Below are 44356 nucleotides of genomic sequence, written 5' to 3'. Positions count from 1 at the left end.
CCCGACCCCGACCCCGACCCCCACGCCTACGCCCCCACCCATTGCCACGGAACCGGAACCGGAACCCCTAGAGCCTATCCCAGACCCCCACGGTTCTGACCAGGGCAATCCTGAGGGCTAAGGGGCAGCGGGTTGGAAAAAAGTCTTAGATTCTACCGTTCAGCAGAGAGGTTTGGGTGATAATCAAACTTTGTCTGCTCAGGAACCTCTATTTTCTCTCATGACGCAACTGACCCCGAACCCTAGCTTTAGTCTCACGATTCAGGTCGAACTCGCGAACCAACCCGGCCGACTGGCGGCAGTGACCAATGCGATCGCCACCATTGGGGGCAATATTGGCCACATTCATCTTGTTGACCAAAACCGTACCCGTTCGATTCGGGAGTTTGTCGTCGATGCCTCTAGCACTGATCATGCCGATCAGATTGTGGCGGCGATTAAGGCCTTGGATGAAATTACCGTTTTAAAGGTGTTTGATCGCACCTTCGACCTCCATCGCGGCGGCAAAATTACGGTGCAAGGGCGGATTAGTTTAACGGATCAATCCAGTCTGGCCATGGCCTATACCCCTGGGGTGGGGCGGATTTGTAAGGCGATCGCCGCTGATCCCCCTCAAGTGTTTGCCCTGACGGTGAAGAGTAATATGGTGGCGATTGTTAGTGATGGGAGTGCTGTTTTAGGGCTGGGGAATTTGGGGCCAGAGGCGGCTTTGCCGGTGATGGAGGGGAAAGCGTTGCTGTTTAAAGAATTTGGGGGCGTGGATGCCTTTCCCATTTGCCTCGCAACGCAGGACACCGAGGAGATTATTCAAACCGTGAAGCATATCGCCCCGGTGTTTGGCGGGATCAATTTGGAAGATATTAGCTCCCCCCGTTGTTTTGAAATTGAAAAACGCCTGCGGGCAGAATTGGATATTCCCGTTTTCCATGATGATCAACATGGCACGGCGATCGTCACCTTAGCGGCCCTCTATAACGCCCTCAAGGTGGTGAAAAAACCTATGGATGAGGTGAAAATTGTTTTCAATGGGGCAGGGGCGGCCGGTGTGGCGGTAGCGCGTTTAATTCGGATGGCGGGGGCAAAAACGCTGTTGATGTGTGATTCGGCGGGGATTTTATCGGGCGATCGCACTGATCTCACCCCAGAAAAAGCCGAGTTTGTCGTAGAGACCCAAGGCACATTAGCCACCGCCCTCGAAGGGGCTGATGTGTTTGTGGGCTTAAGTGTGCCGGGAGTCCTCACGCCGGAAATGGTCAAGGCGATGAACCCCGACCCGATTATCTTTGCAATGGCCAACCCCATCCCCGAAATCCAACCGGAATTGGTGCGGGACATGGTGGCGGTGATGGCCACAGGCCGCAGTGACTACCCCAACCAAATTAACAACGTCCTCGCCTTCCCCGGTATTTTCCGAGGGGCCTTAGACTGTCGGGCTAAGGAAATTACGAGCCGGATGTGCTTAGAGGCGGCCAGTGCGATCGCTTCCCTGATTCCCCCCCAGGAGGTGAGCGCGGAACATATTATTCCCTCAGTGTTTGATGATCGGGTGGCGATCGCTGTAGCCGCAGCGGTGACGAAAGCGGCGCGGGAGGATGGCGTGAGCCGGGAATAATGGTAGGGGCGTTGGCGTAAGCCTGCCGGAGGCACAAAAACCTTTCGCCCTAAAACCTTTCACCCAATGGTAGGGGCGAAAGGTTTAATTTTTGCGCCCCTACACCCATCCATTCGTTACTCTTGCCTCATCTCGCGACAGGGGCGAAAGGAACGACGATGCAAGGGGGTTAGACCGAATCGGGCCAAGGCTTCCCGGTGTTGGGCTGTACCATAGCCCTTATGGGCGGCAAAACCATAGCCGGGATAATGGCGATCTAAACGCATACAAAGGGTATCGCGCCAAACTTTGGCGATAATACTGGCGGCGGCGATCGCCACCTCCTGCTGATCCCCCTTAATCAACGCCGTTTGCGGAATCTCCAAATCTGGCAACAGATCCCGGCCATCCACAAAACAATGATCGGGGCGAGGGTGGAGGCGATCAATGGCCCTTGCCATTGCCCCCAAGGAAGCTTGGCGGATATTGCAGCGGTCAATGGTGCGAGGGGTGGCGTAGGCAATTTGCACATCGAGGGCCAGGGTGGGGATGAGGGGGGCAAGGTGCGATCGCCCCTGGGGCGACAACTGCTTACTATCCCGCACCCCCAACACCCGTAACTGTTCCCCCTGGGCCGGCGTGATCAGCACCGCTGCCGCCACTACCGGCCCCCACCAAGCCCCCCGCCCCACCTCATCCACCCCAGCAATCCGGTGGGATTGAGACGACATTAGGAAATCTGGGCCGAAGACCGACGACGACGGCGACGATTAGCCGTGACATCAGAAATTTCTGGCTCAATGATCTTTTTCTGAGGTTTCGGCGTGACCACCTCTGGCTCAGGCTTTGCCGGCTCCGGATTCGCTAACACCAACTTTGGTTCCGGTGGCATTTCCGGTAGGGGTTCGGGTTCAGCCTTTGGGGTCTGCTCGCTGCTGACCGTTTTGATGGGTACGCTATCGCGAATCGGCACGCTATCGCGAATCGGCACGCTATCGCGAATCGGCACGCTATCACGAATCGGCACGCTATCGCGAATCGGGTTAGATGTTGACACGGGTGTAAACCGCACTTCCACCTTCTCCACCTTCTCCACATCATCCACTGGGACATCCGTCACCGAAACCAACACCGATTTAGGATCTTTGACCTCCCGCTCAACCCGCACCAAAGGCGAGATCCCCATCAGAGCATAAAGCTCCTGTTCCAAGGGAGTCATCGGCACTGTGATTTTTTCCATCGGCGTATGCTCACGGCGCGATACTCGCCGAGAACCCGGCGGTGTGCTCTCACTGGCCCGGAGATTTTCACGACTCTCCGGCTCAGGGGATGTCCTCAGTTTGTCTGTGCGTTGTCCGCTAATCCGCGATAGGGTCCCCATCACCTCCGGCTCCTCCTTCAGGGGCGATCGCTCCGCCGTCACAGCCACATTGGGTTCTTTCTCCAACTCCCCATTACGGCCACTGAGGCGAGGTTTGTGTTTACTGGTGGTGTTCAGGCTGGTTTCATTTTCACCGAGGCGACGGCGACGGCGACGACGGTTATTGTTGCCGCCGGGGTCTTGGTAGCTGGGATGGTTGATCAGATCCAGGGGCGTTTCTTCCGGCTCAAAACTAACCTCCGGCTCTTCCTCCTTCCGTTCTAAAATGCGTGGGGTTTTGCTTACCGTGGTGGGGGTGGCGGAAACCGTCGGGGTGAGGCGTTCGAGGGGGCTGTTATCGGCTTCCCCCGGTAGGCGGGCTAAATGGCCCAAGCCACCACAGTGGGGGCATTCTTCCCCAAACAGTTCATAGAGGTTTTGCCCCTGACGTTTACGGGTCAACTCCACTAAGCCCAGTTCCGAGAGTTGGGCAATTTGGGGACGGGCTTTGTCAGCGGCCAGGCATTTGGTGAAATGCTCCAACAGGGCCAACTGATCCCGGCGGGAATCCATATCAATGAAGTCCACCACAATCACACCGGCCACATTGCGCAGGCGCATCTGGCGGGCAATTTCCGTGGCGGCTTCGTAGTTCGTCCAGAGCACCGTTTCCCGTGAAGTGGCAGAACGGGTAAAGGAGCCGGAGTTGACATCAATCACCGTTAGGGCTTCGGTGGGTTCGATGATGATGTACCCCCCAGAAGGCAGATCGACACGGGGCTTGAGGGCTTCGCGGATCGCGGCGTTGACGCGGAAATAGTCCAAAATGGGGAGGCGATCGCGATGATGGTCAATTAAAACCCCTTCGGGGGACTTGCCTCCACTCCAATTCATCAAATGCTGTTTAACCCGCTTCACTGCCGAAGCCGAATCCACAACAATCCGGTTCACATCCGCCGTGTAGATATCCCGCAGCACCCGCTGGATAAAATCATCATCGCGGTTAAGCAACATCGGCGGCCGGGCAGAGTTGGCCTGAAGTTGGATCGATTCCCACTGCTTGAGCAGGTAATCTAAATCTTCAATGATCGCATCTTCATCTTTGCCCTCGGCTTCCGTGCGGACTAAAATCCCCATCCCCGCCGGTTTAATCAGCACCGCCAAGGCCCGCAACCGACTCCGTTCCGCTTCACTTTCGATGCGGCGGGACAAATTCACCCCTCGGCCGTAGGGGATAAGGACGAGAAAACGGCCCGGCAGGCTGATATTGCCTGTTAAACGGGGGCCTTTATTCCCCGTTGGCTCCTTCATCACCTGAACGAGAACCTTCTGCTGGGGGGCCAATAGTTCGGTAATGGCCGCTGCACTCCGTCGCAGGCGCAACGGCCCCAAATCGGTAACGTGCATAAAGCCGTTCCGTTCACTATCGCCAATATTGACGAAGGCCGCGTCAATGCCCGGTAAGACATTTTCCACCGTCCCGACATAGATATCGCTAACCTGTTGGGTTCCGGTGGACACCACCAATTCTTGAATTTGATCTTCGCTAAAAACAGCCGCTATTTGATGTTGTTCGGCAATAATAATCTGCTTAGGCATGCAAGCTCCTCGAAACGTTTAATGCTGCTCGCGGAATCTGGCAGACATCGGCTCTGAGCCGGCTTTCAGAATCTAACGAGGATGAGCGAGAGAAAAAAATGGGATTTTTTGGGAAAATATCCCCGGAAAAATCACAGCGGGGGCAAAATGAACCAAATAACCAAGTAAGATCACGAATCCCATGGAGATAATCACCAAATTTCCTCAAGGGGCGTTGAATTGTTCAGAGAGAACAACGCGGGTTTGAAAAAATGCGTTCGGCAATGGGGGAGGAAATCAATGCTGATTCAATCCAGAGAATCGTGTCCGGGAATATTTAGCAAAGCCAAAACACAACCATTAAACCCGTGAATCGGGTTGGCCATAATCCTAAAAACTCAACAGAATCTTGATGGTTTCTCCAAGGTCAACATGGATGGTGAAAATTTTCGCAATATCCCAGTCGCTGGCGACTCGCGCCCAAAGCGATGTTGAGAGAATCACAAGGTTTGTTCACGTTTCAAGGATCAGGAAGACCAGTGGATGGTTTCGTGCTCACATTCCCTGGCAACGGCCACAACGGGCTGGGAATGGGAACTTGCTGCAACACATTGCCAATGATGGCAGGGTTGGGTTGAACAGGCCTGGGCTGAAACGGAGCAGCGTCGCGGTGTTCAACAGCAAGCCCTAGATTCACCCAGGGTTGAACGGCTTTACCCAAGCCGCTTTCCCAAAAATTGACAACTGGGAGTAGTTTCAGGTGAGACCGAGCCTGTGCTCTTGACTGTCTGGAAAGCTTGCTGGTTTTGCGTCGTCCTTAACCTCTGGATAACCCGGAATTATTCAGGGGGCTTGGACGCACGTTCACGATCGCATTATAGACTATCCCTTTGGCTTTTGTTCAGATTTGCTGGGGTTACTTTGGCGGAGGGTGGTGATGGTGTGGCGGAGGTGGGCGATCGCCTCCTCTATTTCTGCTTCCGTCGTGCCTCGGCCTAAGCCCAACCTTAGGGAGGCAGCGGCTTCGGCGGGATTGCGCCCCAAGGCCTGCAAGACATGGGAGGGGCGGGGGGGATGGCTGGAGCAGGCGGAGCCGGAGGAAAGGGCGATGTGGGGTTGCAGTTCGTTCAAAAGGGTTGGGCCATCAACTCCCTCGATGGTGATGTTGAGGTTCCCCGCTAGGCGGTGGTGGGGGTGGCCGTTGAGGGTGATCCCCCCTAGGGGTTGGAGTTGGGCGTAGAGGCGATCGCGCCAGGCCGCCAACCGTTGCGCTTCTGGGGTTAATCGTTCCATGCCTAAAATCACCGCTGCCCCAAACCCGACAATTTGCGGCGTGTAGAGGGTTCCCGATCGCATTCCCCCTTCCTGGCCGCCGCCGTGGAGTTGGGGGGCAAGGTTAACTCTAGGGTTCCGTTTTCGGACATAAAGCGCCCCAATTCCTTTCGGGCCGTAGAGTTTATGGGCGGTGAGGGACATTAAATCAATCTGCATCGCTTCCACATCCAGGGGAATTTTGCCGAGGGCCTGGGCCGCGTCGGTGTGGAAGATTACGCCCCGCTGATGGCAGAGTTTGCCAATTGCTGCCAAGGGCTGAACCACGCCAATTTCATTGTTGGCGGCCATGATCGAGACGAGGATCGTATCGGGGCGAATGGCAGCGGCGAGATCCTCTAAATTGATCAAGCCGTCCTCCTGTACCGACAAGTAGGTGATCCTAAAGCCGAGGGATGCCAGATAGGCGCAGGGGTCGAGAATGGCGCGGTGTTCGGTTTGAACGGTGATGATGTGGCGGCCTTTCTCCATGTAGGCTTCCGCTATGCCTTTAATGGCGAGGTTATTGGCCTCCGTTGCGCCGCTGGTGAAAATGATCGATTCCGGGGGGGCATTGATGGCCTCCCCAATCTGTCGCCGCGCTTTCTCCACGGCTGCCTCCGCCTCCCATCCGTAGGCATGGCCCCCACTGGCGGGATTGCCAAAGGCTTCTGTGAAGTAGGGCAACATGGTCGCTAAAACCTGCGGATCAACGGGGGTAGTGGCGTGGTGGTCAAGGTAAATGGGGCGGTGGGCCATGGGAAAAGGGGGCGCAATTCCCTCCCATTGTAGTAACGGGGCGAAAATCTCCCCTAGGGAAAGGCTATATTAAGAAAAGTTAATAATCGCTTCTTGAACAACTTTTCTCTAACCCAAACACCCATGACCCATTCCGATAATCCCCTCCTGATCGGCCAGGGCATCCCCCCCTTCAACGCCATCACCCCCGATCATGTCGTCCCCGCCGTTACCCAACTCCTCAGCGAACTGGAAACCGCCCAAAGGGAATTAGAAACCACCGTCACCCCCACCTGGGCGGGACTCGTGGAACCCTTAACCGCCCTAGAGGAACGGTTAGGCTGGACATGGGGGGCGATCGGTCATCTCATGGGGGTGAAAAATAGCCCCGAATTGCGGGCCGCCTATGAAGCCGTTGAGCCGAAACTGGTGCAATTTAGTAGTCAACTCAGCCAAAGCCAACCCCTTTACCAAGCCTTTAAGGCCCTGCGGGAAGGGACGGATTGGGACGGATTAGCCCCTGGCCAACAGCGGATCGTTGAAGCTGCCTTGCGGGATGCGGAACTGGCGGGCGTGGGCCTGACGGGCGAACCCAAGGAACGGTTTAACGCCATTGATTTAGAACTGGCGGAACTCTCCACCCGTTTTTCTAACCATGTCCTTGATGCCACGAAAGCCTTTCAACTTAAACTGACCCAACCCGATGAAGTAGCCGGTTTACCCGCCAGTTGGCTCAGTCTTGCCGCCCAAACCGCCCGCCAAAAGGGGGATGCAACGGCTACCCCCGAAGCGGGCCCTTGGGTGGTGACGTTGGATTTTCCCAGTTTTGGGCCGTTTTTAAAATATGGCGATCGCCCCCAGCTGCGGGAAACCGTCTATCGTGCCTATATCACCCGTGCCGCCAGTGGGGAATGGGATAATAACCCCCTAATCGAGCGGATTCTCGCCCTGCGATTAGAAAAAGCCCAGATTTTAGGCTTTAACAGTTTTGCCGAATTAAGTCTGGCCCGGAAGATGGCCCCCTCAGTGGCGGCGGTGGAAAGTTTACTGGAGGAACTCCGCCAAGTCAGTTACCCCGCTGCCCAACGGGAATTTCAAGAACTCCAAGCCTTTGCCCAAACCTCCAATCTGCAACCCTGGGATATTGCCTATTGGTCAGAAAAACAACGGCAGCAAAAATTCGACCTCGATAGTGAGGCCCTGCGCCCCTATTTTGCGTTGCCGGAGGTGTTGAAGGGGTTACTTAATTTGGCGGAACGGATTTTTAAAGTGGCGATCGCCCCCGCTGACGGTCAAGCACCCATCTGGCATCCCGATGTTCGCTATTTTGAAGTACGCGATCACGCCGGGTCTCCCATGGCCTATTTTTACCTTGACCCCTACAGCCGCCCAGCGGAAAAACGGGGCGGGGCCTGGATGGATGACTGTGTAGGCCGGGCCAAAATCGGCGGCAAAACCCGCCTACCCGTCGCCTATCTGGTCTGTAACCAAATGCCCCCCGTCGATGATCAGCCCAGTTTGATGAGCTTTGACGAAGTGACGACGCTGTTCCATGAGTTCGGCCATGGATTGCAGCATATGCTCACCCAAGTAGACTATGCCGGAGCCGCAGGGATTCGCAATGTGGAATGGGATGCGGTGGAACTGCCCAGCCAATTTATGGAAAATTGGTGTTATGACCGCGCCACCCTCTTTGCCATGGCCCACCATTATCAAACCGGCGCACCCTTACCGGAAGCCGAATATCAAAAACTCCTCGCCGCCCGCACCTATCAAAGCGGCATGGGAATGTTGCGGCAACTCCATTTCAGCCTCGTCGATTTAGCCCTCCATCACCGCTATCAACCGGGAGGAACAGAAACCCCTCAAGATCTGCGTTGGAGCCTTGTCCCGACCACAACGGTGATCCCACCCCTACCGGAGGATAGTTTCCTCTGTGCTTTCGGCCATATCTTTTCTGGCGGTTATGCAGCGGGCTACTACAGCTATAAATGGGCCGAAGTGTTAAGTGCCGATGCCTTTGCCGCCTTTGAGGAGGTGGGGTTAGAGAATGAGGCAGCGGTGCAAGCTGTGGGGCAACGGTTCCGGGAAACGGTGCTGGGTTTAGGGGGCAGTGTGCCGCCGATGACGGTGTTTAAGTCCTTCCGAGGGCGGGAACCGCAAACGGAGGCATTGTTACGCCATACGGGGCTGTTGTCCTGATGCTTTAAATTGAGGCTAGAGTTGATGTTGGAAACTTGTCGCCTGGGGATCTTGAGCCTCCCCAGGCGGTAGCATCTCCCCGACTCTGACGCAATGCCTGGATCCCTTAGTGGGCTTCAAAATCGAGGGCAGCGGAGTTCATGCAGTACCGTTGGCCGGTGGGTTTGGGGCCATCGTTAAACACATGACCCAAATGCGCCCCACAACCGGCACAGAGCACCTCTGTCCGCACCATAAACAGGGTGCGATCGCTCTCTTCCGTAACATGATCCGGGGCAATGGGGGCAAAAAAGCTGGGCCAACCTGTGCCAGAATCAAACTTTGTGTCTGAATCAAACAGTTCTGTCCCACAACAGACACATTTATAGATCCCTTTGCCTTTGTGGTCGTGGTATTTGCCGGTAAACGCCCGCTCCGTCCCTTTTTTGCGCGTCACCTTAAATTGCTCCGGCGTGAGTTGCGCCTTCCACTCTTGCTCAGTTTTTTCAACTTTATTCAACATATTCTCCTCAATTGCGTTGCCCTGAAAGGATTAGGGTTGCTTGGCCCTATTGTAGCGATTCTCCCCACCAGCAAGACTAACCCCCACTCCCTACTTCCTACTTCCCACTTCCCACTTCCCACTCCCCACTTCCCACTTCCCACTCCCTACTTCCCACTCCCTACCATTCCCCCATCTGCCGCACCTTCTGCACCGTTTGCGGCAAAACCCCCACCAGAGCAGCGATCGCCTCATCGGGCAATTTCGCCACAGTTTCCACATTAAACCAGTTTTCAAATTGATTGAGGATTGTTTGTACCCGTTGAACGGGAATCGGGTTTTCCGTCACCTGCTTAAATAACTTCACCCATTGGCGACGCATTAAATAGGCTTTTTGCCGCTGATCCGGGTCAGTGGGGGGCAGTAACGACCAATTCCCCACAGGTAGAATGCTCATCGCATCGGTATCAAAGGGGCCCCCCACCACAGCCCCCGGCCCGGCAAACTCCGCATGATGGGGTTTGTAAATAATCAGGCCATTGCGTCGCCGTTGGTTGACAATCAGCACTCGCTGGGCGCGGAGATCGGCTAAAACTGGGGCGATCATCGCGCTGTCGCGGAGCGCCTCCGAGCCGGTGGCAGAATAACCTTGAATCATGATGCAATGGAGCCGCTCAAGGGGGAAGAGGTTAGGTCGGTGGGGACATCAGGGTTTTATACAATAACAACCGTTGGGATTGCCACAACGGGAAGCCGGAGGCCGGCCAATTCTCCTCGGTATGATAGCCCAAACTTTTGTACAGTTTGCGGGCTGGTCGGTTCCGGTCTAAGACATGGAGATAGATCGCCTGAAACCCCCACTCTAGGGCCTTGGGTTCACAGTTGAGGAGCAATTGCCGCGCCACACCGCGACGACGGTAATCGGGATGGACAGCGAGGTTGGAAATGTAGGGATAGTCCACTTGATAAGCGCCCCAATACAAAGGGCGGACAGCAATTTCCACCGTACCAATCACTAAACCTGTGGTGCCGAGGGTGGCGGTAAAACAATGGTATTGGGGGGTATTCGCCCGCAAACGGGCCCGCAAATCTTCATAGATCCCCAACCGCAAAAAAGGCTGCACCCAGAACATTAACCCCTCAGGGGGATGGAAGCTGTCGGTTAAGACATCCGCTAAAGCTCGCACATCCTGACGTACCGCCGTGCGAATCACCACCGGATGGGCCGGGCGGGCGATCGCATCCGATGGGGGAGAAATCGAAGGAGAATGGGGGGAATAGCAGGAGTCCAAGGGGAATATACCGATGAGGCTGGGGTCGTCCTGTGAGTTTGTCCAGGGGTCAGAGGGATCTGAACCAAGGCGAAGGATTTTACCACACATGAGCCGAGGAAAAGCCAGAAAAAATTCTGGATTTCCCCCGCATTGTAACGGGAAAAATCCCCCACTGGATCGTTAAGACGGGGTTAAAACTGGGGTAACAGGTTGGTAAAGGGTGGTACGTTCCTGGGCGGGGCGGTGGCAGGTGGCGATCGCCCCCCGCAATTCCTCAACGGTTAAACAGGTTCCCCCCTTCGCCCCCGCCATCGTGGTGATATGCTCCTCCATTAATGTGCCGCCGAGATCATTACAACCCCCATCGAGGGCCAGGGTTGCCCCCTCTAGGCCCAACTTCACCCAACTGGGTTGATGGTTGATGATCCAGTTGCCTAAATAGATCCGCGCCACGGCCATAAAGTGCAAGCTTGCCCCTAAATCCGGTTGATCCCGGCCGACGCGATGGCGCAGGGGGGCGGGGGCCTGTTCCCCCACAAAGGGGAGGGCGATAAATTCGGTAATCCGGGCGGGGTAGGTTTGGGCGGTGATTTGCAGTTGGCGGAGTTGATCGAGGTGGGCGATCGCCTCCTCAGGGGTTTCAATATGGCCGCAGAGCATTGTGCTGGTGGTGGGCAACCCCAGGCGGTGGGCGGTGCTGACAATTTCTAACCAGGTGGCGCTATTGAGCTTTTCCGGGCAGATAATGCGGCGGAGGCGATCGCTCAACACCTCCGCCGCCGTCCCCGGCAGCGAACCCACCCCCGCTTTTTGCAATTGCGCCAAAACTTGGGCATAACTCAACCCATCCTGACGGGCGATAAACTCCACCTCTTGAGGGGAAAAGGCATGGAGATGAATCTGGGGAAAGGCCCCTTTAATCGCCCGCACCATCTCGCAGTAATAGGCCAGGCTCGATCCATTCACCTGCGCCGCTGGATTTAGCCCCCCCTGCATACAAATTTCCGTCGCCCCCCGGGCCACTCCATCCGCCACCTTCGCCACCATCGTCTCCAGCGTTAGCCAATAGGCCCCCGGTTGATCGGCATCGCGACGAAAGGCACAGAAGCTACAATGTTGCTCGCAGATATTGGTAAAGTTGAGATTGCGATTGACCACATAGGTAACGGTATCCCCCGCTTGACGTTGACGGAGGCGATTAGCAACGGTGCGAATTGCCGCAAGCTCCTGCGGTGCTTGCGCTTGGAGCAGAGCAACCCCAGCATCAGGGCTGAGATCTTCCCCCGCTAAGGCTTGGCTGAGAATGGTATCAAGGGGAACAGTGATCATAGTTTCGCGATCGCCTATTGCAGTATACAAGCACTGAAGATTATGGAAAGGGGTTTATTGTGGTTGCCGCTGTTGGCAGGGTTTATCGGCCTGGCTTGGGCCGGTTGGCATGAATGGCGCAAGGTCGAGGCCTATCAACGGTGGGCCGAAGGATTTGATCAATCTAAATATGACATTTATGCGGTTTTGGGGCAAAAGGAAGACCGGATCACCTGGGGCAAGCCAACCCGCCAAGGGGTGATCAATCCGGAAAGCATTTCCCTACGGGAGTTAGTTGGGATTACCTTGCAAGTGGGGGATGATAACGTTGATCGCCCCGTGGATTGGGACAATCCCCCCACCAAAGGAAAACCCTACCTCATCCTTAAGCCCCAAGGCGATCGCCCCCCCATGGCCATCCCCTTCACAGAAATCCCCCTCGCCGCCCAATGGGGCAAATATCTAGAGCGGCTCAGAGTTTCTCTCCACTGAGGATAAACATCGGGTTGACGGCAGCAAAGGTTTGATGAATGCCCCGGGTTTCGAGGCGATTCACCGCCGATTGGATCACCTCAATATTGCGGGCTTGGAGTGTGGATAGTCCTTCGGAAATACCGTAGAGATTTTCCAAATTATTCACCGTCGCCACCAATCGCCCCCCCGGTTGTAGGGCTTCCCAAGCGGCGTAGAGAATATCCTTGAGGGGCCGCCCCCCCTCTAGGCAAATGTGGGTGGGGCGGGGCATCAGGTCGGTGAGGCAATCGGGGGCGTTGCCCTCGATAACTTGAACATTGGCGACTTGAAAGCGATCGCAATTGCGGCGGATTAATTTCGCCACATCTTCATCCCGTTCAATGGCCAGGATTGTGCTTTTGGGGGCCAATAAACCCATTTCCACGGGAATTGTCCCGGTTCCTGCCCCAATATCCCAGAGTATTGATTCCGCCTCCATCCGTAACGCCGACAGGATCAAGACGCGCACCTCCCGCTGACTGAGGGGGATGCCGGGCAGTTGCTCAAACTGAGCATCAGGAATACCGGGGGTTACATACTGCCACATGGGGGATGGGGATTCTTGGGGTTAAAGCACAACTTGGGCGGATTCTGAGTCAGGATCGCTACCGTCTTGAGCCTACCACGCCCTAGCCGGTGCGGGGGATGCGTTCAATTTGGGCATAGCCGCTGAAATTGAGGGTTTCCCCCTCGGTTTCGAGGCGGTTGAGCCGCAGCGTCACGCCGTCAAGGTCGAAGCGATCGAGATCCACCATTTCGTTAAAGATATCCACGAGGATACCCATGAGAATTTTGGCGAGATCATGACAATCGGCGGGAATATCTGCCGCGATAAATTCTGGGTCGTCATAGGTGATCCGCCGCCGTTTGGCCAGGCCCAAGGCACAACTAAAACTGATGGGAATGGCGCGGTTGGGGAAGTTGGCCAAGGCTTGGAGCTTCACGCGGTTGGCGGGTAACAGTTGGAGTTTGATCGCTGTAAATGAGACTGGCTCCCCCCCGGAGAGGTTGGTGAGCCGTTCATCGGTGAGGTTTTCGAGGCGTTGGCGCACCAATTGAGCCGAGAAGGCGGTATTGATATCGGATTCGGTGAGCTTGATCAGGGCGATCGCCTGGGTGGGTTGGCGCAGGGAAATCTTCCCCTGAAGCACCGAGGCAAAATCAAGGGCCACCGCATCGGTTTCAAAGCTAATCTCTTCGGTGCGAAAATCCCGACGGATGACAATGCCACGGCCTTGCATTTTGAAGCTGTCGATGCTGCCCTGGAGTAACTTACTGGGGGGTTGGCAACGCACTTTGACTTCAACGCTGTCGCTACGGGTGAATAGGTGGCGCAGAGTATTGCTGGCAACGCTATTGATGAGGTCTTCTCCCCAGTCTGAGGTTGGATTGGAGTTCGAGCCGGTAAAGCTACCAAACATAAAACAAAGGTCCGCGCTGCTCACAAGGTTGGTTACAAATCTTTACTATACTTCCCTATTTGTAACAGAATTTGAAGGGTTCAGCCAGAGACTGCTGTACCCCTCAGAAGCCAGAAACGCTGTAAGCTATACACCATCAGCGTTGCAAGAATGTCAGGTAATACTGCGCTCCAGAGCCGAAAGGTTCGGAATAATCAACAAATCGTGATCCCGGCGGATCAGGTTTTTCTTTTCCAGCTTTGTGAGTACCCGCGTCACCGTCTCCCGGGCCAAACCGCTCAGGCTGCTTAACTCCCGATGGGGCAGGTTGGGAATCGCTAACCCCTCGGTGCTTTCCTGGCCCTGACCTTCAGCGAGAAACAGGATCGTATCCGCCACGCGGGAGACACTATCGGCTTCCCGCAGCCGTAGCCGTCGATTCACCTGGCGTAACCGTGTCGCCATTAATTGGGCTAACCGCACCCCCGCTAAGGGTTCAGAATGGATCAGATCCACAAAATCTTGGGCGGGAACACTGCTGATGGTGGTGGAGGTAAGGGTGATCACATCGGTGGAGCGTGGCACTTCTTCCAATGCGGCCATTTCCCCAAACAGTTCCCCCTTGCCGATAATATTCAATGTCACTTCCTTGCCATCCAGGTTGTAGGTGCGAATTTTCACCCAACCATCGACGATGAAATAAACAGATCCACCCCAATCATTTTCTAAAAGGATGACTTGGTTGGAGGGGTGAGTCCGGGTGACAACGTGGCAGGTGGCTTTATCGAGAGCATCGGAGGGCAGTCCTGCGAAGAAAGGCACCGTTTTAATCAATTTGGTGATATCAGCATCTTGTTCGCGGGAGGGAAATCGATCATCCATGGGGCAAAGACAAGGAGTCTGAAGGGGGAACAGCAAAGGCGGAGGATAGCCACACGGGATGGAGTTGGGGCCATCGCCATGGATTGGGGAATTTTGTCCCTAGAGTTTTGCTACAAGTTAACCGTAATAGTATGAGGAAAGGGTAGCATGGAAGGCGACCCGTTGCACTGACGGAATTATAGGGGTTGACCGTGACCATTTCCCAAGTTCAGATCCACGCACTCATTGCTGAAATTGACGATCTGCTGATTGCCACGGAGGCCAGCACGATCAGCACGGGGGAGATGGCCCTAGCCCAGCGGGATTTATTAGAAAAAATTCGTTGGATCTTGGGGGATTGGGGCCGCACCGTGGAGGCTACGCCCTTGGCGAATCCCTCCCTTGCCCCTGAGGAACAGAATACGGCCCAGGCCATTGCCCAATCGGTGATGGCGCAGTTGAATCTGGAGCGATCGCAATGGCTCCAGCCCCTCCAGTTAGAACTGGAAACCCTGCGCCAACAGCGGGAATCCCTTCTGGGGGAAATTCGTCATCTGGAAACCCAGCAACGACAACTGACCACCAATTTTCTCAACGCTCTCCTCAATCGCTGTAGTGAGGGTCTGCGTCAGGAATTGGGCCAAACCCTAGAGCGGATTCAGATGCAGGCCCTTTCTCCCTTGGCGGGTCATGTCCCCCCAAGCCAACAGTGGGATTGGTTGGAACAGTTGCGATCGCTCCAAGCCCAATCCGACCAACTCCTCCGCAGCCTTGATAGTACATTCCACCATGTCTTTACCAGTCTGGAGCAAGACCTCCATGGCTATCACAAGTCCCTCACTGAAGGCATTGCCTCCCTCCATACCCTTGGGCAATATTCCGAAACACTGATCACCCAGCAACCCCTGCCGGCCCTGCCCCAGCCCTTGCAATTAGATCCCACGGTGCAGCTTGATCCCCTGTTGGTTCCGGTGGTGACTGAGCCGCCCCAGCCTCCCCGCGCCCAGGTGGTGTCCCCTCCCCCTGAACCCGCCCCGCCGGATGAGGCTTGGGAATTGTGGGATGAATACCTGTTCAATTCCGATGCCTTTGCCAACCCCATGGATTCCCCTATGGTGCTGACGGTTTCTGAGCAAGAGCTTGCGCCCCCGCCGATCCCCGTCGATCCCCTTGGGGTTGCCCCGGATTTTAATCATGCCTTGTTTGATGGCTTAGAGGATCCAGCGGCGCTCCCGGTGGCTGAGTCGGTAACGATCGCGCCCAACCTACCGGAAATTGAAATTTCCATCGAAACGCTGCTGTTTGCTGATTACCGGATTGAGGATGAAGAATTGCTGTCAGCAACTCCCGCTGCTGAGGGGGTTACTCCGCAAACAGCAGAGGTTCCTACCCTTGCGGAAACCATGGCGGTGTTGGCTAATCTTTTGGATCAGGTTTCTAATCAGGCAGAAACGGCCCTGCCCTTGGAGGAGGAAGATCTCGCAGACAGTATTACCCCAGGGGAAACGCTGCTGGCCACGGCGGAGGTGGAGGCCCATAATCACGAAGATTTAGAAGAAGCCCTTTCCCCTGCTCAACTTCAGCAACTCAGCGAGGATTTAGCACGGTTTGAAACAGCGGAACCGCTGCCCCAGACCTGGGGATCGATGCCACCCGATGCCCCACCGGAAGAGGGGCAAGATCCGCCAACGGCGGCAACGTTGCCTGATTCTCACTTCCCACTTCCCGCAAGCCCTGCATCCTCCGAAACCATTGATGATTTAGGGATTGATGCGATCGCCTCCCTCAATGATCTGTTTGGGGACAATGACGAACCGGCAACTTTTATGGAACCGGAGCCAGCAGCGGATCAGCCCCTTCCTGAACCGCAACCTGAACCCATTCCGGATCCTTCCTTACCCATCCTTAGTGAGCCTGTCAGGGTAGAACTTGAACCTGAACCTGAACCTGAACCGCAACTCCTGGCCAGTGATCCCCCCGTGGTGCGCTTGACCAGTCCGATTCCTACCGAACCGGCTCCAACGATTCCCCCCCAAGATGTTTTAACCAGTTTAGATGGACTGCTATGGGAGGAAGAAACGCCCGTAGAAACAGCGGTGGGGGTGGTGGACTTCTGGCAAAACCAAAGGAACAATGGCCAAGCCCCTGCCATTTCGTCGCCGCAGGAGCATGAATAATACAGCGTCGTGGTATTTGGGGTTGGAATTGGGGAGTCAGGGGTTAGCGGCGGCCCTGTGGCAATGGGGAACGGTACACCCTCATCGGTTCCGTTGGCATCAGGATGGCGGTGAGTTGGAGTCTTCTGGGGGCGATGGGAATGCGATCCGCGATCGCATTCCCATGGTGATCCAATTTACGGGCCATAGCGATCAACGGGGCAACTCCCGTCAGCCGACCCATCGCCTCCAGATCACCGTTGGCGATGCGGCTCGCCAGGATACCCCTAGCCCCAATTGCCTCCGGGTTGAGCAGTTCCACACCTATCTCCACCGCGCCATCCCCTGCTATAGCCGTCAGCAGAAGCAATGGCTACCCCAAATCTCTGGCCCAGGGGGAAAACCGATTCCCCTCCATTGGTTTCAGCGGGGGTTACAGCTATTGCTGGGGCAACTGTTGCGCCAACCGGGGCCGATGGTCGTTGGAGATTTAACACCCCAGACCTTAGCCACAGCCCTGCAAAACCTCGCTGGGGTCATCCTCCCCCACCCCACCCCCTGGGAAGAAGCCTATCGGTTTAATCTGCGCGAAGCGGTGTTAGGGGCGAAGTTAGTTGCTAATCCAGAGCAAATTTTTCTGATTCCTAACCCCACCGCCCTCGCCCTTGCCCATCCCCCCACCCAGCCCACCCTTTATCTGGTGAGCAATGAAGCCAGCACCGATCTGGCGATCGCCCTCCCCGATGGGCAAATCTTCCACCAATCCCACCCCTACGGCCGGGCCGCCTTCCACGCCGATATTTTTTACCAACTGCTCTATCCCCAATGGTTGCCGGAGCAGGATTTTCTCAATGCGATCGCCTGGGATTTCCCCTGGCCCGGCAACCCTGATCGCCGTCGTCGGGAAGCCGCCGCCGTCGCCCTCACCCGTCATCCCATGGGGGAAATGGTCTTAACCATTGCTGCCCGTGTGGCCCAAATCCTCCACCATCAACCCACGTTTACCACCCAATTGGGGGCCCAAACCTGGGGCATTAGTCGTGAGGGCATTCAAGAGAAAATTCTCCGGGCTTGGTTTGAGTCCTTTAATAGCGTGTTGAATGATCTGCTCAGTGTGGCGGGGGTGACGACCACAGACATTGAGACAATTTATTGGCAGGGGGATTTTCTCCACAGTGCTTTAACGGAGTTAACCCAACAGTTAAGTTGGAAATTGCCCCATGCCCAATTCCAAGGGGTGGATACGCCCTTAGCGATGGGGGCGGCCCAATTACCCCAACGGCCGAATTGGGGGGAACGGGCAGAACATCAATACAGTGATTTTTTCCTAGTGGCGGAACTGTTACGGATCGCCCCCTCCGGGGATGTGACGCTGGATTCCCTCTGTGGCGCGTTGCAACGGCGGGGGGTGAATGCGAAGGTTTGCCGCGACCCTCAGCGGGCCTATGGTTTGACAACGATGTTGCAAGGGCAATTGCCGCCAGGCCTGATTCCTGATCGGGAAGATCCTTGGATTCTCCCCCAGGGGGCGGCGGCCTATCGCGCCCTAACGGCTACTCCTTTATTTACCCCCAACGACAACGGCACGGCTTACCGATTCAACCACCGCCAAGCCCAACGCCTTGAGCAATACCTCAATCTCTGTTTAGCCACCACTCACCAAACGTTGCAGGAACCTCTCAGTTTCAACCTCTGCCCTCAGGTTTTAAACTGGGGGGAGTTCCTCACCGATTGAATTATGCCGACTACTGCTGCCTTTGGGTCTTGGCGATCGCCCATCACTGCTGAATTAATTGTTTCTGGCTCCATTGGTTTAGGGGGAGTCTATCGGGATGGGGAAGATTTGTATTGGACGGAGAGCCGGCCCCAAGAGGGGGGGCGGACGGTGATCGTTCAGGCCCAAGGGGATGGCAGTGGGGTAGATATGACTCCGGCCCCCTTTAATGTGCGATCGCGGGTGCATGAGTATGGCGGCGGGGCGGCCTTGATCACCGGGAGCGTGATCTATTTTGTCAATTTTGCCGATCAGCGGATCTATCACCATCGGCCCGGGGAAATACCCCAACCGCTCACGCCCGCAGGGCCATGGCGTTATGCAGATTTTATCTTGGATACTGCCCATCACCGCCTCATCACTGTTTGTGAGGATCACAGCAGAGAGGGCGCAGAACCGCAGAATTATCTAGCAGTGGTGGATTTGCAGACGGGAGCGGTTACGCCTTTGGTCACGGGCAGTGATTTTTATAGTTCGCCTCGATTCAGTCCCGACGGCCAGAGCTTGGCTTGGTTAGATTGGCAACATCCGCAAATGCCTTGGGATGGAACGCGGTTATGGGTGGCCAGCGTTGCAGAAGATGGCACGTTGACCGCCCCCCGTTGTGTAGCAGGCAGTGAGGCGGAATCGGTGGCGGTTCCCACTTGGGGGCCCGATGGTCGGCTCTATTTTGTCAGCGATCGCTCTAATTGGTGGAATCTCTACCGGGAAGATGCTGCGGGGATTACGGCCCTTTGCCCCGTTGAAGGGGAGTTTGCTTATCCCCATTGGGTGTTTGGTCTGCAACCCTATCAATTTCTTGATGCTAATACAATAGTTTGTACCTATAGCCAGCAGGGCCAGGATTATTTGGCTCGGTTGGATACTATCACTGGAGAAGTTAGCCCCATTGCGCCGCCCTTTACTCAGTTTGGGGATTTTCAAATTGTCGATGAGGGGGTGGCGGCGGTGATGATTGTTAGCTCTCCTACGGAACCGACGCGATTAATTCACCTTGACCTCGCCACTTGGGAGTATCAAACGTTGAAAACAGCAGCGAGTATTGCCGTTGATTCCACCTATTTTTCAATTCCAGAGGCCATTGAATTTCCCACGGATAACGGCCTCACCGCCCACGCCTGGTATTATCCCCCCTTCAACCCGGACTACACCGCCCCGGCGGGGGAATTGCCCCCTTTAATTGTTAAAAGCCATGGGGGGCCAACGGCAGGAGCAACGGCAACGCTAAACCTGCGAATTCAATATTGGACGAGTCGGGGCTTTGGGGTGGTGGATGTCAACTATGGCGGCAGTATTGGCTATGGCCGGGAATATCGCCAACGGTTACAGGGGCAATGGGGCATTGTCGATGTGGCGGATTGCACCCATGCGGCGGTGTATTTGGCGGATCAGGGTCGGGTGGATCGGGAGCGGTTGGCGATCGCCGGAGGTAGTGCGGGCGGTTACACCACATTGGCGGCTTTGACGTTTAAAGATGTTTTCAAAGCGGGGGCCAGTTACTACGGTGTGAGCGATTTAGCGGCCCTTGCCCAAGATACCCACAAGTTTGAAGCCCGCTATTTGGATGGTTTGATCGGTAAATACCCAGAGGATCAGGAAATTTACGAGGAGCGATCGCCCATCCACCACCTCGATCAGTTAGCTTGTCCGGTGATCTTTTTCCAAGGTTTGGAGGATAAAATTGTCCCCCCCAATCAAGCAGAAATGATGGTCGCGGCGCTCAAAGATAAGGGGTTGCCGGTGGCCTATATTGCCTATCCTGAAGAGCAGCACGGTTTCCGCCAAGCCGCCAACATTAAACGCACCTTAGACGGTGAATTTTATTTCTACAGTCGTATTTTCAATTTCACCCCCGCCGAAAATTTAGAGCCTTTAACGATCTTCAATTTGTCATAATCCTCGTTTGTCGTGTGAATTTTAGTCCGCTGCTCCCCTCTCCCAACTTGGCCCACCGTTTACACACAAATCGATTGCATTTAAACCCCCTTATTAAGGGGGTCGGCGCAGCCGGGGGGATCATGCCGACTGGGGCAGAGGGGGATCCCCCTCTGCCCCCCCTTAAAAAGGGTGAAGAATCGTAGGGTGCGTCAGACAGGATCAGTCATCATGTTAACGATTGGTTTATGCCTGACGCACCATTGACGACTAGCAGATCAAGATAATTTCATCCCAAAAAAGAAAAATACTCTCGTGTTATGGCCCTGCCATGACGCGCTTTCTGAGTCGCTCTGTCGCTCGTCTCCCTCCCTGGGAGAACCTTGAGATCTTGAACATTAAAGCGTTATATGTCCATGAAATTTTTGAGTTATTAAAGGAATAATTAAAGCAGCCATAAAGCCTGATCTATTACTCAGTAAAGATTTGATGAAGATAGTCCTCAAAGCAGGCTAAAATACCAGCATCTTGATAAACTCGCACTTAATCGAAAAACCGAAAAATTGTAGGGTGAGCATTGCCCACCTATCGAGCCTATCAATTCTACAACCACAGGATTACCTTGTAGGATGCCAGTGGGAATATTTTCTATGGGGAGTTAAACCCTCTCATCTTACCCATTCAATCATCATGTCAAAAATTTTATTTAAGTACATTTGACTACTGTTATTTGCAATCTTTTGCTGCTAGTATTCTCGGTAATTTCCCTTAGAAAGTGATTGAGTGACATGGTGATTGGCTCCAATTTTGATCTGTGCTGGATGAGTGCTGTTGCCCTGGGTTCAATGATTGCGATCCCTGTGCAAGCACAAGAACAAGTGTACCCCCCCCATTTGCCGCAATTAATCAATGAAGTTGCAGCCGAAGCCCCCCAACCCCTGATGCGGGTTGACTTGGAGCCTGCGGCTCCCATGTCCCAAATTAACAACGTTTCCCAGTTTCGGGATGTGAATCCGGGGGATTGGGCCTACAGTGCTTTGAGTGATTTGGTGGCCCGTTATGACTGTCTCCGGGGTTATCCGGACGGAACATTTCGGGGGAATCGCGCCCTCTCCCGCTATGAATTTGCGGCGGGTTTAAATGCCTGTCTGCAAGCGATGGAGCGTTTGGTGGCAGAGACGGCAGCAAACTCCGCAACCGCCGCAGATCTAGAAATTCTGCAACAGTTAATGAATGAGTTTGAAATCGAACTCGCCAATTTAGGCCAACGGGTTGATAACCTCACAGGCCGGGTGGAATTCCTCGAAGACAATCAGTTTTCCACCACCACCAAGCTTTTTGGTCAGGCCGTCTTTGGTCTGCAAGGCCGTTTAGGGAGTCGTTCGGACTACCTCGGAGCCAATGGTTTGCTCGGTCGGGACGGGGTGCGCGAAAGTCAGGACACCTACAACAACATGAGTTTTGGGTATAACGCCCAGTTAACTTTCCTGACGGAATTTAACCCCCGGAGTTTTTTGATCACGGGGTTACAGGCGGGGAATTTAACGACGAACGACACGACGACGTTCTTTGGCTTCAATAATGGCGTTACCCGTTTGGGTTATGAGTCCAACACGAATAATGGACTGATCCTCAGTGATTTGAGTTTTCGGCATTTGGTGACGGATAACCTCGCGTTGATCGTCGGGACGGCGGGGGTGAACCCGGTGGCGGTGTTCCGGGGGCCGTCACGGGTGGAAAGTGCAGGGTTTGGGCCGATTTCTCGCTTTGCCCAACGGAACCCGATTATTCAGTTGGGGGCCGGCAGTGCGGGGTTGGGTTTTGATTGGCAGGCAACGCCGATCCTGAGTGTGCAGGGGGTTTATTCGGCGACTTTTGCCAATCTCCCCACGGCTGGCCTGTTTAATGATGCCTATACAGCGGGTTTACAGGTTGCAATCACGCCGACTCGCAACACGGATCTCGCGCTCTACTATCTCAATTCCTATTCTGGCTTGAGTAGTGGCTTTTTACAAACGGGGGTGGGTGATGACCAAGTTGCCGCAACGAACGGCACTCGTCTGAATACCGATGCCATCGGTGCAACAGCGAATTGGATGATCAACGATGACATCACCTTGGGCGGCTGGATGGGTTGGACGACTTCGCGCCAGGTGAATCTTGGCGGAGGTTCGGTGCAGACGAATAATTGGATGCTGTCGTTGCAGTTCCCGGATCTGTTTGCGGAGGGGAATTATGGCGGGATCTTCTTTGGGCAACCGCCCCGGATCACGGGGACGAATTTGGTGGCCAATGGTCGTCTTGATGGCAATATTCCCAGTTTCTTTACGGGCAATGGGGGGACGACGAATGCAGACCGCGACGGTCGGACGCTCCACCTCGAAGCCTTTTATCGTTGGGCGGTGACGGACAATATCACGATTACCCCTGGGGTGGTGATGCTCTTTAATCCCGGCCATCACAACAACAATGAAACGATTACGATCGGTGCGCTCCGCACGACGTTTTCGTTCTAATCAAGCTTGGGGGAGTGGGTGGCTCCCCCGATTTCTCGAAACCTAAAACTAACACTTTCTCATCAGGAGATTGGCTTTAATGATGACAACCAAACTCACAACCACACTGCTCGGATTTGCGGCGGGTTTAGCGATGATCGCCCTCCCCCAAACGGCACAGGCTCAAAACAGTATTGCGATCACCGGCGGAACGACGATTGGTGGAACCAACATCACCAACCTGACTTCAATCCAAATCACAACTGCTCAAGGAACTGCAATCTTCACCTCGCCGGTTTTCCGGGGTGGAACCGGAACTGGATGTCCTAGCGCTTGCTTCGGAGGGCAATCTCTGGTTGGATTTACGGTTTCAGGAACAGGTTTTTCTCCCAGTGGCCCTGTGGTTTTCTCGAATCTCCCTATCATTATCGGTATTGCATCTTCTCTCACGCCAATTACTATTACTGGCGGTAGTTTTAATAATACTGATTCGTTTACAGGAACGCCTCCAGCCTTAAATACTCCAGATTTCAGTGTGGGTCAGTTCCGCTTCGATCCCTTTCCAGCTCCCGCTGCTCCAGCTCCTGCCGCTCAGGCTCCCGTCACTCCCACCTTAACGGCAAGCACCCAAAACTTCAACATCCCCGACCCCATCTCTTTGCAGACCGGCAAGGGGCAAGCCGAGGCCATTTTCCAAGCGGCACAACAACAATCCCTCCGTCCCAACGGAATGCACACCCGCATCATCCCCGCCTGGACTCCCGGCCTCTACCAATAACCCCCCACCGACGCACCGTTCCGCGTCCCCCTTGAATTTAAACATCCTCCAGGAACTTTTCCCAGGAGGATTTTTTTGATCCTGCCCCCTAGGTCAATCTCATCAAAATCCGATCAATCAAATAGCACACTTGATAGAGGGGCGAAAAAATTTTCGCCCCGCCCCACTGGAAGAATTTCAATGCAGTTTACTGATCAAATCACCCCGTCGAAAAGTCGCAGAAAGTTGCTGTAAAGAAACCGATTTTTTCCCATAAAGATCCGCAATTGCCCGCTGAATATCTTCCACTGCACCCTTAAAATAATCTTCACCATCTTGATCAATAAGCTGCTGGGCTAATCGGAAATTTTGATGGCTAATCTCATCGATCTCAACCTGCATAGTAGCCAAAAGCCTACGTCCCATCTGCATCGCCATAAAACATGAACCATAGCGCACAAAATCCGGATCATTCGGCTCCGGCCGCTTGCGGCGATTTTCGGCAATTCTGTAAAGCTGAACCGCGATAATAACCTGCGCTCCGCTTAATTGCTCAGTAAAAATTGAATCGTACAACTTCCCAAAATGTTCACGAGAAAAAAACTTAGCTTGATGCGGTTTCCTTCTCCAAACCGATAAAACAGCCTCAGCCGCCACCCCTGAACTAATATCAGTCGGCCGATTGCTCATCTCAGAACGCTTACGCCGATAATTAAAGCCCAATTGCTGAATATCCATTTCTAACCTTTGTTGACGCTCATCATTAGCGCGTAAATCCTTGAGATCTACTGGATTTTGGCTATTGGTCGCATAGGTAATCCTTTGTACCAGATTTTCATTTTCACGAGGCAATTGATAAAGTCGCAGCAAAACAAAAGCTTGGGTATTTTGATCCAGCAAATCAGACTCTCGTAAAGTCTTAAAGATCGTCATACAGGTTTGACCACCGTTAATCACTTGTAAATTCTCAACACGCACCCGATAATCGCCATCTTGCAATCCATTGTAGGAAAAACTGTCACAGGTCAGAGTGATCCCATTATTGTAAAAGTAAAAATTATTTTTTTCATCGCTCCTTAACGTGTGACGAATCCCTTCATTGACCCGATTTCCTTGCAAACCCAAATAACGACGAATATTTCGCTCTAATAACCGTTCTCCATGACGCTCTATTAGTGCAGCAATTTCAGTGACAGCAATCCTACCCACCAACACCCGGCTAAACTCCATATCTTCAACAATCGCCTTGCCCTTAAGCTGCAACGTATCTTTTACCGGCTTAGACGCTTGCAGAATTTTAACCAAACCCTCATGATTAATATGTTCCCACGTCACCTGATCACCAAACCCGGTGCGCTCAATCGCTTCTTGAGCAGATACATTCCATTTCAGCCCATTGTTACAAGCTAATGCCCGAACTTGGGGAATATAGCCATCTCGGATCAAACTACGCGCTTCTTCCACCTTAACCAGCAATCTTTGATTAATGTGCTCTAATTTAGCTGCGGGATTAAACAAATATTGGACGGCATTGATTAAACTGTCTATCCCTTCCTCAGGAAAATTCGAGTTTCCTTCTAGATTATTCTTGTACTTTGCCTGAAATACATTAACCGTAAATTCACCATCATATTCTTGAGAAATATGCATAGCATCCACACCAAAATCACCACCACCTTCCGTTAAACAATCAAAAGCCTCATCGCCATCTAAATCCAGGATCGTTTGAACACAGAGATAAACAAAAGCCAGAGACTTCAGCCTACTTTCATCTCTAATCCGCAACTCATCAGAAGCCCTTTGACGAATATCATTAACAACTGCTATTAACCGTTGGTCGATAATCGATGCGTTAATATTCATGGTTCATCTACTGAGCCTATTCTAGATAGCTGATCTGATCCTAACTATAGCGATAATTTTCTCATACCATTTAAAATAGCCAACAATGGCCACCTCCCACTTCCCACTTCCCATGTTCAACCTCCGCCTCCGCCTCCGCCTTAAATGGTTCCTCCTCACCCGTAGCCTCAACTACGGCGTAGACTTCACCACGATCCTTTATCAGATCTATCTCAACCACAGCAAAATCATTCACTTTCGCCAAGGCTACCCCGTCTATTCCCTTTCTACCCCCGCCGTATTCAGCCCCCCCGCCGCCAACTTCCTGGCCCGCGCCCTCTACCGCACGATCCAAAACAAAAACCTCCCCAACTTGATGAGCTTTGCCGTCAATGCCACTTGTAACGCCGCCTGCGAGCATTGCAGCTTTTTTGAAGCGGTGGATGAACCAGGGCGGGCCGTCCTCACGCTGGAGCAGGGGCGGGATGCGATCGCCCAAGCCCAAGAATTAGGAGTTTCCGTGATTAACTTCGTGGGGGGGGAACCTTTGCAGCGGCCCGATCTGCCGGATTTAATTCGTTCCGTCGATCGCCAACGCTCCACAACGGTACTCTTTACCAACGGTTGGCTCTTACAAGAACGCGCCCCCGCCCTCCGCGCCGCTGGCCTTGATAGCATCTATGTCAGCCTTGATGGCCCCGATCCAGCATCCCATGATGCTTTCCGCAAAACCTCAGGATTATTTGACCGCGCCTTGGCGGGCCTAAAGCGGGCCAAATCCCTCGGCTTTTCCGTCGGCATTTCCACCACCATGACCCCAGAAAGGCACGCCAAGGGGGAACTAGCCGCCATGGTGGAATTGGGCAAACGCTTAGGGGTGCATGAGGTGCTGGTCTTTGATGCCCTCCCCAGTGGCCGCTACAAAGACCGGGAAGATCTCCGCAATAATCCCGATTGGGTAGAGGAAATGATCCAAGCCGCCAAACCCTATAATCAGGATTCAACCTATCCCGGTGTCGTGTTTTTTGCCTATTTCACCAGCCATCGCAGCGTCGGCTGTTCCTGTGGCACAAGTTATTTTTACCTGTCCCCCTATGGCGATGTGATGTCCTGCGATTTCAACGCCCGCAGCTTTGGCAACATCACCACCGAACCCCTTTGGCGCGTTTGGGAACGCCTCACCACCACGCCGGAGTTTTGCCAGGCCAAATGGGGAGGCTGTAAGGTGAAATCCGTCTCGCCCACGGTGGAGCACCAAAACTGGAGGGAAGATCTAACCCACCAATAACTCAATAAACCGCTGCGGATCGGTGAACTCGCCGACAATGCGACGCTTAGGCGTAGGAGAAACACGGATTAACGTGGGAATGGCGGTAATGTGATCCTGCTCTGCCATTTCTGGGTGCTTATAGATATCAATAACCTTGAGACTGTAAGGCCCCGGTAAACTCACCTCCAACAGTTCATGGAGTTGTTGCAATGTCCGTTCCGTTAGCGTATTGTCCCCCGAGACAAATAACCGCAACACATAGTTATGCACCACGGCAGGTGTAGGAGCATCCCCCAAAAGCACTAAATCTTGGCCGCGATTTTGCCATTGTTCATAGGCCACAATTAAATTTTGTTCCTCCCATAAAGCCGGGAAGTGATCGCGGTAGGTTTCAATCATTTGCAATTCCGGCGCATCCGCCTGCCAGGGCATCAATTGCCACACCACATCGGGCATTTGGAAAATCACATTCAGCAGCGCTTGATACTTTTGAACCAAAGGGTGTAGCTCCGCCACCACCCGCAACTGTTGCGTATGGGCATCCCACCAGCGATCAATGGTCGCTGTATAAAAAGGCACAAGAAAATGGGGCGGCTCCGTCAACCCCAATAGCTCTTGGAGCGCCACACAGAGATCACTATGCCATCGACGCTGTTTATTGGCATCAATGGCATAAATCACATCACCCGCCGGCGTGAACAGGGCAATCCCTTTAAACTGTTCCGGAATACTACTCAAGCCTGAATTGGCCACACCTTAAACCCGACCCCGCAGCATTTGGGCCATTTCGTTGGGGGTGGGGGATTTTTCCAACGCAGTTTCTTCCGTAATCCGGCCTTCTTCGTAGAGTTCATAGAGGGCTTGGTTCATCGTCACCATGCCATCAAACTCACTTTGAATCATTAACTCATGCATCTCCTCATACTGGCCCTTCCCGATATACTCCTTCATCGTCTCAGTGTTGATCAAAATGTCATGGTAAGCAGCCCGTTTACCGTCAGTCGTGCGGCATAGCCCTTGGGCAATAATCGCCACGAGGGATTCTGACAAGGCGATCCGCATCGCGTGCTGTTCCTCGGCGGTGTAGAGGTTCAAAATCCGTTCAATGGTTTTGACCGCGCTGTTCGTGTGGAGCGTTCCCATCACCAAGTGACCCGTTTGCGCTGCTTTGAGGGCGGTGTTCACCGTGCCTTTGTCCCGCATTTCCCCCACCAGAATCAGATCGGGATCTTCCCGCAGCGCCGCCTTGAGGGCGTTGTCAAACAGGAGGGTGTGGGTTCCCACTTCCCGGTGTTTGATCAGGGCTTTTTTACTGGTATGGACGAATTCCACTGGGTCTTCAATGGTGATGATGTGCTTGGCGTGCTCTTTGTTGATGTAGTCAATCATTGCCGCCATCGTGGTGGATTTCCCCGAACCCGTCGGCCCCGTCACCAACACTAACCCCTTATGGGAATCGGAAATATCGCGGAACACAGGCGGCAAGCGCAGTTGCTCCATGGTGAGAATCTTGAGGGGGATCAACCGCATGACGATCGCCGGCCCGGTGAGGGAGTCAAAGACATTGATCCGTACCCGCGCAAAGTCGTATTGTTTGGCGGTATCGAGTTCTTTTGTATCTTTAAACTGTTGAATCTCCTGCTCCGTACAGATTTCCCGCATCCAACTCCAGAAGGTTGGTGCATCGGTAACGGGAAACTCGAGTTTCATCATTTCGCCGCGATCGCGCACCCTTGGCTCTTCTCCCACCCCGAGGTGGATATCCGAATACCCTTCTTTGTTGGCTAAATCAATAATGTCTTGGCAACTGGGCTGGCCTGGGGAACGCTGTTCAGCGGGGGCAGCAGCGGGGGGGCGAGGTGCTGCGCGGCGGTCGGCGGGTAGATGTTGGGTGACATCACCGCCCGGTGCAGCGGGGGGCCGTCGTCCTGGAGGAGGGGCCGGTGCACGACGGGGAGGAGCCGGGGGACGTTGTGGGGATTGTGTCATAGTTCAACCGCTACAATGAGGAGGAGATTTTGCTCTCTCCCCATCTTAAAGGCAATTGAGCGAGGTGGTTGATTCTCGCCCACGGCAAAAAAGGAGCATTGATCATGCTCCTTTTTTGCGATCAATCCCAGGGGAAAACTCTAGTAGAGTGATTCTTCTTGGTGGGTTTGGATCGTGCAGTCCGAGGTGGGATAGGCCACACAGGTCAGCACATAACCGGCTTCGATTTGATCATCATCCAAGAAGGATTGATCCGATTGATCAACCGTACCCGCAGTGATTTTACCGGCACAGGTGGAGCAAGCCCCAGCGCGGCAGGAGTAGGGCAGGTCAATGCCTTGCTCTTCTGCTGCATCGAGAATGTACTCATCATCGGCAACATCAATGGTGGTGTTGATGCCTTCGGCTTCACTGATCAGGGTAACTTTATAGGTTGCCATTGTAGAACTCCTCTCTATGTGGATAGCAGCCTGGACTTCCCTCAGTCTGATGGAAATCGACTGAGTTCGGTTTCTCTAGTCTGATACTACGGGAAAACCTCAGCCCAACGGTGGCGCATTAGTAATGAAAGTCTTAAGTTTCTGTAACATAAACAATGGTTATGTTGCTTAAGCAGATACTTTCCCCCATCGTATTCTAGATCACCTCAAAGCCCGTCGGGGCGAAAAATCTTTCGCCCCAATCTTTCGCCCCAATCTTTCGCCCCAATCTTTCGCCCCAACTTTTCGCCCCGACCTGGTGGGCGTTTAGGAATGATTGATGTTGAAATGGCTCAAGGCAGATTTGAACTGCCGACCTTGGGCTTATGAGTCCCCTGCTCTAACCAACTGAGCTACTGAGCCTTATTTGTGTCACGGTTTATAACCGTAGCATAAAATTGCCGAAATTGGCAAAGGTTGGCTGCAAAAAATTTTTGAGTTGGGCAAATTCTTGATGTCCTAGCGAGGGACGGGGACGGCGTTGAGTAGCCCTTGAATCACGGTGTCTACGGTTACGCCATCGAGGAGGGCATCGGGGGAGAGGATGAGGCGATGGCGGAGGAGGTCGGGGGCGATCGCCTTGACATCATCGGGGGTGACAAAATCCCGCCCCCCTAACCAAGCATAGGCTTGGCTGGCCCGAAACCAGGCCACGGCAGCACGGGGGGAAGCACCCAAGGCGAGATCGCGGGTTTGGCGCGATCGCCCCACCAACGCCAAGAGATAATCCACCACCGCATCCGCCACCTTCACCCCCCGGGCCGCCTGCTGGGCCGCCAAAATCATCGCCACATCTAATAGGGGCGGCTCGTGATCATGGGGAGCCGTTCCCAAATTCAGCAACATTTGTTTTTCAGCCTCCACCGCCGGATAATTAACCACCACCTTAAAGAGGAACCGATCTAACTGCGCCTCCGGCAAGGGATAGGTTCCCTCAAACTCTAGGGGGTTCTGGGTGGCAATCACCCAAAACAGGGGCGAAAGGGCCAAGGTTTCCCCATCAAGGGTGACTTGTCGCTCCTCCATTGCTTCTAAAAGAGCCGCTTGGGTTTTGGGGGGAGTGCGGTTAATTTCATCAGCGAGGAGAATTTCTGTAAAAATTGGCCCCTGTTTGAGTGTGAACGTGCGGCTATTGAGGTCGAAAATATGTGTGCCGAGGATATCGGCGGGGAGGACATCGGGGGTGAGTTGGACGCGGCGAAATTGGGCTTGCAGTCCGAGGGCGATTTGTTTCACCAACAGGGTTTTAGCCGTACCAGGAACCCCCTCTAAGATCACATGACCCCCCGTTAAGAGGGCCACCAGCAGCGCGTTAATCGTCTGGTTTTGGCCCACCACAGTACGGGCAAGGCGGGCTTTGAAGGCGGCGAAGGCTTTGGGGGAGATGGCCATGGGTGGGGACGTTTGGGGGAAATTCCGCTATTTTCTTAAAGATTCTGGCAAGGTTAGGGGCGATCGCACTATGCTAAATGATTAATATCGCTGGCCTTGAACTGATGACCCATTCTTTTGATCATTACTATCAAGTGTTAGGTCTTGAACCGGGTGCGTCCCTGGAGGATATTAACCAGGCCTATAAAGATTTAGCCTTTATCTGGCATCCTGATCGCCTTCCCCAGGATAACCCCCGTTTGCAAGAAAAAGCCGCCGCCCGCCTCAAGGACATTAACCACGCCCGCGATATGTTACGACAGCGATCGCCCCAAGCTGTCCGTCCCCCTACGTCTCCACAACCCACAACCCAAACCTATTCATCAACCCGGCCTTCAGAATCGCCCCGCGCCTCTGGCCAAAGGCCCCCAGAAGCCTACCGCGCCTATCACCAACCCCCCCGCAGCCCTGAACCCCAACGCTCCTACCGTCGTCCCTCCTCCCCGGATTTGGAAGGGGCCGATCTACGGGGCAAAAACCTCCAAGAGCGGGATCTCTCAGGGCAAAACCTGCGGGGCGCAAACCTGATGGGGGCGAACCTCCGGGATGGTTTTCTCCATGGGATTAATCTGGAAAATGCCAATTTACGCCAAGCGGATCTCTTTCGGGCCAACCTGTTACAGGCTAACCTCCGCAATGCCAATCTAGAAGGGGCCAATTTAATCGGGGCTGACTTCAGCGGCGCGGATTTGAGCGGCGCGAATTTACGCAATGCCCAAGTGGGGAAAGGCGATCGCTGGATGGTCAAGCTCACGGGGGCGAATTTGAGCGGGGCGATTTTGCCCGATGGTCGGCAATGTGCTTAGGGAAGTGGGAAGGAACTGTTCATGAATGCGGTTAGTCTGATCTAACATTAAGGTTAAAGTTCGCGCTCTTCTATGGTTTTGGGCAATGCTGAAATCGAAATATTGGTTTCCCCTTCTGCTCTCGGCATTTGTTGCCACTGCTCCCCTCGTTCCCCTGCCGGCCTTGGCCCTGAGGCCTCAAGAAGAAACCCGCATCCGTCTTTATGAACAGACTAGTCCTGCGGTCGTCACCATCGACACGGGCCGGGGCAATGGTTCCGGCAGTATTATCCGCGCTACGGGTTTGGTGCTGACGAATCATCATGTGGTGGAATCTGCGCCACGGGGTCGGGTGGTGGTGATTACGGCGGCGGGCGATCGCCATCAGGGCCAAGTAATTGCCCTTGATCGCGCTAATGATTTAGCTCTGGTGCAGATCCTCAGCCGTCGCCAATTCCCCACAATTCCCTCCGCCCGCCCCGATTCGGTGCGGGTGGGGCAAGAGGTTTATGCCATTGGTAGCCCCTTTGGCCTGTCGGGAACCCTCACCACCGGGATTTTAAGCCGCATTGCCCCCAATGGCGATTTACAAACCGATGCAGCGATCAACCCCGGCAACTCCGGCGGCCCCTTGCTCAATTCCAACGGCGAACTGATCGGTGTGAATAAAGCGATCATCACCCCCAACCAGGGCAATGTGGGCATTGGCTTTGCCACGAATATTGCCGTCGTTGAAGCCTTGATTAACCGTAGTAGCGAGCAAATTGCCACCGCTACCGCCTCCCGCCAAGATACCCCTGCCCCCCCTCAGCCCCAAGCTGCCCGACCCCAAGGCAACGGCATTCGCCTCGGCGTATCCATGACCCCGGATTTGATGATCCAAGGCGTGGAGCGGGGTTCTTTAGCGGCGCGGATGGGGTTAAGGCCGGGCGATCGCCTCGTGGCCATTAACCGCCAGCGACTCCGTTCTGTGGAGGATCTCCTCCTCTTTCTCCATAGCAACCCCGACGCGGCCCTGTTTACCATTGCCCGTGGCCGCCAACTGGCGAACTTCCAAGTGCGCTTTTAATCGGGAATCCAGTTGTATTGTTAATCTGCGTAGGGGCGAAAAATTGTTATGCCTCCGGCAGGCTTACGCCAACGCCCCTACATCCCTTTAAGGGTGAGGTTATCGATGGCGTAATCATCGGGATTGAGCTAGGATCAACTTCGCTCCTTTGGGAATCCGGGCTTGTCATGCCACATCATCTGTTAATCGGGCCGCCGGGAAGCGGTAAAACCACCTTTGCACAAGTTTTGGCGACGGTTGTGCCTCAGCCTTGGATTGTGTCGAGCGATCGCATCCGGGGCCAACTCTATGGCGATCCGCAAATTCAGGGGGCTTGGCCAGAAATTGAAGCCGCCATGCGCGATGAAATCTATACCGCTGTGGCTCAAGGGCAGACGGTGATCTATGATGCCACCAATGCCCGCCAGGCCAATCGTTTAGATTGGTTAGCCTTGATGGCCCCCCTGCAACAACAATGGATCGCCTGGCAATTGGATACGCCCTTGGAGCTTTGTTTAGAACGGAATCAGCAGCGCGATCGCATCGTTCCCCCCGCCATCATCGAAGCCATGGCCAATGTCCTGATCACCCATCCCCCCACCGTTAGCGAGGGTTGGCATAGCTTGATCCCGATTCAACCCCAAGAAGTCAACCCGAAAACGGTGCGGGAAAAATTAGCAATCCTTTGATCGCTTGATCTCCTAATCTTTTGATCTCGTACCATGGCTCTGCCATGGTGCGGGCTTTGGCGGCTCTGCCGCCCGTTGGAGGCAGAGCCTCCGGGGGCATTACTTGGCAGAGCCAAGTCACAAGGGAGAGAATCCCACCGTAGGGGCGTTGGCGTAAGCCTGCCGGAGGCATAAAAATTTTTCGCCCTCCCCTTTCGCCCCTACCGATCTTCAGAAATCACCCTTGTACAGGCCCAATTACTCGGCAAACCAGAGGGCCAACCCATGCGTAGCGCCTCTGGGCAGATCGTCGTCACTGTCAATTGGCAATCAATCAATTGAAACCCCTCTTTTTCCACCTGACGCAAACTTTGCTTCAGAATCGAATCATTATTAAATTCCACCGTTTTATTGCACTGCACACAAACCATATGGTGATGGTGGTGGGGATGGGGCCGGTGCAATTCGTAATGTTTATGACCTTCGGCTAACTCCAACTCCCGCAAAATTCCCATCCGCGCCATTAACTTCACGCTCCGGTAAATCGTCGAGAGGCTAATGGGTTCGCCCCGCTCTTCGAGAGCGTGCTGAAGTTCCTCAGCACTCAGATGATCGCCACGGGGCAGATTTTGGAACACATGGAGAATTTTTTCCCGCTGGGGAGTCAGTCGCCAGCCCCGTGAATTGAGTTCGGCCTTGAGGGTGTTGGCAGTGTAAGGAATCATCGATTCTCAGAAAATTCAACTTATTGACAATGATAAGGGGTTAGATCCCTGAGTTGCAACATTTTGAGCTAATTGAGAATGATTATCTTGTGGGGGAATGGGGAATGGGGAATGGGGAGGGCTGTAGGGGCGTTGGCGTAAGGCTGCCGGAGGCACAAAAATTTTTCGCCCTGATTTGCCTGTGGTACGAACGGCCAACCTTAAAGCACGCCTTTAGAACTGGGGATCTCCTGAGCGCGACGGGGATCGATCGCCACCGCCATCCGTAACGCACGGGCAAAGGCTTTAAACGTGGCCTCAATAATGTGGTGGGAATTGATCCCGTCCAATTGGCGAATATGGAGGGTTAATTGGCTATGGTTGACGATCGCCACGAAAAATTCCCGCACCAGTTGTGTATCATAGTTGCCTACCCGTTGCGTGGGAATGTCTAAGCCATAACTCAAATGGGGCCGGCCGGAAAAATCCATCACCACCTCCACCAAAGCCTCATCCAGGGGGGCGATGAAATGGCCAAAACGGTGAATGCCCTTGCGATCGCCTAATGCCTTCGCTAACGCCATCCCCAACGTAATCCCCACATCCTCATTGGTATGGTGATCATCAATTTCCCAATCCCCATGGGCATGAATATCCAAATCCACCAAACCATGGGAGCTAATTTGATGGATCATGTGATCTAAAAAAGGCACGCCGGTTTTACTGCGGCATTGCCCCGTGCCATCGAGGTCAAGGCTAACGGTTACGTCCGTTTCCCCCGTGGTGCGTTGGACGGTGGCGGTGCGGGCGGGGGTTGTGGTGGAGGGGGTGGAGGGGCGATCGCTCAGTTGCATAGCAATTTATTGAACTTAAAGTGAGAAATTTTAGGGCGGGAGGATCCCCCCTGCCCCCCTTAAAAAGGGGGGTTCCGGAGTTAGCCCCCTTTTTAAGGGGGCCGGCGTAGCCGGGGGGATCGCAGCCTCAAAACGAAGGGAAATCCCCAATCCTGCCAAGAACCTACATCCCCATGATCTCATAACCAGAATCCACATAGAGAATCTGCCCCGTAACACCACTGGCCAGATCACTACAGAGGAACGCCGCCGCATTGCCCACTTCCGTTTGTGTCACCGTCCGGCGCAGGGGAGCGATCGCCTCCACATGGTGGATCATGTCCAAAATACCCCCAACAGCGGAAGAAGCGAGGGTACGAATTGGGCCAGCAGAAATGGCATTAACGCGGATATTTTGCGGCCCCAACTCCGCCGCCAAATAGCGCACACTCATTTCTAACGCCGCTTTTGCCACCCCCATCACATTGTAATTGGGGATCACCTTCACCCCCCCTAAATAGGTGAGGGTGACGATCGCCCCCCCTGCATTCAACAAAGGCCGCGCCGCCTGAGCCAACACCGTTAGGGAATAACTACTAATTTCCAACGCCATTTTAAAGCCATCACGGGAAGTGTTGACGAATTCCCCGGTGAGATCATCGCGGTTGGCAAAGGCCAGGCAGTGGATCAGGATGTCAAAATTGCCCCATTGGGCTTTCACTTCCTCAAACGTCGTCGCAATTTGGGCATCATCCTGGACATTGCAGGGGAGAAACAGCGTCGGGTTGAGGGGTTCAACGAGGGTGCGGACTTTTTTCTCAAACTTACCGGCCTCGTCGGGCAAATAGGTCACGCCAATTTCAGCCCCCGCTGCGTGGAGTTGTTGGGCGATGCCCCAGGCAATGGAGCGGTTATTGGCGATGCCAGTGACGAGGGCTTTTTTGCCGGTTAAGTCTAGGAGCATAGTGGGTTTGCAAAAGGGAATATTTAAATGCTGACTTTCTAGCGTATCAAACTTGGGGGACGCGATCGCCCCTGGGGAGGTTAGTGCCTTAAGGCAGAAGGATGAAGGCAGAAGGATGAAGGCAGAAAGGGGAATCTCTCTTGGGCTAAGGTTTTGCCTTGTCGGCATGGTCGGGTGATTTCCGCCACGCTGTGCTAGGGCGATCGCCTAACCCCCCAACCTCCGTCCTAAAATCACCAAATCCGCATCCCGGCCATCCAAACGGGCAACGCGGGGCAAATACCCCCATTCCTGAAACTGGTATTGGGCAAACAGGGCCAAGCTGGGGGCGTTGTGGGCAAAGATGAAGCCTAACAGGGTCGTGATCCCCACAACGGGAGCCTGGGCTAAACCATACTCCAGCAATTCCCGGCCGAAACCCTGCCGCTGATGGGAATTGGCCACATAGAGGCTCACTTCTGCGGTTGCGCCATAGGCGGGCCGGCCATAGAAGGCTTGGAAACTGAGCCAGGCGATGGGGCGATCGCCCCGCACCATCACCCAAAGGGGATATTTTTCCGGCGTATGGGCCGCCAACCAACCAAGGCGGCTCTCAACGGTAATCGGTTCGAGATCCGCTGTGGCCTGACGGCTGGGGATGGATTCGTTATAAATGGCGACAATGGCGGCTAAATCCGCTGGGGTAGCAAGGCGAATCATCAAGAAACTCCAGAAATTTGGCAGAATAGGGGCATAGAGCAAAATTTCAAACGGGCAACCGTTCCCAAGCTAAACCTCAATGTCGAAAAAACCAACCAATTTTTGGGTCGAAAGTGCCAGTGTGATTGGGTTAAGTCTATTCTTTTCCCTGGTGATCCGGACCTTCATTGCTGAAGCCCGCTACATTCCCTCAGAATCGATGTTGCCCACATTGGAAGTGGGCGATCGCCTCATGATTGAAAAAATCTCCTACCGCTTCAACCCTCCCCAACGGGGCGAAATCATCGTCTTCTACCCCCCCGATACCGCGACGAAGTGCGATCCCCTCCGGCCCCAAACCCTCCCGATCCGCGATGCCTACATTAAACGGATTATTGGCTTGCCCAATGAAACCGTAGAAGTAAAGGAGGGTAAAGTTTATATCAATGGTGATCCCATTGTGGAAAATTACACCCAAGCCCCTCCCGGCTATACCTACGGCCCCGTCACCGTTGCCCCCGATACCTATCTTGTTTTAGGGGATAACCGTAATGCCTCCTGTGATTCCCATGTGTGGGGAGCGGTTCCCAAGGATAATATTATTGGTCGCGCCGCTGTGCGCTTCTTCCCCTTCAACCGCATCGGTACTGATATCTAATCCCCTTCCCAATATGTCCCAAGATTGCACGGTTAACCCACTTCGTTGCGAGGCTCACGATCCCCCCGGCTACGCTGACCCCCTTCACCAGAGGGTTATATTCCTTACCCCCATTTTTAAGGGGGGCAGGGGGGATCTCCTCCCATGAGCGACCCGATCCAAACCGATGGTCATGATGCCCTTGTGGAGGCGTTGGCGCGAGCCTTGCGGAGCAATATCGCCCAAGCCATTGCTATCCAACTGGATCCCAAAGGCCAAAATTTAGAATTGGTGGACATTAAAAGTTATCCCCGGTTTGGGGGGATGATTCGGGCGCGGCAATGGATGACGGGGGTTGTGGGTTTGGGGTTGAGCTATGCGATCGCCAATAGTTTCTTCACCCTTTGGCCTACAGCATTTTTCCCCCTGCGGTTCACAGTGGCGATCGCCGTCATTGCCAGCGGCTTAACCCTGATGATCCTCTTAATGGTGGAACTCATCCAAGGGGCAGGCACGGATCAAGAGGTGCAATGGCGGTATGAGGATCACCTCCTACGGGAATATCAATTCATCCCTTCCCTGAACCAATTTATCCCCGTTCTCATTCTCCTCGCCGCCGGTTTACTGACGATCATTTTTGGCTTTGCTAATCTCTATGGCGAATTGGCACGTTTTGATCTCACTAACTTTAGCGGGTTAACACCGGGCCTCTATGCCCTCTATTTTTCCCTCGTCACCTTCTCCACCGTTGGCTATGGCGATATTCATGCCGATTCTTTCCTGGCCCGCTTGGCAACAGTGGGGGAGATTTTTACCGCCATGTTTGTGAGTTTGGTGGTGATTTCGACGATCCTTTCTTGGGTGATTGCCCACAAACGCCAAGAGCAAGAATTGGCCATTAAGGAACGGATTCGTGAGCGGGGTGTAGATCAAAATTCTCCTGAGTCTGCTTCCCTTTCGCAACCATGAGCGGTTGGTTTGCCCTCTGGCATCGGGAGGGCCAACGGGGTGATCCCCAAGTTTTACAGGCGATCCTGCAAACCCTCACCCCTTCAGGCCCCGATGCTCAGACCCTTTGGCAGGCTGAAAATTTGGCCTTGGGCCATACCCTGCTGGCCATCCGCCCCGAATGCCCCCAACCCCTCACGTTAGATGGTGAAGTGTATCTCACCAGTTCGGTGCGGCTGGATGGGGCGGCGCAATTGCGGCGGAATTTAGGTTGTGGCTCAAGGGTGACAGAGCCGGAATTGTTGCTCAGGGCCTATCTCGCTTGGGGCGAGGCTTGTTTAACACACCTTCAGGGGGATTTTGCCTTTGCGATTTGGGATGGGCGACAACAGCGGTTATTTTGTGGGCGGGATCAGTTGGGGGTGAAGCCTTTGTATTATGCCCAGTTGGGGCCGTTGGTGGTGGTGAGTACCGCCATTGCGCCATTGCGAACCCATCCGGCGGTATCGGAGCAAGTGAATGAAGAGGCGATCGCTGATTTTCTCCTTTTCGATTTCAACCACAACCCCCACAGGACGACATTTCAGGATATTCAATCTGTACCGGGGGGGCATCTTTTGCGGATCACACCGGAGGCGCTCACAACCCGCCGCTATTGGACGTTACCCGTTCCCGAAGCCCTGCGTTATCGCGATCCGCAACAGTATTTAGAGGCATTTCACGACCATTTAAAAACGGCAGTAGGCGATCGCCTTCCCCCTGATCAACCCGCTGCAATTTTGCTCAGTGGGGGGCTGGATTCGGGGATATTGGCGGCAATGGCCCAAGACCTCCATCCCGGCCCGCTCCAAGCCTATACCATCGGCTATCAAACCCTGATCCCCGATACCGAACCCCAATACAGCCACCAAACCGCCCAAGCGCTACAAATTCCCCTCCAAACCCTTTGGGCTGATGATGCGATCCCCTTTTCCCACAAACCCGCTAGCCCAGAACCCAGCCTTGATCCCACCCCCCAATTCACCGCAATGCAATATGGGCTAATCGCCCAACAGAGCCGCGTCCTCCTCTATGGTCAGGGGGGGGATGAAGGGCTGCGGCTTTCGACGGTGGGGGAAATGTTGCGGGGGATGCCTTGGCATCAAGTTTTTGGCGATCTTTGGGCTTGTTTGTTTACCCACAAACTCCGGCCCCATTGGGGAACGGGGTTACGGGCTAAATTACGCAGATCGCCCCCTGATCCCTGGGCGGGTTATCCCCATTGGTTAGCCCCGGATTTTGCGGCAAGGGTGGGGGCGCGAGAGCGATGGCAGTCAATCCGCCAGCAGCCCGATCCCGTCATTCATCCCTACCGCCACCGGGCCTATCGCAGTCTACTGCAACCCCTGTGGCGGCTCAACTTTGAAACCAGCGATCCCGGTTATCACGGTTTCCCCTTAGAAATTCCCTTTCCGTTTCTCGATCTGCGCTTGCTGGATTTCCTCCTTGCTGTCCCCCCCCTACCTTGGTTTGTCGATAAAACCCTAATCCGGGCTACCCTACGCCAACGCTATCCCCAAATCCCCCCGACCATCACTGAACGCCCCAAAACCCCCCTAGCTGGCCATCCCATTCTCGTTTGGTTGCAACGGGGTCTAAACCCCTGGGATATAGTGGGGGAAGGGGCGATGAGCAACTATCTTGATCTCGCTCAATTTCAGCAAGCAATTCCCGCTCAACCCGTGGGGATTGGCGAAGTTTGGCCCTTATTGCGAGCGGTACATTTAGCCCAATGGTTGCCCACAAAATAGAACGCCAAACCGTAGGGGCGAAAAATCTTTCGCCCTCCCCGTAGGGGCGAAAAACTTTTCGCCCTCCCCATAGCGTGATTAAATTCTAAAAATCATGAAACCTTCAACCGCTTTTATGGCGATCGCCGACTATCTTGAAGGCGAAAAAAGCAGTCCGATCCGCCATGAATATTTAGGCGGTCAAATCTTTGCCATGTCTGGCGGTAGTGAAGAGCATAATCGCATCGCCCTCAATATTGCCAGTTTCTTAAAGTCTCACCTCCGGGGCAGCGGTTGTAAAACCTTCATCGCCGATATGAAGGTCAATATAGCCATTGCCCAACGTGCCGCCGATCTTTTTTATTATCCCGATGTGATGGTGACTTGCGATCCGCAAGATACCGAAAAATTTTATAAACGTTTTCCTTGTTTGATTGTGGAAGTGCTTTCTCCCTCCACCGAAAGTTTAGATCGGCGGGAAAAATGGCTCAACTATCAAACCCTGTCCAGTTTACAGGAATATATTCTTGTTTCCCAATCAGCAATGAAAGTGGAAATTTACCGACTAGATACGGGCGGCAATTGGTCGCTGGAAATCTTAGAAGCCGATGATCTTTTAGTCTTAAATTCAGTAGGTTTAACCTTAACCATAGCAGAAATTTATGACGAGGTTTTGACCCCATGATCCGCTTAAACGAAAAAATCCCCCGCGTGGGGGGATTTGGTGGCTTCCCCCGGAATGGGGGAAGCGGTTAAACCCTAGGGTTTAGTAGTCGAAGTCACCGCCGCCGGGGCCTGCGGAAGCTTTTTCTTTTTCGGGTTTGTCCACCACAATGCACTCAGTGGTCAGCACCATGCCCGCAATGGAAGCGGCATTTTGCAACGCGCTGCGGGTCACTTTAGCAGGGTCAACCACACCGGCTTCAAACATATCTGCAAACTCATTGGTCGCAGCGTTGTAGCCGACGTTGAAGTCTTTTTCCTTCACCCGTTCAGCAATCACCGCACCGTTTTGACCGGCATTTTCGGCAATCCGTTTCAGGGGAGCGAGGAGGGCGCGAGCCACCAACAAAGCACCAGTCAACTCTTCATTAACCAGGGTTTTGCTGGCCCATTCTTCCAACTGGGGAGCAAGGTGCGCCAACGTCGTACCACCACCAGGGACGATGCCTTCTTCCACAGCCGCTTTCGTGGCGTTGATGGCATCTTCGAGGCGGAGCTTACGGTCTTTCATTTCCGTTTCCGTCGCTGCACCCACTTTCACCACGGCCACACCACCGGAGAGTTTGGCTAACCGCTCTTGGAGTTTTTCCTTGTCGTAGGAAGATTCGGTTTCTTCCATTTGACGGCGGATTTGATCGCAGCGGGTTTTGACGGCTTGCTCGTTGCCATCAGCGACGAGGGTTGTGCTTTCTTTCGTGATCGTGACGCGACGGGCGTTGCCGAGCATATCCAGCTTGGTGGCATCCAGTTTGAGGCCAGCATCTTCGGTGATCATCGTGCCGCCGGTCAGGACGGCGATGTCTTCGAGGATTTGCTTACGGCGATCGCCAAACCCAGGGGATTTAACCGCAGCCACATTCAAGATCCCCCGCAGGCGGTTCACCACCAAGGTAGCCAGGGCTTCTTTTTCAATATCTTCAGCGATGATCAGTAACGGTTTGCCGGAGCGGGCCACCTGTTCGAGGACGGGAACTAAATCCTGCACCAACGTAATTTTTTTATCGGTGATCAGAATATAGGGGTCTTCTAACACCGCTTCCATCCGCTCAGTGTCGGTGACGAAGTAGGGGGAGATGTAGCCTTTGTCAAAGCGCATCCCTTCGGTGATTTCCAGTTCCGTCACCATGGACTTGCCTTCTTCAAGGGAAATGACCCCCTCTTTGCCGACTTTTTCCATGGCTTTGGCGATCATGTTGCCCACTTCTTCATCGTTCCCGGCGGAAATGGTTCCCACTTGGGCGATCGCCTTCGTATCAGAAATTTCGCGAGCGTGCTCTTTAATGCGGCCAACGAGAAATTCCGTAGCGCGATCCACACCCCGTTTCAGGGCGATGGGGTTCGCACCGGCAGCAACGTTGCGCAGCCCTTCTTTAACCATGGCGTGGGCCAGAACCGTAGCGGTGGTGGTGCCATCCCCAGCTACATCGTTGGTTTTAGAAGCCGCTTGACGAATCAGAGCAACACCCGTGTTTTCGATGTGGTCTTCCAATTCAATTTCTTTGGCAATGGTGACACCATCGTTGACAATTTGGGGTGCGCCAAATTTCTTTTCAAGAACGACGTTACGACCTTTGGGGCCAAGGGTGACGGCTACCGCTTCTGCCAGTAAATCGATCCCTTTTTCGAGAGCGCGGCGGGCTTCTTCGTTGTAAATAATGCTCTTAGCCATACTTGAGATCCTTCCAAAAAACGAGTGTTGAGATGATTGAAATTGAGGTTTATTTTTTGGGCAAGCTGCCTGTTGGACTCATCCAGTGGTGAACAGGCAAAGGCTTGACTCCAACGGAAATTTAGGCGACGGAAGCGAGGATGTCTTTTTCAGACAACAGCACATATTCTTCGCCGTTGAGTTTGATATCGGTACCGGCATATTTGGAGTAAAGCACGCTGTCCCCGACTTTCACTTCCACGGGGATGCGGTTGCCGTCTTTATCTAGCTTGCCGGGGCCAACTGCCGCAACTTCGCCCACTTGGGGTTTTTCCTTCGCGGTGTCAGGGAGGTAGATGCCGCCAGTGGTTTGCTCTGCGCCGGGGCTAACTTTGACGAAAACGCGATCGCCTAAGGGGTTAACGGTTGAAACATTGATGGTTAAAGCAGCCATGAAGATCCTCCAAGAATTGGAAATATAAATGTGGCGTGGGTTGGAGTGATTGCCTTTAGCACTCTCACCTTCCGAGTGCTAATTTACCCAACCGAGGGATCTCCTGGCAACTCGTGACCAAGTAGGGTTTACCGTACTCAGGCGGGGGGAATGCCCTCATCCCCCAGCCCCTTCTCCCAAAATTGGGAGAAGGGGAGCCAGATTCAAAGTCCCTCTCCCGACCTGGGAGAGGGATTTAGGGTGAGGGCCGCAAAACCCTAAAACTCAGCAGTCAACGGCGTGCGCGGAAAGGGAATCACATCGCGAATATTCCCCATCCCCGTCATGAACTGCACCAACCGCTCAAACCCCAAACCAAAACCGGCATGGGGAACCGTTCCATAGCGGCGTAGATCCCGATACCACCACAGATCCTCTAAAGGCATTTGAGCAGCGGCGATCCGTTGATCCAAGAGATCGAGCCTTTCTTCCCGTTGGGAGCCGCCGATGATTTCGCCGATTTTGGGCGCGAGAATATCCATAGCCGCCACGGTTTTGCCGTCATCGCTGAGGCGCATATAAAAGGCTTTAATTTCCGCCGGATAATCAGTGACAATCACCGGCTTTTTAAACAATTCTTCTGCTAAATATCGTTCATGTTCCGATTGCAAATCTAACCCCCAAGCCACGGGATAGTTAAAGGAGCGATCGCTCTTCTCCAACAAACCAATTGCTGCCGTATAGGTGATCCGGGCAAACTCATGATTGACAATATTTTCTGCTGTTGCCAGTACCGTGTTATCAATGCGCTGGTTGAAAAATTCCAAATCTTCAGAGCAATGTTCTAAAACATGATTAAACACAAACTGTAGGAAATCTTCCGCAAGATCCATATTGCCGATCAAGTCACAAAACGCCATTTCCGGCTCCACCATCCAAAATTCCGCCAAGTGGCGGGAGGTGTTGGAGTTTTCCGCTCGGAATGTGGGGCCAAAGGTGTAAACCTGACTGAAGGCCAGAGCCATCACTTCCGCTTCTAACTGACCGCTGACGGTGAGGTAGGCGGGTTTGCCAAAAAAGTCCTGACTAAAATCTACGCCCCCCGCTGGGGTTTGGGGCAGATGGGCTAAATCGAGATTTGTTACCCGGAACAGTTCCCCCGCCCCTTCACAATCATTGGTGGTAATGATCGGGGTATGCACCCAGAGGAAGCCGCGAGATTGAAAGAATTGATGGATGGCCCAGGCGCAGGCATTACGCACCCGGAAGACAGCGCCGAGGGTGTTGGTGCGCGATCGCAAATGGCCAATGTCTCGCAAAAACTCAAAGGTATGCCTTTTTTTCTGCAAGGGGTAGGTTTCCGGGTCGGAGGAGCCGATCACCTCGAAGCGGGTGGGGATCAGTTCCAACCGTTGGCCTTTCCCCTGGGAGGCTTGGAGGGAACCACTGACGGCTACCGATGCACCGATGGCGATCGCCTTCAACAGTTCCCCATAGTCGGGAAATTCCCCCGGAATCACCACCTGCAAATTCGCCAGGGCAGAACCATCATTAACCTCCACAAAGGCAAACCCTTTGAGTTCTCGTTTGGTGCGCACCCACCCCTCAATCGGGAGGGTTTGTTCCGGCTGACCGTGGCGGAGGATTTCAATAATGCTGCGTTTTTCCATGGACTTTGGGGGGAAATGGGGACGAAAGGCAAGGCGTTAGGGCTTATTATTGCAAATTTTCTCCTCAAGGTTATCCGCCATCTGGTTATCGTCTGGATTAGCCTGGGGGCGAACTGGGGGGCGAACTGGGGGCGAACTGGGGGGCGAACTGGGGGCGAACTGG

38 protein-coding genes and 1 tRNA gene are annotated in these 44356 nt (G+C 54.0%); 16 read left to right on the top strand and 23 right to left on the bottom strand.

Features of this window, described 5'->3' with window-relative positions; genetic code table 11:
- Positions 1 to 220: 220 nt before the first annotated feature.
- Entirely contained in the window at positions 221 to 1612 is a 1392-nt protein-coding gene (locus VB712_RS12670; RefSeq protein ID WP_323255221.1) for an NAD-dependent malic enzyme, read from the top strand.
- A 116-nt stretch (positions 1613 to 1728) separates the two neighbouring features.
- Here the strand turns inward: VB712_RS12670 and VB712_RS12665 are convergent, their stop codons facing one another.
- The 3 genes from VB712_RS12665 to VB712_RS12655 form a co-directional block, all read right to left on the bottom strand.
- A complete protein-coding gene (locus VB712_RS12665) occupies positions 1729 to 2322 on the bottom strand; it encodes a ribonuclease HII (RefSeq protein WP_323255219.1) in 594 nt (197 codons plus the stop codon).
- Positions 2322 to 4550, bottom strand: coding sequence for an Rne/Rng family ribonuclease (locus VB712_RS12660; RefSeq protein WP_323255217.1), 2229 nt, complete (start codon positions 4548 to 4550; stop codon positions 2322 to 2324). Before VB712_RS12660 ends, VB712_RS12665 begins: the two co-directional genes overlap by 1 nt.
- Positions 4551 to 5411: 861 nt before the next feature.
- Positions 5412 to 6599, bottom strand: a complete 1188-nt coding sequence (locus VB712_RS12655) for an IscS subfamily cysteine desulfurase (protein WP_323255215.1) — start codon at positions 6597 to 6599, stop codon at positions 5412 to 5414.
- Positions 6600 to 6722: 123 nt separating this feature from the next.
- Here VB712_RS12655 and VB712_RS12650 point away from each other — a divergent pair, with 123 nt between their 5' ends.
- Positions 6723 to 8780 carry a M3 family metallopeptidase gene (locus VB712_RS12650; protein WP_323255213.1) on the top strand — a complete coding sequence of 686 codons (2058 nt, stop codon included), beginning with the start codon at positions 6723 to 6725 and terminating at the stop codon, positions 8778 to 8780.
- Between the two features lie 106 nt (positions 8781 to 8886).
- Here VB712_RS12650 and msrB read toward each other — a convergent pair whose 3' ends face one another.
- From msrB to cofH, 4 genes are all read right to left on the bottom strand, one after another.
- The gene (msrB, locus tag VB712_RS12645; protein WP_323255211.1) at positions 8887 to 9282 is read right to left on the bottom strand and encodes a peptide-methionine (R)-S-oxide reductase MsrB; all 396 of its coding nucleotides are present in this window, start codon (positions 9280 to 9282) and stop codon (positions 8887 to 8889) included.
- A 160-nt stretch (positions 9283 to 9442) separates the two neighbouring features.
- Positions 9443 to 9868 carry a hypothetical protein gene (locus VB712_RS12640; RefSeq protein WP_416236337.1) on the bottom strand — a complete coding sequence of 142 codons (426 nt, stop codon included), beginning with the start codon at positions 9866 to 9868 and terminating at the stop codon, positions 9443 to 9445.
- Between the two features lie 82 nt (positions 9869 to 9950).
- Complete coding sequence (locus VB712_RS12635; RefSeq protein ID WP_323255207.1) at positions 9951 to 10643, bottom strand: GNAT family N-acetyltransferase; 693 nt, start codon at positions 10641 to 10643, stop codon at positions 9951 to 9953.
- Between the two features lie 72 nt (positions 10644 to 10715).
- Positions 10716 to 11864 carry a 7,8-didemethyl-8-hydroxy-5-deazariboflavin synthase subunit CofH gene (gene cofH, locus VB712_RS12630; RefSeq protein WP_323255205.1) on the bottom strand — a complete coding sequence of 383 codons (1149 nt, stop codon included), beginning with the start codon at positions 11862 to 11864 and terminating at the stop codon, positions 10716 to 10718.
- A gap of 42 nt (positions 11865 to 11906) precedes the next feature.
- On the opposite strand from cofH, the gene VB712_RS12625 reads away from it, so the two are divergent.
- Positions 11907 to 12335, top strand: a complete 429-nt coding sequence (locus VB712_RS12625; RefSeq protein WP_323255203.1) for a hypothetical protein — start codon at positions 11907 to 11909, stop codon at positions 12333 to 12335.
- Here the strand turns inward: VB712_RS12625 and cbiT are convergent.
- From cbiT to VB712_RS12610, 3 genes are all read right to left on the bottom strand, one after another.
- Positions 12316 to 12903 (bottom strand): precorrin-6Y C5,15-methyltransferase subunit CbiT, encoded by a 588-nt coding sequence (gene cbiT, locus VB712_RS12620; RefSeq protein ID WP_323255201.1) that lies wholly within the window; start codon positions 12901 to 12903, stop codon positions 12316 to 12318. The genes VB712_RS12625 and cbiT overlap by 20 nt on opposite strands.
- Before the next feature lie 82 nt (positions 12904 to 12985).
- A complete protein-coding gene (locus VB712_RS12615) occupies positions 12986 to 13777 on the bottom strand; it encodes a DUF2993 domain-containing protein (protein ID WP_323255198.1) in 792 nt (263 codons plus the stop codon).
- 153 nt (positions 13778 to 13930) lie between these two features.
- Entirely contained in the window at positions 13931 to 14638 is a 708-nt protein-coding gene (locus tag VB712_RS12610; RefSeq protein ID WP_323255196.1) for a Crp/Fnr family transcriptional regulator, read from the bottom strand.
- Between the two features lie 191 nt (positions 14639 to 14829).
- Between VB712_RS12610 and VB712_RS12605 the strand changes: the two genes are divergently transcribed.
- From VB712_RS12605 to VB712_RS12585, 5 genes are all read left to right on the top strand, one after another.
- A complete protein-coding gene (locus VB712_RS12605; protein WP_323255194.1) occupies positions 14830 to 16794 on the top strand; it encodes a hypothetical protein in 1965 nt (654 codons plus the stop codon).
- Positions 16787 to 18508: a hypothetical protein gene (locus tag VB712_RS12600; protein WP_323255192.1), complete on the top strand. Its 1722-nt coding sequence runs from the start codon at positions 16787 to 16789 to the stop codon at positions 18506 to 18508. The genes VB712_RS12605 and VB712_RS12600 overlap by 8 nt, the downstream gene beginning before the upstream one ends.
- Before the next feature lie 3 nt (positions 18509 to 18511).
- Positions 18512 to 20443 (top strand): S9 family peptidase, encoded by a 1932-nt coding sequence (locus VB712_RS12595; protein ID WP_323255190.1) that lies wholly within the window; start codon positions 18512 to 18514, stop codon positions 20441 to 20443.
- Between the two features lie 824 nt (positions 20444 to 21267).
- The gene (locus VB712_RS12590; RefSeq protein ID WP_323255188.1) at positions 21268 to 22938 is read left to right on the top strand and encodes an iron uptake porin; all 1671 of its coding nucleotides are present in this window, start codon (positions 21268 to 21270) and stop codon (positions 22936 to 22938) included.
- Positions 22939 to 23020: 82 nt separating this feature from the next.
- Positions 23021 to 23695, top strand: a complete 675-nt coding sequence (locus VB712_RS12585) for a hypothetical protein (RefSeq protein WP_323255186.1) — start codon at positions 23021 to 23023, stop codon at positions 23693 to 23695.
- A 177-nt stretch (positions 23696 to 23872) separates the two neighbouring features.
- Here the strand turns inward: VB712_RS12585 and VB712_RS12580 are convergent, their stop codons facing one another.
- Complete coding sequence (locus VB712_RS12580; RefSeq protein ID WP_323255184.1) at positions 23873 to 25537, bottom strand: AIPR family protein; 1665 nt, start codon at positions 25535 to 25537, stop codon at positions 23873 to 23875.
- A 112-nt stretch (positions 25538 to 25649) separates the two neighbouring features.
- Here VB712_RS12580 and VB712_RS12575 point away from each other — a divergent pair, with 112 nt between their 5' ends.
- Positions 25650 to 26804: a radical SAM protein gene (locus VB712_RS12575; protein WP_323255182.1), complete on the top strand. Its 1155-nt coding sequence runs from the start codon at positions 25650 to 25652 to the stop codon at positions 26802 to 26804.
- Here VB712_RS12575 and VB712_RS12570 read toward each other — a convergent pair.
- From VB712_RS12570 to VB712_RS12550, 5 genes are all read right to left on the bottom strand, one after another.
- Entirely contained in the window at positions 26790 to 27539 is a 750-nt protein-coding gene (locus tag VB712_RS12570; RefSeq protein ID WP_323255180.1) for a circadian clock KaiB family protein, read from the bottom strand. The genes VB712_RS12575 and VB712_RS12570 overlap by 15 nt on opposite strands.
- Before the next feature lie 3 nt (positions 27540 to 27542).
- Positions 27543 to 28775 carry a type IV pilus twitching motility protein PilT gene (locus VB712_RS12565; RefSeq protein ID WP_323255178.1) on the bottom strand — a complete coding sequence of 411 codons (1233 nt, stop codon included), beginning with the start codon at positions 28773 to 28775 and terminating at the stop codon, positions 27543 to 27545.
- Positions 28776 to 28915: 140 nt separating this feature from the next.
- Positions 28916 to 29215: a ferredoxin gene (locus VB712_RS12560; RefSeq protein WP_323255176.1), complete on the bottom strand. Its 300-nt coding sequence runs from the start codon at positions 29213 to 29215 to the stop codon at positions 28916 to 28918.
- A gap of 328 nt (positions 29216 to 29543) precedes the next feature.
- Positions 29544 to 29617 (bottom strand) — tRNA-Met (locus tag VB712_RS12555).
- A gap of 96 nt (positions 29618 to 29713) precedes the next feature.
- Positions 29714 to 30646, bottom strand: coding sequence for a MoxR family ATPase (locus tag VB712_RS12550; protein WP_323255174.1), 933 nt, complete (start codon positions 30644 to 30646; stop codon positions 29714 to 29716).
- Positions 30647 to 30750: 104 nt separating this feature from the next.
- Between VB712_RS12550 and VB712_RS12545 the strand changes: the two genes are divergently transcribed.
- The 3 genes from VB712_RS12545 (at position 30751) to VB712_RS12535 (ending at position 33207) form a co-directional block, all read left to right on the top strand.
- The gene (locus tag VB712_RS12545) at positions 30751 to 31491 is read left to right on the top strand and encodes a pentapeptide repeat-containing protein (protein WP_323255172.1); all 741 of its coding nucleotides are present in this window, start codon (positions 30751 to 30753) and stop codon (positions 31489 to 31491) included.
- Between the two features lie 85 nt (positions 31492 to 31576).
- On the top strand, positions 31577 to 32539 hold the full coding sequence (locus VB712_RS12540; RefSeq protein ID WP_323255171.1) for a S1C family serine protease: 963 nt from the start codon (positions 31577 to 31579) through the stop codon (positions 32537 to 32539).
- A gap of 167 nt (positions 32540 to 32706) precedes the next feature.
- Positions 32707 to 33207: an AAA family ATPase gene (locus VB712_RS12535; protein ID WP_323255170.1), complete on the top strand. Its 501-nt coding sequence runs from the start codon at positions 32707 to 32709 to the stop codon at positions 33205 to 33207.
- Positions 33208 to 33407: 200 nt separating this feature from the next.
- On the opposite strand, the gene VB712_RS12530 is transcribed toward VB712_RS12535, so the two are convergent.
- The 4 genes from VB712_RS12530 to VB712_RS12515 all read right to left on the bottom strand — a co-directional run bounded on the left by VB712_RS12530 (position 33408) and on the right by VB712_RS12515 (position 36386).
- Entirely contained in the window at positions 33408 to 33911 is a 504-nt protein-coding gene (locus tag VB712_RS12530) for a transcriptional repressor (protein WP_323255168.1), read from the bottom strand.
- A 200-nt stretch (positions 33912 to 34111) separates the two neighbouring features.
- On the bottom strand, positions 34112 to 34744 hold the full coding sequence (gene hisB, locus VB712_RS12525; protein WP_323255166.1) for an imidazoleglycerol-phosphate dehydratase HisB: 633 nt from the start codon (positions 34742 to 34744) through the stop codon (positions 34112 to 34114).
- Positions 34745 to 34907: 163 nt separating this feature from the next.
- Complete coding sequence (fabI, locus tag VB712_RS12520) at positions 34908 to 35687, bottom strand: enoyl-ACP reductase FabI (RefSeq protein WP_323255164.1); 780 nt, start codon at positions 35685 to 35687, stop codon at positions 34908 to 34910.
- Between the two features lie 207 nt (positions 35688 to 35894).
- Positions 35895 to 36386: a GNAT family N-acetyltransferase gene (locus VB712_RS12515; protein ID WP_323255162.1), complete on the bottom strand. Its 492-nt coding sequence runs from the start codon at positions 36384 to 36386 to the stop codon at positions 35895 to 35897.
- Positions 36387 to 36465: 79 nt separating this feature from the next.
- Between VB712_RS12515 and lepB the strand changes: the two genes are divergently transcribed.
- From lepB to VB712_RS12495, 4 genes are all read left to right on the top strand, one after another.
- A complete protein-coding gene (gene lepB, locus VB712_RS12510) occupies positions 36466 to 37023 on the top strand; it encodes a signal peptidase I (protein WP_323255160.1) in 558 nt (185 codons plus the stop codon).
- Positions 37024 to 37167: 144 nt separating this feature from the next.
- Complete coding sequence (locus VB712_RS12505) at positions 37168 to 37971, top strand: potassium channel family protein (protein ID WP_323255158.1); 804 nt, start codon at positions 37168 to 37170, stop codon at positions 37969 to 37971.
- On the top strand, positions 37968 to 39740 hold the full coding sequence (locus VB712_RS12500; RefSeq protein WP_323255156.1) for an asparagine synthetase B family protein: 1773 nt from the start codon (positions 37968 to 37970) through the stop codon (positions 39738 to 39740). Before VB712_RS12505 ends, VB712_RS12500 begins: the two co-directional genes overlap by 4 nt.
- A gap of 94 nt (positions 39741 to 39834) precedes the next feature.
- A complete protein-coding gene (locus VB712_RS12495; RefSeq protein WP_323255154.1) occupies positions 39835 to 40404 on the top strand; it encodes a Uma2 family endonuclease in 570 nt (189 codons plus the stop codon).
- An 81-nt stretch (positions 40405 to 40485) separates the two neighbouring features.
- On the opposite strand, the gene groL is transcribed toward VB712_RS12495, so the two are convergent.
- The 3 genes from groL to asnS form a co-directional block, all read right to left on the bottom strand.
- Positions 40486 to 42111, bottom strand: coding sequence for a chaperonin GroEL (groL, locus tag VB712_RS12490; protein WP_323255153.1), 1626 nt, complete (start codon positions 42109 to 42111; stop codon positions 40486 to 40488).
- 121 nt (positions 42112 to 42232) lie between these two features.
- A complete protein-coding gene (gene groES, locus VB712_RS12485) occupies positions 42233 to 42544 on the bottom strand; it encodes a co-chaperone GroES (protein WP_323255151.1) in 312 nt (103 codons plus the stop codon).
- Between the two features lie 257 nt (positions 42545 to 42801).
- The gene (gene asnS, locus VB712_RS12480; RefSeq protein ID WP_323255149.1) at positions 42802 to 44193 is read right to left on the bottom strand and encodes an asparagine--tRNA ligase; all 1392 of its coding nucleotides are present in this window, start codon (positions 44191 to 44193) and stop codon (positions 42802 to 42804) included.
- Between the last annotated feature and the right edge of the window lie 163 nt (positions 44194 to 44356).

The organism is Spirulina sp. CCNP1310 (assembly GCF_034932185.1).
Taxonomy (GTDB): Bacteria; Cyanobacteriota; Cyanobacteriia; order Cyanobacteriales; family Spirulinaceae; genus Spirulina.
The sequence above is the reverse complement of the archived record's forward strand: the minus strand, read 5'-3'. Positions and strand labels throughout refer to the sequence as shown.

Coding starts and splice junctions, on each gene's coding strand:
- VB712_RS12670 (WP_323255221.1), top strand. CDS start 221: ATGACGCAACTGACCCCGAACCCTAGCTTTAGTCTCACGATTCAGGTC.
- VB712_RS12665 (WP_323255219.1), bottom strand. CDS start 2,322: ATGTCGTCTCAATCCCACCGGATTGCTGGGGTGGATGAGGTGGGGCGG.
- VB712_RS12660 (WP_323255217.1), bottom strand. CDS start 4,550: ATGCCTAAGCAGATTATTATTGCCGAACAACATCAAATAGCGGCTGTT.
- VB712_RS12655 (WP_323255215.1), bottom strand. CDS start 6,599: ATGGCCCACCGCCCCATTTACCTTGACCACCACGCCACTACCCCCGTT.
- VB712_RS12650 (WP_323255213.1), top strand. CDS start 6,723: ATGACCCATTCCGATAATCCCCTCCTGATCGGCCAGGGCATCCCCCCC.
- msrB (WP_323255211.1), bottom strand. CDS start 9,282: ATGTTGAATAAAGTTGAAAAAACTGAGCAAGAGTGGAAGGCGCAACTC.
- VB712_RS12640 (WP_416236337.1), bottom strand. CDS start 9,868: ATGATCGCCCCAGTTTTAGCCGATCTCCGCGCCCAGCGAGTGCTGATT.
- VB712_RS12635 (WP_323255207.1), bottom strand. CDS start 10,643: ATGTGTGGTAAAATCCTTCGCCTTGGTTCAGATCCCTCTGACCCCTGG.
- cofH (WP_323255205.1), bottom strand. CDS start 11,864: ATGATCACTGTTCCCCTTGATACCATTCTCAGCCAAGCCTTAGCGGGG.
- VB712_RS12625 (WP_323255203.1), top strand. CDS start 11,907: ATGGAAAGGGGTTTATTGTGGTTGCCGCTGTTGGCAGGGTTTATCGGC.
- cbiT (WP_323255201.1), bottom strand. CDS start 12,903: ATGTGGCAGTATGTAACCCCCGGTATTCCTGATGCTCAGTTTGAGCAA.
- VB712_RS12615 (WP_323255198.1), bottom strand. CDS start 13,777: ATGTTTGGTAGCTTTACCGGCTCGAACTCCAATCCAACCTCAGACTGG.
- VB712_RS12610 (WP_323255196.1), bottom strand. CDS start 14,638: ATGGATGATCGATTTCCCTCCCGCGAACAAGATGCTGATATCACCAAA.
- VB712_RS12600 (WP_323255192.1), top strand. CDS start 16,787: ATGAATAATACAGCGTCGTGGTATTTGGGGTTGGAATTGGGGAGTCAG.
- VB712_RS12595 (WP_323255190.1), top strand. CDS start 18,512: ATGCCGACTACTGCTGCCTTTGGGTCTTGGCGATCGCCCATCACTGCT.
- VB712_RS12590 (WP_323255188.1), top strand. CDS start 21,268: ATGATTGCGATCCCTGTGCAAGCACAAGAACAAGTGTACCCCCCCCAT.
- VB712_RS12585 (WP_323255186.1), top strand. CDS start 23,021: ATGACAACCAAACTCACAACCACACTGCTCGGATTTGCGGCGGGTTTA.
- VB712_RS12580 (WP_323255184.1), bottom strand. CDS start 25,537: ATGAATATTAACGCATCGATTATCGACCAACGGTTAATAGCAGTTGTT.
- VB712_RS12575 (WP_323255182.1), top strand. CDS start 25,650: ATGTTCAACCTCCGCCTCCGCCTCCGCCTTAAATGGTTCCTCCTCACC.
- VB712_RS12565 (WP_323255178.1), bottom strand. CDS start 28,775: ATGACACAATCCCCACAACGTCCCCCGGCTCCTCCCCGTCGTGCACCG.
- VB712_RS12560 (WP_323255176.1), bottom strand. CDS start 29,215: ATGGCAACCTATAAAGTTACCCTGATCAGTGAAGCCGAAGGCATCAAC.
- VB712_RS12550 (WP_323255174.1), bottom strand. CDS start 30,646: ATGGCCATCTCCCCCAAAGCCTTCGCCGCCTTCAAAGCCCGCCTTGCC.
- VB712_RS12545 (WP_323255172.1), top strand. CDS start 30,751: ATGACCCATTCTTTTGATCATTACTATCAAGTGTTAGGTCTTGAACCG.
- VB712_RS12540 (WP_323255171.1), top strand. CDS start 31,577: ATGCTGAAATCGAAATATTGGTTTCCCCTTCTGCTCTCGGCATTTGTT.
- VB712_RS12535 (WP_323255170.1), top strand. CDS start 32,707: ATGCCACATCATCTGTTAATCGGGCCGCCGGGAAGCGGTAAAACCACC.
- VB712_RS12530 (WP_323255168.1), bottom strand. CDS start 33,911: ATGATTCCTTACACTGCCAACACCCTCAAGGCCGAACTCAATTCACGG.
- hisB (WP_323255166.1), bottom strand. CDS start 34,744: ATGCAACTGAGCGATCGCCCCTCCACCCCCTCCACCACAACCCCCGCC.
- fabI (WP_323255164.1), bottom strand. CDS start 35,687: ATGCTCCTAGACTTAACCGGCAAAAAAGCCCTCGTCACTGGCATCGCC.
- VB712_RS12515 (WP_323255162.1), bottom strand. CDS start 36,386: ATGATTCGCCTTGCTACCCCAGCGGATTTAGCCGCCATTGTCGCCATT.
- lepB (WP_323255160.1), top strand. CDS start 36,466: ATGTCGAAAAAACCAACCAATTTTTGGGTCGAAAGTGCCAGTGTGATT.
- VB712_RS12505 (WP_323255158.1), top strand. CDS start 37,168: ATGAGCGACCCGATCCAAACCGATGGTCATGATGCCCTTGTGGAGGCG.
- VB712_RS12500 (WP_323255156.1), top strand. CDS start 37,968: ATGAGCGGTTGGTTTGCCCTCTGGCATCGGGAGGGCCAACGGGGTGAT.
- VB712_RS12495 (WP_323255154.1), top strand. CDS start 39,835: ATGAAACCTTCAACCGCTTTTATGGCGATCGCCGACTATCTTGAAGGC.
- groL (WP_323255153.1), bottom strand. CDS start 42,111: ATGGCTAAGAGCATTATTTACAACGAAGAAGCCCGCCGCGCTCTCGAA.
- groES (WP_323255151.1), bottom strand. CDS start 42,544: ATGGCTGCTTTAACCATCAATGTTTCAACCGTTAACCCCTTAGGCGAT.
- asnS (WP_323255149.1), bottom strand. CDS start 44,193: ATGGAAAAACGCAGCATTATTGAAATCCTCCGCCACGGTCAGCCGGAA.